General features: G+C 71.6%; 40 protein-coding genes and 1 pseudogene (2 of these 41 cut by a window edge). 29 read left to right on the top strand and 12 right to left on the bottom strand.

Features of this window, described 5'->3' with window-relative positions:
* The 3 genes in view from AB0B83_RS06755 to AB0B83_RS06745 are tightly spaced (each overlapping or abutting the next) and all read left to right on the top strand, a layout consistent with a single transcriptional unit that may run on beyond the window.
* A protein-coding gene (locus AB0B83_RS06755; protein WP_357577332.1) for an amino acid adenylation domain-containing protein crosses the window boundary here: on the top strand, positions 1 to 1,929 show its 3' portion. Its footprint begins 786 nt before the window's first position; 1,929 of the gene's 2,715 nt are visible here — the last part of the coding sequence; its start codon lies off the left edge, out of view; the stop codon is at positions 1,927 to 1,929.
* Entirely contained in the window at positions 1,926 to 3,200 is a 1,275-nt protein-coding gene (locus AB0B83_RS06750; RefSeq protein ID WP_357577331.1) for an MFS transporter, read from the top strand. Before AB0B83_RS06755 ends, AB0B83_RS06750 begins: the two co-directional genes overlap by 4 nt.
* Positions 3,197 to 5,515 carry a penicillin acylase family protein gene (locus tag AB0B83_RS06745; RefSeq protein WP_357577330.1) on the top strand — a complete coding sequence of 773 codons (2,319 nt, stop codon included), beginning with the start codon at positions 3,197 to 3,199 and terminating at the stop codon, positions 5,513 to 5,515. Before AB0B83_RS06750 ends, AB0B83_RS06745 begins: the two co-directional genes overlap by 4 nt.
* Before the next feature lie 227 nt (positions 5,516 to 5,742).
* Here the strand turns inward: AB0B83_RS06745 and AB0B83_RS06740 are convergent, their stop codons facing one another.
* Complete coding sequence (locus tag AB0B83_RS06740) at positions 5,743 to 8,490, bottom strand: BTAD domain-containing putative transcriptional regulator (protein ID WP_357577329.1); 2,748 nt, start codon at positions 8,488 to 8,490, stop codon at positions 5,743 to 5,745.
* A gap of 245 nt (positions 8,491 to 8,735) precedes the next feature.
* Here AB0B83_RS06740 and AB0B83_RS06735 point away from each other — a divergent pair, with 245 nt between their 5' ends.
* From AB0B83_RS06735 to AB0B83_RS06720, 4 genes are all read left to right on the top strand, one after another.
* The gene (locus tag AB0B83_RS06735; RefSeq protein WP_357577328.1) at positions 8,736 to 10,487 is read left to right on the top strand and encodes an AMP-binding protein; all 1,752 of its coding nucleotides are present in this window, start codon (positions 8,736 to 8,738) and stop codon (positions 10,485 to 10,487) included.
* Positions 10,484 to 11,380, top strand: a complete 897-nt coding sequence (locus AB0B83_RS06730) for a GNAT family protein (protein WP_357577327.1) — start codon at positions 10,484 to 10,486, stop codon at positions 11,378 to 11,380. Before AB0B83_RS06735 ends, AB0B83_RS06730 begins: the two co-directional genes overlap by 4 nt.
* Positions 11,370 to 11,978: a hypothetical protein gene (locus AB0B83_RS06725; RefSeq protein ID WP_357577326.1), complete on the top strand. Its 609-nt coding sequence runs from the start codon at positions 11,370 to 11,372 to the stop codon at positions 11,976 to 11,978. The genes AB0B83_RS06730 and AB0B83_RS06725 overlap by 11 nt, the downstream gene beginning before the upstream one ends.
* A gap of 70 nt (positions 11,979 to 12,048) precedes the next feature.
* Positions 12,049 to 12,570: a hypothetical protein gene (locus AB0B83_RS06720; protein ID WP_357577325.1), complete on the top strand. Its 522-nt coding sequence runs from the start codon at positions 12,049 to 12,051 to the stop codon at positions 12,568 to 12,570.
* Positions 12,571 to 12,652: 82 nt separating this feature from the next.
* Here the strand turns inward: AB0B83_RS06720 and AB0B83_RS06715 are convergent, their stop codons facing one another.
* Positions 12,653 to 13,384 carry an alpha/beta hydrolase gene (locus AB0B83_RS06715; RefSeq protein WP_357577324.1) on the bottom strand — a complete coding sequence of 244 codons (732 nt, stop codon included), beginning with the start codon at positions 13,382 to 13,384 and terminating at the stop codon, positions 12,653 to 12,655.
* Between the two features lie 533 nt (positions 13,385 to 13,917).
* On the bottom strand, positions 13,918 to 16,965 hold the full coding sequence (locus AB0B83_RS06710; protein ID WP_357577323.1) for a patatin-like protein: 3,048 nt from the start codon (positions 16,963 to 16,965) through the stop codon (positions 13,918 to 13,920).
* Between the two features lie 300 nt (positions 16,966 to 17,265).
* On the opposite strand from AB0B83_RS06710, the gene AB0B83_RS06705 reads away from it, so the two are divergent.
* Entirely contained in the window at positions 17,266 to 19,569 is a 2,304-nt protein-coding gene (locus AB0B83_RS06705; RefSeq protein WP_357577322.1) for an HAD-IC family P-type ATPase, read from the top strand.
* A gap of 75 nt (positions 19,570 to 19,644) precedes the next feature.
* Here AB0B83_RS06705 and AB0B83_RS06700 read toward each other — a convergent pair whose 3' ends face one another.
* On the bottom strand, positions 19,645 to 20,808 hold the full coding sequence (locus AB0B83_RS06700; RefSeq protein WP_357577321.1) for an MFS transporter: 1,164 nt from the start codon (positions 20,806 to 20,808) through the stop codon (positions 19,645 to 19,647).
* A 220-nt stretch (positions 20,809 to 21,028) separates the two neighbouring features.
* Here AB0B83_RS06700 and AB0B83_RS06695 point away from each other — a divergent pair, with 220 nt between their 5' ends.
* The 3 genes from AB0B83_RS06695 (at position 21,029) to AB0B83_RS06685 (ending at position 25,997) form a co-directional block, all read left to right on the top strand.
* Positions 21,029 to 24,298 carry a BTAD domain-containing putative transcriptional regulator gene (locus AB0B83_RS06695; protein ID WP_357577338.1) on the top strand — a complete coding sequence of 1,090 codons (3,270 nt, stop codon included), beginning with the start codon at positions 21,029 to 21,031 and terminating at the stop codon, positions 24,296 to 24,298.
* A 49-nt stretch (positions 24,299 to 24,347) separates the two neighbouring features.
* Positions 24,348 to 24,989 carry an NAD(P)H:quinone oxidoreductase gene (gene wrbA / locus AB0B83_RS06690; RefSeq protein WP_357577320.1) on the top strand — a complete coding sequence of 214 codons (642 nt, stop codon included), beginning with the start codon at positions 24,348 to 24,350 and terminating at the stop codon, positions 24,987 to 24,989.
* A 111-nt stretch (positions 24,990 to 25,100) separates the two neighbouring features.
* Positions 25,101 to 25,997 (top strand): NAD(P)-binding domain-containing protein, encoded by an 897-nt coding sequence (locus tag AB0B83_RS06685; RefSeq protein WP_357577319.1) that lies wholly within the window; start codon positions 25,101 to 25,103, stop codon positions 25,995 to 25,997.
* Between the two features lie 165 nt (positions 25,998 to 26,162).
* Here the strand turns inward: AB0B83_RS06685 and AB0B83_RS06680 are convergent, their stop codons facing one another.
* On the bottom strand, positions 26,163 to 26,996 hold the full coding sequence (locus tag AB0B83_RS06680) for an SGNH/GDSL hydrolase family protein (protein WP_357577318.1): 834 nt from the start codon (positions 26,994 to 26,996) through the stop codon (positions 26,163 to 26,165).
* Positions 26,997 to 27,533: 537 nt separating this feature from the next.
* Between AB0B83_RS06680 and AB0B83_RS06675 the strand changes: the two genes are divergently transcribed.
* Positions 27,534 to 28,586, top strand: coding sequence for a S1 family peptidase (locus AB0B83_RS06675; protein WP_357577317.1), 1,053 nt, complete (start codon positions 27,534 to 27,536; stop codon positions 28,584 to 28,586).
* An 81-nt stretch (positions 28,587 to 28,667) separates the two neighbouring features.
* On the opposite strand, the gene AB0B83_RS06670 is transcribed toward AB0B83_RS06675, so the two are convergent.
* Positions 28,668 to 29,618, bottom strand: coding sequence for an acyltransferase domain-containing protein (locus AB0B83_RS06670; RefSeq protein WP_357577316.1), 951 nt, complete (start codon positions 29,616 to 29,618; stop codon positions 28,668 to 28,670).
* Positions 29,619 to 29,863: 245 nt separating this feature from the next.
* Here AB0B83_RS06670 and AB0B83_RS06665 point away from each other — a divergent pair, with 245 nt between their 5' ends.
* The 6 genes from AB0B83_RS06665 to AB0B83_RS06640 all read left to right on the top strand — a co-directional run bounded on the left by AB0B83_RS06665 (position 29,864) and on the right by AB0B83_RS06640 (position 33,343).
* Positions 29,864 to 30,517: a hypothetical protein gene (locus AB0B83_RS06665; protein ID WP_357577315.1), complete on the top strand. Its 654-nt coding sequence runs from the start codon at positions 29,864 to 29,866 to the stop codon at positions 30,515 to 30,517.
* 6 nt (positions 30,518 to 30,523) lie between these two features.
* Positions 30,524 to 31,114 carry a MauE/DoxX family redox-associated membrane protein gene (locus AB0B83_RS06660; protein WP_357577314.1) on the top strand — a complete coding sequence of 197 codons (591 nt, stop codon included), beginning with the start codon at positions 30,524 to 30,526 and terminating at the stop codon, positions 31,112 to 31,114.
* Positions 31,111 to 31,656 carry a hypothetical protein gene (locus AB0B83_RS06655; protein ID WP_357577313.1) on the top strand — a complete coding sequence of 182 codons (546 nt, stop codon included), beginning with the start codon at positions 31,111 to 31,113 and terminating at the stop codon, positions 31,654 to 31,656. Before AB0B83_RS06660 ends, AB0B83_RS06655 begins: the two co-directional genes overlap by 4 nt.
* Entirely contained in the window at positions 31,653 to 32,588 is a 936-nt protein-coding gene (locus AB0B83_RS06650) for a peptidoglycan-binding protein (protein WP_357577312.1), read from the top strand. Before AB0B83_RS06655 ends, AB0B83_RS06650 begins: the two co-directional genes overlap by 4 nt.
* Positions 32,585 to 32,758, top strand: a complete 174-nt coding sequence (locus AB0B83_RS06645; protein ID WP_311412517.1) for a hypothetical protein — start codon at positions 32,585 to 32,587, stop codon at positions 32,756 to 32,758. Before AB0B83_RS06650 ends, AB0B83_RS06645 begins: the two co-directional genes overlap by 4 nt.
* Before the next feature lie 81 nt (positions 32,759 to 32,839).
* A complete protein-coding gene (locus AB0B83_RS06640; protein ID WP_357577311.1) occupies positions 32,840 to 33,343 on the top strand; it encodes a hypothetical protein in 504 nt (167 codons plus the stop codon).
* 114 nt (positions 33,344 to 33,457) lie between these two features.
* Here the strand turns inward: AB0B83_RS06640 and AB0B83_RS06635 are convergent, their stop codons facing one another.
* Entirely contained in the window at positions 33,458 to 34,285 is an 828-nt protein-coding gene (locus tag AB0B83_RS06635; RefSeq protein WP_357577310.1) for an SDR family oxidoreductase, read from the bottom strand.
* A 277-nt stretch (positions 34,286 to 34,562) separates the two neighbouring features.
* On the opposite strand from AB0B83_RS06635, the gene AB0B83_RS06630 reads away from it, so the two are divergent.
* A complete protein-coding gene (locus AB0B83_RS06630) occupies positions 34,563 to 36,542 on the top strand; it encodes an acyl-CoA dehydrogenase (protein WP_357577309.1) in 1,980 nt (659 codons plus the stop codon).
* A gap of 105 nt (positions 36,543 to 36,647) precedes the next feature.
* Here the strand turns inward: AB0B83_RS06630 and AB0B83_RS06625 are convergent, their stop codons facing one another.
* Positions 36,648 to 37,502: a DUF4328 domain-containing protein gene (locus AB0B83_RS06625; protein WP_357577308.1), complete on the bottom strand. Its 855-nt coding sequence runs from the start codon at positions 37,500 to 37,502 to the stop codon at positions 36,648 to 36,650.
* A 347-nt stretch (positions 37,503 to 37,849) separates the two neighbouring features.
* Between AB0B83_RS06625 and AB0B83_RS06620 the strand changes: the two genes are divergently transcribed.
* On the top strand, positions 37,850 to 39,373 hold the full coding sequence (locus AB0B83_RS06620) for a non-reducing end alpha-L-arabinofuranosidase family hydrolase (protein ID WP_357577307.1): 1,524 nt from the start codon (positions 37,850 to 37,852) through the stop codon (positions 39,371 to 39,373).
* A 178-nt stretch (positions 39,374 to 39,551) separates the two neighbouring features.
* On the opposite strand, the gene AB0B83_RS06615 is transcribed toward AB0B83_RS06620, so the two are convergent.
* The 4 genes and pseudogenes from AB0B83_RS06615 to AB0B83_RS06600 form a co-directional block, all read right to left on the bottom strand.
* Positions 39,552 to 41,237: a cellulose binding domain-containing protein gene (locus AB0B83_RS06615; RefSeq protein ID WP_357577306.1), complete on the bottom strand. Its 1,686-nt coding sequence runs from the start codon at positions 41,235 to 41,237 to the stop codon at positions 39,552 to 39,554.
* A 312-nt stretch (positions 41,238 to 41,549) separates the two neighbouring features.
* The gene (locus AB0B83_RS06610; protein WP_357577337.1) at positions 41,550 to 41,999 is read right to left on the bottom strand and encodes an RICIN domain-containing protein; all 450 of its coding nucleotides are present in this window, start codon (positions 41,997 to 41,999) and stop codon (positions 41,550 to 41,552) included.
* Positions 41,976 to 43,269, bottom strand: a pseudogene (locus AB0B83_RS06605) (glycoside hydrolase family 43 protein); the annotation flags it as partial. The gene AB0B83_RS06610 and the pseudogene AB0B83_RS06605, both read right to left, overlap by 24 nt.
* A 92-nt stretch (positions 43,270 to 43,361) precedes the next feature.
* The gene (locus AB0B83_RS06600; RefSeq protein WP_357577336.1) at positions 43,362 to 44,879 is read right to left on the bottom strand and encodes a ricin-type beta-trefoil lectin domain protein; all 1,518 of its coding nucleotides are present in this window, start codon (positions 44,877 to 44,879) and stop codon (positions 43,362 to 43,364) included.
* 838 nt (positions 44,880 to 45,717) lie between these two features.
* Between AB0B83_RS06600 and araB the strand changes: the two genes are divergently transcribed.
* The 9 genes from araB to AB0B83_RS06555 form a co-directional block, all read left to right on the top strand.
* On the top strand, positions 45,718 to 47,403 hold the full coding sequence (araB, locus tag AB0B83_RS06595) for a ribulokinase (protein WP_357577305.1): 1,686 nt from the start codon (positions 45,718 to 45,720) through the stop codon (positions 47,401 to 47,403).
* Positions 47,400 to 48,083, top strand: a complete 684-nt coding sequence (locus tag AB0B83_RS06590; protein ID WP_357577304.1) for an L-ribulose-5-phosphate 4-epimerase — start codon at positions 47,400 to 47,402, stop codon at positions 48,081 to 48,083. Before araB ends, AB0B83_RS06590 begins: the two co-directional genes overlap by 4 nt.
* Before the next feature lie 89 nt (positions 48,084 to 48,172).
* Positions 48,173 to 49,165: an ABC transporter substrate-binding protein gene (locus AB0B83_RS06585; protein WP_132236625.1), complete on the top strand. Its 993-nt coding sequence runs from the start codon at positions 48,173 to 48,175 to the stop codon at positions 49,163 to 49,165.
* 89 nt (positions 49,166 to 49,254) lie between these two features.
* Positions 49,255 to 50,796 (top strand): sugar ABC transporter ATP-binding protein, encoded by a 1,542-nt coding sequence (locus AB0B83_RS06580; RefSeq protein ID WP_357577303.1) that lies wholly within the window; start codon positions 49,255 to 49,257, stop codon positions 50,794 to 50,796.
* Positions 50,793 to 51,863, top strand: coding sequence for an ABC transporter permease (locus AB0B83_RS06575; protein WP_357577302.1), 1,071 nt, complete (start codon positions 50,793 to 50,795; stop codon positions 51,861 to 51,863). Before AB0B83_RS06580 ends, AB0B83_RS06575 begins: the two co-directional genes overlap by 4 nt.
* Entirely contained in the window at positions 51,860 to 52,852 is a 993-nt protein-coding gene (gene yjfF / locus AB0B83_RS06570) for a galactofuranose ABC transporter, permease protein YjfF (protein ID WP_357577301.1), read from the top strand. The genes AB0B83_RS06575 and yjfF overlap by 4 nt, the downstream gene beginning before the upstream one ends.
* Before the next feature lie 26 nt (positions 52,853 to 52,878).
* Entirely contained in the window at positions 52,879 to 54,381 is a 1,503-nt protein-coding gene (araA, locus tag AB0B83_RS06565) for an L-arabinose isomerase (protein ID WP_357577300.1), read from the top strand.
* A gap of 366 nt (positions 54,382 to 54,747) precedes the next feature.
* On the top strand, positions 54,748 to 56,832 hold the full coding sequence (locus tag AB0B83_RS06560; RefSeq protein ID WP_357577299.1) for an RICIN domain-containing protein: 2,085 nt from the start codon (positions 54,748 to 54,750) through the stop codon (positions 56,830 to 56,832).
* 311 nt (positions 56,833 to 57,143) lie between these two features.
* Positions 57,144 to 57,671, top strand: the 5' portion of a protein-coding gene (locus AB0B83_RS06555; RefSeq protein ID WP_357577298.1) for a LacI family DNA-binding transcriptional regulator. The gene runs 465 nt beyond the window's last position; only the first 528 of its 993 coding nucleotides appear in the window; the start codon lies at positions 57,144 to 57,146; its stop codon lies off the right edge, out of view.

The following is a 57,671-nucleotide window of genomic DNA, read 5'->3' as shown; positions in this document are numbered from 1 at the left end:
CGCCTGCTACGGGCGGAGCGGGTCACGATGCTCAGCCAGACGCCCACCGCCTTCAGTGCGCTGGCGGCCCAGGAGGACGAGTACGACGACCGGCTGCCGCTGCGGTGGGTGGTCTTCGGCGGTGAGGCGCTCCGGTTCGCGGACCTGCGGCCGTGGGTCGCCAAGTACGGCGACGCCGCGCCCGAACTGGTCAACATGTACGGGATCACCGAGACCACCGTCCACGCGTCGTACCGCCGGATCCTCGCCTCCGACGTCGCCGGCACGACCAGCCTGATCGGCGCGCCACTTCCCGACCTCGACTTCCTGCTGTGGGACACCGACGACCAGCCGGTCGCCGACGGTGGGATCGGGCAGATCATCGTCACGGGCGCGGGCGTGGCCCTCGGCTACCTGGGACAGCCGGAACTCACCGCGCAGCGGTTCGTCACCGTCACCGACGCGCAGGGCCGGGCCGTACGCGGATACCGCTCCGGGGACCTCGCCCGGCGGACGCCCTCCGGCGAGTACGAGTACCACGGGCGCAACGACGACCAGGTCAAGATCCGCGGCTACCGCCTGGAGTTGGGGGAGGTGCACGCCGCCCTGCTCGCCCTGCCCGGGGTACGGCAGGCCGCGGTGGTGCCGCACACCGCACCCGGCACGGGAACGCGGCTGGTGGCGTACGTCGTCGGTGACGCCGGCCCGGCACAGCTGCGCTCCCGGCTGGAGGATCGGCTTCCGGCGTACGCCGTCCCGTCCGCGTTCATCCCCGTCGACGCGCTGCCGCGAACCGCCAACGGCAAACTCGACCGGGCAGCCCTGCCCGATCCCGGCCCCGTCCTGACGCCACACGTGCCCGCAGGCGTCGACGACGTCACGCGGTCCCTGCTGGCGGTCCTGGCCGAACTGCTGCCCGGCACCGAGGTCGATCCGGACACCGACTTCTTCCGGCAGGGCGGGAACTCCCTGCTGGCGACCCGCCTGCTGGCCGCCGTACGCCGGCAGTTCGGTGTCGTCGTCCCGCTGCGCGACTTCCTGCGGGCACCGACGGTGCGGGCGGTGGCGGGCGCGGTCCGTCGGGCCCGGCAGGCCGGACCGGGTGCGGTGTCCCGCCGTCCGGTCGACCTGTTGCCGCTGGGGGACTCCGTGGCGGGCCGGGCGCCCGTGGTGGCGCTGCCCGGCGTCTTCGGGATCGCGGCCTCGATGGCGCGGCTGTCGACGCACGTCCGGGGCCGCCCGTTCCACGCCCTGCACACCCGCGACCTCCTCCGGGCGCAGGACGGCACGCCGTCCGCCGCCGTCGCCGCGCAGGCGTGCCTGGCCGAGCTGCTGCCCGTCGTCGATCCCGGGGTCCACCTCGTCGGACACTCCCTGGGCGGGGCGATGGCGCTGCACCTCGCCCACGCGGTACGGGCGGCCGGCCGCCGGGTGCGGAGCATCACCCTGCTCGACGCACCGAGCCCGCGCTGCCTCCACCAGCGCCTCTCCGAGGATGACCGGACCCAGCTGGTCGCCTTCCTCTCCGACGTGGCCCTCGCGTTTCCCGAGCACACCCGCCGGTGGCGCGAGCTCTCCCCGCAGTCCGGCGCCGGGATGGCCGACACGGAACTGCTGCGGTGGGCCGCCTCCACCGCGGCACCCGCGCTGGCTGCCACGATCGGCGGGCTCGCCCACGCCTTCGAGGACTACCGGACGATGGGACGGATCATGGCAGAGCCCGCGCCCGCACTGGCCGTGCCCGCACTGCTGCTGGTGGCGGGCCTGGAGAGGTCCAGCGACGACGACGGGCACACCGAGGGCTGGCACCTGGTGCTGCCGGACCTGACCCGGACGGTGGTGGCCACCACTCACGAGGGCATGCTGCGGGACCCCGACGCGGCGACCGTCGCCGAGACAATGATCGAATTCCAGCGCCAGCAGGACAAGACGGAAGGAAATCCGAGTTGACCCGGGAACCGGCTGCGAGCGCAGCGTTCCGCCCACCGCGACTGGCCAGGATCCTCGTCGGCGGTTCCGGCGTGATGAGCCTGGCCAACGGCGTGACGATTCCCTTCCTCGCCATCTACCTCCGCAACGAACTCGGCCTGTCCGTCTCGACGGTCGGCCTGGTCATCGGCTCCTCCGTGCTCTTCGGCATCTCCGGTGGGTTCCTCGGCGGCGCGCTCTCCGACATCGTGGGCCGCCGCCGGGTCCTGCTCTCCTGCCTGCTGGTGGTGATCGGCAGCTTCGTCGGGTTCTACTTCGCCCGCGACGCCGTGACGGCGTTCGCCTTCAACGCGTCCATGGCGTTCGCCACCAGTGCCTTCAGCCCGGTCGCGAAGGTACTCATCAGCGATCTGCTCCCCGTCGCGCTGCGGGTGAAGTGGTTCTCCTACCAGTACCTCGCGATCAACGCCGGCTACGCCGTCGGTCCGCTGATCGGCGTGGCCCTCGGGTTCACCGGCGCCCGGATATCCTTCCCTGCCGCCGCCGTCGTGTACCTGGTCTACCTCGCCGTCCTCTGGGCGGCCACGCGGCAACTGCCACGACCGTCCACGGGGGACGGCGGGCTGACGACGCTCGGCCGCAGCACGGGCGCCATCGTCCAGGGACTGGGCGAGTCGGCCCGGGCGGTGATGTCGGACCGCCGCCTGCTTCTCCTGCTCATCGGCGCGATCCTGTTGGAGACGGTGCACAGCAGGATCTCGGTGCTGCTCGCCCAGAACTTCGTCATCGACTTCGCCGACAGCGCCCGGGTGCTCGCCGCGGTCATGACCACCAACGCGGTGGCGGTGATCGTTCTCCAGCTCTTCGCCGCCGGCTACGTGCAGCGCTACAACCCGCTGAACGCCATCACCCTCGGTGGGATCCTCACCTTCGTCGGGATGGCCGGCTTCGCGATCTCCGAGCAGATGTGGCACTACATCGTGGCGATGGTGGTGTTCACCGTCGCCGAGACCCTGATCGTGCCGTCGGAGTTCGCGCTCGTCGACCGCATCGCGCCCGAGGAACGGCGCGGAGCCTACTTCGGCGCACAGACCTTCGCGCAGGTCGGCGGGTTCACCGGACCGTTCCTCGGCAGTCTCGTCCTCGCGTCCTTCGGCGGGCCGGTCATGTTCCTCGCCATCGGCTCCCTGGCCCTGGTGAGCGTCGTGCTCTACCTGCTGGTCGGCCGGCGCATCCCCGACCTGAGCCGCCACGACACCCTCCCGGAGGCGGAGACCGAAAAGGCGTCATGAGAGCCGCGGCGGGCATCCTGCGCCTGGCCGCCTGGCCGAGCAGTCGTGCGCTCCGGCGCACCCGCGTACTCTCCGTGGCGGCCCTGCACGGCACCGTCGACATCGACCGCGACGAGCGCGGCATCCCGTGGATCCGTGCGGGCGACGAGCGTGATCTCTACGTGGGCGTCGGGGTCGCGATGGCGTACGACCGGCTGTGGCAGATGGACGTCCTGCGCCGGCGGGCGACCGGACGACTGGCGGAGGTGTTCGGCGCTCGTGCCGCCGGTTCCGACGTCCTCGCCCGTACGCTCGCCTTCGAGCGGGCCGCCGGCCAGAGCGAGGCCCTGCTCTCACCGCCTGCCCGCGCCAACCTCGCGGCCTTCGCCCACGGGGTCGACACCGCGGTACGCCGGATGCGGCGCCGCGGGCAGCTCCCGCCCGAATTCCACCTCCTGAGGTACCGGCCGGGCCCGTGGTCGGTAAGCGACTCGCTGGCCGTCGTCAAGCAGCTCGGCTTCCACCTGGGCCGTAACCTGCAGCAGGAGGTCTTCCGTAGCCGCCTGCTGGCGGAGCGACCGGACCTCGTCCACAGCTTCCTCGCGCCGAAGTACCCGCCCGGCGGCAGCGTCACCATCAGGGCCGACGCCCCGGCGGGGCCGGCGGCACGGCGCGGCGACACCGCGCTGCTCTCCGCGGCCGGCGCCGCCCACCTCGGCGACCTCTTCGCGGGCCGGCAGGGGAGCGGCTCGAACGCGTGGGCGGTGTCCCCGGCCAGGTCCGCCACCGGCTTCGCCGCGCTGGCCAACGACCCGCACATCCTGTTCACCCAGCCGAGCCTCTGGTACCAGCTGGGGCTGGATCTCGACGGCGAACGCGCGTACGGGGTGACGGTGCCGGGCGTGCCCGGACTGGTGATCGGCGCCAACCCGGATCTCGCGTGGGGGGTGACCAACTCCACCATCGACACCCAGGACCTGGCCGTGGGGGAGCGGCCGGACCCGACGGGAGAGCCACGGTGGTCGCAGGCCAGCGTCGTCCGGGTGCGCGGCGGGACCGGGATCTCCGTGCGCGCGTCGGGCGGGACGGGATACGTCGACCTGCCGGGCCCGCGCGGCGCGGAAGTGGAGCCGGCGGCCCTCTACTGGAGTGGTCTGCACCCGTCCACGGAGGCCGAGAGCTGCCAGCGGATGTGGCGGGCGCGCGACTACCCGGCGTTCCGCGAAACCCTGCGGGGCTTCGGTGTGCCCGTGCTCAACCTCGTCGTCGCGACCCGGGACGGTACGGTCGCGCTGCGGACGGCCGGAATCGTGCCCCGCCGGGACCGTCGGGAGGGCCTCGCCCCGGCCGGCGCGGCCGAGGTGGCCGCTCGCTGGAGCACCACGCTCGGGTTCGACGAGCTACCGGAGGTCGTCGATCCGCCGGCGGGCTTCGTGGTCAGCGCCAACCACCAGATCCTGCCCGACGGGGTCGTCCCGCACCTGGGCAGCGACTGGGGCGGACCGTACCGGGCCGACCGGATCGAGGAGCTGCTGACGGCGACGCCGGCGGCCCGCCCGGACGACTTCGGCGCGTGGCAGATGGACCTGCGCAACGGCCGGGCCCAGCGCATCCTGCCCACCCTGCTGAAGGCGCTCGACGAGAATCCACCGGAGTCGCCGCTGGCCGTGTTCGGCCACCAGTCGCTGGCGACCTGGGACGGCAGGGACGACGCCGACCAGGCCGCACCTCTGGTCTTCGGGGCGCTGACCCGGGTGTTGACCGAGCGCTGGATCACCAGCCGGCTCGGTGCGGCCGTCGCCGACGCCATGACCGACGTGACCCTCCAGGTGGATCACCTGGTGATGGACGCGGACGCCCGCCGGCGGCTCGGCGAGACGGAGGAACTGCCGGTCGTCGTGGCCGACGCCCTCACCGAGGCGGCGCGTCGACTCGCCGACAGATTCGGCGACGACCCCGCCGGCTGGCGCTACGGCAGGTCGAACCGGATCGCGGACCAGCATCCCCTGGCCGCGGTGTCGGACACGCTACGTTCGCTGTACGGCTCGCCCCCGACCCCGGTGGGCGGCGGCGGGCAGAGCGTCTGTCTGATGTATCCCGACCGCGACGGCCAGGTGGTCGAGGGTGCGCCGTGGCGCTTCGTCGTCGAGTTCGGCCCCTCCGGCGGCACCCGCATCCGCGACGTGCTCCGCCACGGCAGCTCGGGACATCCTCTCTCCTCGCACTACGCGGACCAGACGCCGGCGCACGCCGAGGGGCGGCTGTACGAGGTACGCCTCGACAGCCCGCCGGAGGTGCGTAGCCGCCTGACCCTGGCCCCCCGGACGGTGGGGTGACCCATGCTCCCTGCACCCGAGGGGATGTCCCCTCCGACGTCAAGACGCAGCGCATCGTCCGAGCCTGGAGTAGCCACTGGAACGGCGGCGCCGTGGTGCTTGATGAGCCGGAGGCCCTGGCGGACATGGCAGCGCTGTGGGACGCCCAGCGAGCGGCGGCCGAAGCGGTGGATGGGAAGCTGGCGCGGCTGTGTTCAATACTGTGCCCGGTTCCCCGGATGGCCGGGTCAGGTGGGAGGCGCCATCCCGAGGCGCTGGTAGATGGCCCGTGCCTCCCGCAGGTGCTGCTCGCCACGCTCGCCGTGACCGAGTTCGCGTTCGGTACGGCCGAGATGGTGCAGATCGCTCGCCTGCATGGCGAGGTCGTTCATCTCGCGGTGCATGGTGAGCGCGTCACTGAGGTGCGTGAGCGCCTCGCGGTACTGCCTGCCGGCGACGAATGCCTGGCCCAGGCAGCTCAGCGTCATCGCCTCGCCCCAGCGGTCGCCGATGTCGCGGCGGATCGTCAGGGCGACGGTGAAGTGGTGGCGGGCCGAATCGAGGTCGCCGTTGACGAGGTCCTCCTCACCGAGGTTGCACACGGTGATCGCCTCGCCCCAGCGGTCGCCGATCTCCCGGCGGATCTGCAGCGACCGCCGCAGGAACTGTTGGGCGAGACGGCTCCGGCGCATGTCCCCGTAGACGGCGCCCAGGCCGTTCAGCGCCTGGGCCTCGGCCCAGCGGTCCGCCGTGCGCCGGCTGATCCGCAGCGCAGAGTGGTGGCACCGCCGGGCCTCGGCGAATCGGCCCAGCTCCCGATAGGCCGTGCCGAGACTGCTGTGCATGGTGAACTCGGCCGGGGTGTCCTCGCAGGCCTGGGCACAGGCCAGGCCGACGCGATAGGTGGCGATCCAGTCGTCCCAGTATTTTCCCAGGTGGAACAGCCCCCAGAGCAGGTTCGCCAGCCGCCAGCCGGTGGCGTGCTCGCCAGAGTCGTGCGCGAGACGTACGGCTGCGGTGAGGTTGTTCCGTTCGGTCTCCAGCCAGCCGAGGGCCTCCAGGTGTCCCGCGAAGCGGGGCAGTTCGTCCAGGGGTGACACCGGTTCGGGCAGGGGGGTGCGTCGTCGGTGCGGGGTGACGAGTACGTCGGCGGCCGCCGCCGTGTACAGGTAGTAGGCGAGCAGTCGACGGATCGCCCGCTGCCGTTCGGCTTCGCTCTCGTGCGTGGCCACCAGCTCGCCCGCGTAGGCGCTGAGCAGGTCGTGCATGGCGTAGCGGCCCATGGTGTGTTCGTTGACCATGTGGGATCGGGCGAGATCGGTGAGGAGTTGCCGGGTGTGGACGGTGGGCCGGCCCGCCAGGTACGCGGCGGCCGTCGCGGTGATGTCGGTGCCGCCGTGCAGGCCCAGCAGCCGGAACATCTGGGCGACGGGGGCCGACAGGCGTTGGTAGGACCAGGAGAGCACCGAGCGTATCTGGGTGAACTGGTCCCCGCCGTCGACGGCGTCGAGCCGGCGTTGCGTGCCGGTCAGCTCGCCGGAGAAGGTGGACAGCGGGAAGGTCGGGTGCGCGGCGGCCCGGGCCGCGATGATGGTCAGCGCCAGGGGCAGTCGGGCGCAGCAGGCGATCAGTTCGCTGACGGCCTGTGGATCGGTCGTCAGCCGTTCCTCGCCGAGCCGGCCGGTGAGCAGTTGCCGTGATTCCTCGACGGACAGCAGGTCGAGGGTGAACGGGCGGGCGCCCTCGACAGCGACCAGGCTGGTGAGTTCGTTGCGGCTGGTGGCGACGACCATGCAGCCGCCGCCGCCGGGCAGCAGCGGCCGGATCTGGTCGGCGTCGCGGGCGTTGTCCAGCACGATGAGCATCCGGCGCTCGGCGAGCAGGCTCCGGTAGAGGCTGGCCCGTTCGTCCACGTCGGCGGGGATCTGTTCGGGGGTGACGCCGAGGGCGCCGAGCAGCGAGCGCAGCGCGGTGGCCGCGGGTAGTGGTTGCCGGTGCGGATCGAAGCCGCGCAGGTTGACGAACAACTGTCCGTCCGGGAAGAGCGTGGCGGCGCGGTGCGCCCAGCGTACGGCGAGCGCGGTCTTGCCGATGCCGCCGGTGCCGTCCAGGACTGCGATGGCGCCGCCCTGGGCGTCGGCCTGCTCGGCGAGGGTGTCGAGTTCGCGGAGGATCGGCTCGCGGCCGACGAAGTGCCGGGCCGGTACGGGAAGCTGCCGCGGGGCGGTCCTGCGGGGTGCGGCGGCCGGGCTGGCGGGGGCCGAGTTGCGCAGGATGCTGGCGTGCAGTTCCTGCAGGGTGGTACCGGGGTCGAGTCCCAGTTCCTCGCCGAGGTGGTGGCGGAGCCGGTCGTAGGCCTGTAGCGCCTCGCTTCGCCGGCCGGAGGTGTGCAGTGCCAGCATGAGCAGCCCGACCATGCGTTCCCGCAGCGGGTTGGCCGTCACGAGATGCAGCAGTTCTCCGATGATCTCGTTCTGCCGGCCCTGGGCGAGTTCGAGTTCGAGGCAGGTCTCGAGCGTGGCCAGTCGCTGTTCGTCGAGGCGGTGGCTGCCGGCCTCGATGGCACGGCCCTTGATGCCTGCCAGGGCGGGGCCGCGCCAGAGCTCCAGGGTGCCACGCAGGCCCGCCGCGGCGGCGGCGACCCGGCCCGCCGCGGCCTGCTCGGTGGCGACCGCGACGCTGGCCTCGAACACCTGGGCGTCGAGTTGCCCGGCCTCCAGCCGGATGCGGTAGCCGGCTGATTCGGGGACGATCGGGTGCTTGCCCCGGTTGCCCGCGAGGCGTTGACGCAGTTGTGAGACGCAGTTCTGGAGCTGCCGGGCGGCGGTGGCGGGTGGCGAGTTGTCCCACACCGCGTCAACGAGGTGGTCGCGGCTGACCATCCGGTTGGGCGACAGCAGCAGGACGGCGAGGATCCGGCTCTGGCGCCGGTCGAGTAGGCAGGGCTGGCCTTCGCTATCGACGACCCTCAGCGCGCCCAGGATGCGGTACCTCATGCTGCCCCCAAGCTGCATGGCAACTCGATCAGCGGAGTTTAAGTTGATCAATTTGATCGCCGCAAGCGGAACCGGCCGGTAACGTCACCGCATCCCTGGTGACGTGCCCGAACCGGGCGGTCGTTCCGGGCCGTGCCCGGCCGGTGATGCTCCCGCCCGGCCGCCGAGGGCGGCCGAGGCGATCGTGAACCGTCGATGAAGAAGTGCGTGCGGTTTCGATGAACCCTCCCGGTGATCCTGGGCACATGAACACCGTGGTCGATGCGCTCGTCGGGAACGCCGCCTCGCGCGCCACTCTCACCGTGACCGGGATCGACGCCCGGTCCGACACCTGTCACACCTGGGCCGAACTGCACGACCAGGCTCGGCGAATGGCCGGTGTCCTCGCCACCCGGGGCGTCGGCCCGGGTAGCCGGGTCAGCCTGCTCGGCGACACCACGGCCGCCCTCGTCGCGGCCCTGCGGGCGGTGTGGCTGCGCGGGGCCGCCTTCACCGTGCTGCCACTGCCCGGCCGTACCGAGCGGCAGCCGCACTTCGCCCAGCTGCGCCGGATCCTCGCCGACGCCCGGCCGGGACTGGTGATCGTCGACCCCACGGCGGTGTCCGACGGAGCCGTCGAAGTCCCGTCGGCGCTGGCCAGCCCGCCCGGCACCGAGGTGCTGACCCTGGCCGAGCTGGTCACCGCGGCCGACGCGACGCCACCGGCGGAGGTGGTGCATCCCGGACCGGACGACCTGGCCGTACTCCAATACACCAGCGGCTCGACCAGCCACCCGCGGGGCGTACCCATCACCCACCGCAATCTGGCCGCCAACCTGGCCGCCATCGAGGCTGCCATGGGCGGGCGGGCCCTCGACCCGACGTGCGCCAGATGGCTGAGCTGGCTTCCGCTCTTCCACGACATGGGTCTCATCGGCTTCCTCGCCCTGCCGATGTCACGCGGGTGCCCGCTGGTCCTGCAGGCGTCGACGGCCTTCGCAGTCCGACCGGCCAGCTGGCTCGACCTGATCAGCCGGCACCGGGCGACCTGCACCGGCGCGCCCAACTTCGCATTCGGGCTGATGACGCAACTGCTTGAGGCGGGCACCGGGGCGGACCTCGGTTCGCTGCGTCACGTCTTCTCGGGCGCCGAACCGATCGACCCGGTGACGACCCGACGCTTCCTCGCCGCCGCCGCGCGCCGAGGTCTCGACCCGGACGCGATGATCGCCGCGTACGGTCTCGCCGAGTCGACGCTGGCGGTCAGCTTCTCCACCGTCGGCACGGGTATCGAGGTCGACGAGGTCGACCGCGAGCTGCTCGAACGGGACGGCCGAGCGGTACCCGCCCCGGGGGTCTACACCCTGACCCGCCTCGGGCGGGCGGTGCCGGGAACCTCCGTACGGGTGGTGGACCGGAACTCCGGCACGCCCGTCGACGAGCGGACCGTCGGGCACATCGAGGTGTGCGGACCGTCCGTGATCAGCGGTTACTGGGGTGAGGCGCCCCGGCCGTCGCCCTGGCTGCGGACCGGGGACCTGGGCTACCTGGCGGACGGGGAAGTGGTCGTCTGCGGGCGGGCCAAGGATGTGCTGTTCGCCGCGGGACGCAACATCCATCCGCAGGACGTCGAGGCGGCTGCCGCGCACGCTGCCGGTGTACGGGCCGGCGGCGCCGCCGCGTTCGGCGTACCGGCGCGCCACGGCGACCGTCTTGTCGTGGCGGTCGAGACCCGGCTCGCCAGCAGTGCCGACGTCCGCCGGGCGGTGGCCGTCGCCGTCAATGCGCACGTGGGCATGACCCCGGCCGAGGTGGTGACGCTGAGCCCCGGCGGCCTGCCGAGGACCTCGTCGGGAAAGTTGCGCCGGGCCGAGACCCGACGCCGCTACCTCGCCGGTGATCTCACCGGAACCCGTGATCTCACCGGGGCCGGTGAAAACCCCGACACCCGTGACCTCACCTTGGCCGGCGACCTCACCGCGGCCACCGCATCCCTCGCAGACAGGAGCGCCCGATGACGATAGGCGACAACGTCGTACCCGCCCGCGCGGAACTCGCGACACTGCTGGACGTGCCGGCGGAGTCACTCACCGACCGGGTCTCGCTCCGCGACGAGTTGGCCCTCGACAGCCTGGCCCAGATGCGCGTGCTCACCTGGCTGCAGACCCGGGGCGTCCGGATCGCCGTCGCGTCGGGACTGCCCAAGACGGTGGGCGAGTTGCTGGCGCTCGTGGACAAGGCGCCCCGGTTTTCCGTCCAGATCGGTGGCGGTGGCGGCGGGATGTCGGGGCTTCCCAGGCGGTTTGCCCGGACGTCCCCGCCCGACCCGTTGGTGCCGGTCCTGGAGACACCGGTGTTCCGCCTGATGCCGGTCACCCCGGATGACGTCGGTTTCCTGTACGCACTCGCCGTGCGACCGGAGACGGGTTTCCGCTGGCGCTACCGGGGATCGGTGCCACCGATAGAGCGCTTCAACGCCGAGTTGTGGAACCAGGTGCTGCTGCAGTTCGTGGTACGCCGGATCGAGAACGACGAACCGGTCGGGCAGGTCGTGGCCTACGGCGACGAGCTGAGTCTGCGGCACACGTACATCGGTGCCGTGTTCCAGCCGGCCGTCACCGGCACCGGCCTGGCGGCTCAGGCGGTGGCGTTGTTCGCCCGGCACCTCTTCCACACGTTTCCCCTCAACAAGATCTACATGGAGATACCAGGAATCAACTGGCCACAGGTGCAGAGCGGGCAGAACCACCTGTTCCACGTGGAGGGGGTGCTGCGTGAGCACGACTACTACGCGGGCCGCCTCTGGGACAAGTACATCTGCGCGCTGTATCCCGAGGACGTCACAGGTGACGGACTCCTCTTTGAAACCGGCAGACAACAGAGAAAGAGGGAGGTAGGAAATGCGGATTGACAGTGTGCGACAGCGGACCCTGGGGGCCATGGTCACCATGGGGATCCTCACCGCACTGGCCCCCGCCGGCGCGGCGCAGGCCGCCCCGGGGGTCAACGGCGAGTCGAGTGGCGCCGACCAGAACGTTCTGAGCATCGGCGTCAACACCGCCACGGGTGACCGGGTCGTACAGGCCGCCTACGACGAACTCAACAGCGACCACAAGTTCGAGACCCCGATGGGCTCCAACTGCAACTTCTACTCGAACCACTGGGGCAAGGGTTGCCAGGCATGGTGCGCGGACTTCGTCAAGTACGTCTGGAAGAACGCCGGTGTCTACGCCTGGGAGCACCTGGACTCCGAGGCCGGCACCACCGCGCGGTACGGGAAGTTCTTCGGCACCTGGCACCCGGGGACCACGTCGGGTATCTACCCCGGTGCCGCGGTGACCTACAACTCCTCCGGTGATCCGGCCGTCGACTCGGACCACGTCGGTGTCTACGTCGGAGTGGTCAACGGCACGCAGAAGGTCGTGTCCGGCAACTTCAGCAACCAGGTTTACAAGCACAACCTGCACTACGGTGGGGCCCCGTTCGCGGGCTGGACCGGTGTGGGCTGACCTGTCACAGGCGGGCGGGCGCACCCAGCGCGGTGCGCCCGCCCAGCCCCGACCACGAGGGACGATCCGCATGAGAAGGACCTGCCTGCGCCTGCTGCTCGCCGTGGCACTCATCCCACTCGGCGGGTGCGCCGACCCGGCCACCCTGCAGGGCGCCCCGGAGGCCACCGTGCTCGCGAAGGAGACGGCCACCCCGCCCGTACCCGTCCTGCGACTCGGCCAGGAGGCCGCCATCGACCTCTTCGGGAACGGCCTGGCCGGCGTGACCGTGACCGGGGCGGAGCTGTCCCCGCAGGCCGCCGGCCGGGAGCACCTGGTCGTCACCGTGGACATCAAGCTGCTGAAGGCCGGGAAACCGGTCACCGGGGGGCCGGAGAACTTCGTCTTCCGGGACAACGCCCAGGCGACGCATCCGGCACAGGTGAGCGATCAGGCCGCCTCGCCCCGACTGAGGGCCGTGAACTTCACCACGGTCGGTCAGGCGTCGCACGGCCGCTTCTTCTTCGACGTGCCGAAGGGGACGGCCAGCGGCGGCTACGTCCAGCTCGTGACCGGCAAGCTCGTGCACGCCGTGTGGCAGTTCAAGACGTGAGGTGCTGATCAAGGCGGCGTCAGGATGAGCGGCAACCTGCCCGACAGCTCCTATCGTCTGCTGCCGGCCTGACGGCCCGACCTCACGTCAGGTGCCGGGCGAAGAACCGGTTCCCGGCGTCCCCTTCGAATTGCGGCACGCCGGTGTGCCCGCCCATGTTGGCGTGCAGCGTCTTCTCCTTGGCGCCGAAGGCGTCGAACAGGTCCAGGGCCACCTGCCGGTCGTTTCCTTCGTCGTCCCACTGCAGCAGGACCTGCAGCGGAATGGTGACCTGTCGGGCCTCCTCGAACATGGTGCGGGGCACGAAACTCCCGGCGAACAGAAGGGCGGCCGAGATGCGCGGCTCGACCACCGCCAGCCGGATGCCGATGGAGATCACCCCTCCCGCGTACCCGACCGGGCCGCCGATGCCGGGCAGCGGAAGGAGGGCGTCCAGGGCGGCCCGCCATTCCGGGACCGCCTTCTCGACCAGCGGGAGGACGAGCCGATCAACGAGATCGTCGTCGACCGGCTCGCCGGCCTTCAGCGCCCGGTGCAGGTCGGCGCGGGTCTCCTCGGCGGCGGCGGAACGGGGCCGGTCACCGCTCCAGGGGAGTTCGAGGGTGGCTGCGGCGAAGCCCTCCGCCGCGCAGTGCCGGGCCCGGGCCACCAGTCGGGGATACATCCTGTGCAGCCCGCCGGGGTGGCCCATCAGAATCAGCGGGGCCGATGCGGAGGCGGATTCCGGCGTCCACAGGATGCCGGGGATCTCACCGAGGGTGAACTGGCGTTCGAGGACGCCGTCGTCGAGGCGCTGCTCGGAAGTGAATCGCATGGTCGTGCCCTTCGGGAGTGCTCGTGAGCGGCGCTCCCGGACGACCTATCGCCCGACCGTGACCCCGGAGGGGAGCACCCATGTCGATACTGCATTCACGGGTACCACCTCCTCGTTCTCTCGCACGGCCGTTGGCAGAGTAGCGGTGCTCGCCGTGGCCCGCCAACGGGTTTCTGCTTGGCCGAACGCCACCGAGCTCGTCTGCGCTGCGTGCGGCGCTGGTGGCCGCCGAGCCGGTCCGCGGGCGGGAGGGTCGGACGACGCTGTCGAGCTGAGTCGTCTGTGACATCAGGCGTCGTCCGGGCCACTGTGCACCAGACCGCGGTGAGTCGTCTGCGACATCAGCTCGACAGCGTCCCACGTGCGGATCCGCCGCCGACGGACACCAGGGCGGAGAATTGGATCTCTGACATGACAAGTCGGGCATCCCGAGCAGTAGGTCCGGGTCCAGCCGATGCGTTGGTGGGCGACTTCCCGGCTGCCGGAGACGGTGCTGATGCGTACCGCATGGGAGCCGGTCGTCGGCCGCTGGCCTACCTGCGGGTGCTGCGGCTGGCGCGCCGGGGCTGGGCGCGGGCGACCCACCAGCCGAGCAGGACGATGAGGAGCGTGACCCCGAGCTTGATCGACAGGCTCCAGATCAACGCCGTGCCGTTGCGGTACCAGTCCCACCAGAGCATCCCGCCCAGTGCGAGCAGCGCGACGAGCGTCGCTGCGACCAGGCGCACGCCGACCGGCCTGGTCCGGGGCGAGAGCAGGGCGGCGGCCGAGAACCCGGCCAGTAGCAGGAGGACCGCGAGCAGGGTCAGCGCGATCGGCACCGCGGGCACCAGCAGGGACACGGCCAGCAGCACGGCGCCGGCCGCGACGGCGATCTCCACCGCCCGCGTGCCCATCGCGCTGCGGCGGGTGAGCAGGGCGACCATCGCCCAGACGGCGAGTGCGTAGCCGCGGAAGGCGGAGAGCACCACGGCCAGCGGCCTGGTGCGCGCCGTGTCGCCGGCGACGTTGGCGAGGACGGTGGCGGTGTGCGACGTGGTTCGGGCGAAGGTGTCGCTGCCGATGTCACCATCGATGCGTTCGCCACCGATCTGGGCCGCCTCGTTCCACAGCCGCCACAGATCCTGGGCCGGCATCTCCCGGCCGGCCTTCCGGTCGGCGGCGTCGAAGGACGCCAGCCAGGCGGTGCTCGTCCTGGCCCGATCGGCGCCCTCGGCGCGTACGGCGGCGGCGAGGCCGGGCAGGTCCTCTCGGAGCACCGAGGTCTGGATCGGTCGGGCGATGGCCCTGGTGCAGGCGCTCAACGATCGGGCGTCGGGGTTGCCGAGGATCTGCTGCGCCTCGCGTTCGCACGCCGCGCGGTCCCGCGCCCACTGGTCGGCCAGCCACCCGCGGTCCGGCGATCCGTCGGGAACCGCGCACCGCTCGAACGCCTCCATCAGCCGGTCCACCGCCTCGGCCTGGGCCGGCCGGGGCCCGGCGCAGGTCGCTGATCCGGGCGCCAGCAGGCACTGCCGTAGCCGCTCCGGTGCCAGCAGGATCCGGATGAGCTGCTCGACGGCGTCCATGCGGCCGTGCAGCCAGTCGTTGAGGCGCCACGAGCCGCGGTAGAAGGCGCCGAAGTGGTGCAGCTGGATGCCGGTCAGCAGGTCCGGGTGCAGCGAGGAGACCTTGGCGAGCTCCACCTCCTGCTCCGGGTCCTGACTGGCGCTGGTGAAGGCGAGCTGTACGACGTCGAGCCGCAACATGTTCCGCAGGACGGTCTCGTCGGCGGGCCGCACCGGGACGAGGAACCGGTGGAGTGCGGTGAGCCGCTCCGTCCACTCGCCATCCGGATCGAGCACGTCGTTGCCTACCGCGCTGACCGCCCGCAGGGCGGGGGCGACCTCGCGAAGGCTCCGGGCCAGGTCGAGGGCTTGTCGGTGAAGGCGGGCTCGGCGCACGCCGTCACCGGGTACGGGCAGGGCGTCCCACGCCGCCAACGCTGTGGTGAGCCAGCGTTCGAGCTCGGGCAGGTTGTCGGCCGTCCGGTTCAGCGAGCCCTGGCGCCTGGGCATCGGATCGATGCCGTACTGCGCCGGTCCCGTCGGTGCGGTGGACCAGTAGCGGTTGAGGTCGTTGCGGTCTGCGTGGATCTCCTCCAGGGTGGCGGCCGCCTGTTCGCGGCAGCGCACGATCCTCGTTCGCTCCGGCGTACCGAGGTGGGCCAGCCACACCGATCGTTTGAGCAGGTCGACGGTCATGTCCGCCAGGCGCTGGACGGTGGTCTGCCCCCAGTCCCAGCCGGCGCCGGTTCTCCCGAGCGCCTCCGCGAGAGGGCCATCGGGGACGAACGACAGCCGTTGCCGCCGAAGCGCGGCGAGCAGTTCGTGCCCGCTCCACTGCTCGGCGGGTCGGCCGCGCTGCCCCATCGCCAGCAGGGGAGCGATCGTGGTGGCCGCGTTCTCGACGCGCACCTCCAGGTACGCCGGCCACGCCCCGTCGGAAAGCTGCTCGGCGACGCCGATCATCGCCGTCGCGAACCGGTCCCGGGCCCGGCGGCGCATTCGCACGGTGGTGTTGCGGCTGCGGATCTCGGTGAGTTCCCGGGATACGGAGTCGGTGGCCCGCAGTCGGGTGAGGACTCCGAGCAGCACCTCGCGGGCCGACGGGAGCGGCATCCCCGGGCCGGCGGCGTCCGCGTGCGGGGCGGGCGGCGGGTCGGCCGCGGGGGAGGGGCAGAGTTGCTCGCCCGGATCCGGGGCGACGTACGCGAGAACCCGGCGCACCTGGAAGCCGGCGGTCTGCCGGTACACCGCCTCCAGGGCCGGGCGGATCGGCTTGTTGAGCAGCACTCCGCCGTCCACCACGTGCTGCGCGTCGCGGAAGTTCGATCGACCCGCCGCGGACTCCCACCGCAGGTCGCTGCCGGGATCTCCGGGGCGCACCCGCACGAAGTGCGGCTCGAACGCACCCGGGAACGACGACGTGCACCGCGCCGCGGCGGCCAACTCGTCGAGTACGGCATCGGCGGCGAGGTCCCCACCGACCGGTCGGCCGTCACGGTAGCCGGCCCGGAGGTCGGCGAACCGGAAGGTGGCGTCGTGATCGGTCTCGGTGATCCCGACACCCAGGTCGTCGGTGAACGTCGTGGACCTGCCCTGCCAGAGCGTCCCGGTCAGCACCAGCTCGATCGGCACCCGTTCATCGTCGGTCCGGCCCGCTGGCGATCCGGTGGTCGAGACGACCTTCTCCAGCGCGTCCCGCACCTTCGGAAGGAAGTAGTCGTCCCCCTTCAGCAGCGATCGTGGACGGCGCGTCAACGGGTCGCGCAACAACCGGTCCAGGCTGCCGTGCTCGTGCCACAGGTCCCGCATGACGGACAGGTCCCCGCCCCTGGCCAGGCCCAGCGCGAGGAAGGCGCCGTTGAGACCGCCCGCCGAGGTGCCCGAGATGACGTCGACGCGAACGTCCGCCCGGAGCAGATCCAGCAGCGACGCGTACGGCGACTCCGGGTCCGTGCGTGCCGCGGCCAGGCGGGCGACCTCGAGGGTGACGCCGCTGATCCACACCGCAAGGCTGACTCCACCAGTCATCACCACGGCAAGGCGGATGTCCTGCCGGTCGGCTCTGTCGCTGGAGGACGCCGGCCGCGGCGGCTCCCGGTCCTCGCCTGTCTGCGCCACTGCTACCCGGCGGTGAGGGCAGGCGGGGGCATGATCATTCGGGCGGATCGTCCGTACATGTCCGACATGGTATGTCGGGTCGGCCGTTCCGTGAAGCACGGCCACGTATCCGGATTCGGGTCGGGCTCGTTGGTCGTGCCATCGGACGTCGTCGAGGGCGCACGCCTCGGCTCATGCGCCGGAACAGGAATGGTGGCCTGACGTGGGGCGTGGCACGTGCACCAGGGGCTGACAGGTGCGCAGGTCGCCGAGCGGGTCGCGAGGGGCTCGGTCAACACGACGGCCCGCCGGAGCAGCCGCACGTTCGGCCAGATCCTGCGCGCCAATCTGCTGACGCGGTTCAACGCGATCATCGCGGTGCTCTGCGGTCTGATCCTGGTCTTCGGCCAGCCGGTCGACGCGCTCTTCGGCTCGGTGGTCGTGGTCAACAGCGCAGTCGGTGTGGTCCAGGAACTGCGGGCGAAGCGGACCCTGGACCGGCTCACCCTGCTCACCGAGGCGCCGGTGCGTGTCCTGCGCGACGGCCGTGAGGTTCCGATCCGGCCGGGTGAGGTGGTCGTCGACGACCTCGTGCTGCTGGGGCCCGGGGAGAAGGTGCCGGTGGACGGGGTGGTCCGGGAGGCCGACGGGGTCGAGATCGACGAGTCGCTGTTGACCGGCGAGTCGGATCCGGTCGAGAAGCGGCGCGGCGACCAGGTGCGGTCGGGCACCTTCGTGGCCGCGGGCAGTTGCCTGCTCGCGGCGACCGGGGTCGGCGAGAAGGCGTACGCGGCTCGGCTCGCCGCCGAGGCCAGCCGCTTCGAGTTGACGGACTCCGAACTCATGACGGCCATCAACCGGTTGCTCCGGCTGGTCACCTGGATCATCGTGCCGATCGGCGGGCTGCTGGTCGTGCGGCTGTTCACCAGCGGGGCCAGCGTCTCCGACGCCGTGGTGGGCAGCGTCGCGGGAGTCGTGCCGATGATCCCCGAAGGGCTCGTGCTGATGACGAGCGTCGCCTTCGCGGTGGGTGTGATCCGGCTCGGCCGGCGCCGGTGCCTCGTGCAGGAACTGCCGGCGGTGGAGGTGCTGGCCCGCGTCGACACGCTCTGCATCGACAAGACCGGCACGCTCACCGAGCCCGGCATGGCGTTGCGCGAGGTGCTGCCGTACGACGGCGTTTCCCCAGGTGTCGCACGGGCGGCGCTCGCGGCGCTCGCCCGCGCGGAGGCGAAGCCGAACCAGACCATGCGGGCCATCGGAGACAGCCTCTCCGCCGACGGCTGGCACGCGGGCGAGACCGTGCCGTTCTCCTCGGCACGCAAGTTCTCGGGCGCGTCCTTCCCGGAGCACGGCACCTGGCTCGTCGGTGCGCCCGACGTCCTGCTGCCCGACGACGACCCGGCCCGACGCGAGGCCCAGGGTCTTGCCGCGACGGGTCGACGGGTGCTGGCCCTCGTGCGGTCGGCCACGCTGACCAGCCGCGACCGCAGGACCGCCGCCCTCGTCGTTCTCGAACAGCGGGTACGGGCCGACGCCCCGGACATGGTCCGGTACTTCGCCGCGCAGGGCGTCGACGTGAAGGTGATCTCCGGCGACGATCCGGCCGCGGTGGGCGCGATCGCGCGGCAGGTCGGCATCCCGTCGGCTGATGCGCCAGTCGACGCGCGCTCGCTGCCGCAGGAGCCGGACGCGCTCGCCGACGCCGTCGCCGGCCACACCGTCTTCGGCCGGGCGACACCGCAACGGAAGCGGGAGTTCGTGGCCGCCCTGCACGCGCGGGGTCGCACCGTGGCGATGACGGGCGACGGGGTCAACGACGCGCTGGCGCTCAAGGACTCCGACCTGGGCGTCGCCATGGGCTCCGGTAGCCCGGCCACCCGGGCGGTCGCGCAGGTGGTCCTCCTCGGCGACAACTTCACCGCGCTGCCGCACGTGCTCGCCGAGGGACGCCGGGTGCTGGCCAACATCGAACATGTCGCGAACCTGTTCCTCACCAAGACCGTGTACGCGGCGCTGCTCGCGCTGCTCGTAGGCATCGCCCAGGTGCCGTTTCCGTTCCTGCCCCGGCACATCACCATCGTCGGGACCCTGACGATCGGCGTGCCCGGCTTCTTCCTCGCGCTCGCTCCGAACAGCGGACGGGCGCGGCCGGGTTTCGTTCCCCGCGTCCTGCGGTTCGCCGTTCCCGCCGGTGTCGTGGCCGCTTCCACGACGTTCGCCGCGTACGCCGTCGCCCGGTTCAACACGGCGTCGAGCCTGCGGGCGGACCGTTCCACCGCCACGCTCACCCTGTTCCTCGTCGCGTTCGCGGCACTCGTCGTCATCGCCCGGCCGTACACCCGGTGGCGGCTTGGCCTGTTGGCGGTGATGGCCGGCTGCTTCGCGGCCGTGGCCGTGCTGCCCGGACTGCGGCAGATCGCCGACCTCACCTTCCCCGAACCGCGCGACACCCTCGCCGGGCTGGGGCTCGCCGTGCTCGGCGCCGCCGTCCTCGTCGTGCTGCTGCGACTCGACCGCTGGCTGACGAGGGTCGGCTGAGCGAACTGCCTCCTGACGTCGGAGGACGAGGCCAGCCAGGGCGGTCCGGGCAGGCCCGCAGCGGAACGCGGGTGCTCAGGCGGCGGGGTGCGCGAGCGTCACGGCGATCGCCGGTCCGAACGCGACGCTGAGCAGGTAGGCGAGATTGAACAGACCCAGGGCCTCGGCCCGACGCGAGGCGGCTACGACGTCGGTCGCTCGCAGGGCGAGTACTCCCTGGCCGGTCGCGGCGGCCAGCGAGCCGAGCGCCATCGCCGCGAGCAGCAGCGGTACGGCGGTGGTGACCGCCGCCAGCAGCGGCGCGGCGGCGCCGGTGACGAGCAACGCGGCGGCCGCGACGCGGCGGGGCACCCGCACGGACGCCGCGACGAGGAACCCGGAGCAGAAGCCGCCGAGCAGGTACGGCGCCAGCAGCACGATTCCGCTGCGGGTGCCGTCCCATCCCGCGTGCTCCCGCAGCAGGTCCGGCGCGGCGTAGAGCAGGGCGAAGTTCACCACCCCCAGCGCGAAGGCCGACGCGCACGCCGCGAGGAACCGGCCGTTGCGTGCCACCGCGGCGGGCAGGAAGCCGTCCGGACGGATCCTGATCCAGGCCACCAGCGCGAGCAGCAGCGCGACGGTGGCCGGGCCGGCCACCAGCGGTCGGTGCGGAATGAGGACGGCCGCGGTGACCAGCATGGACAACAGAACCATGCCGAGGGGGTCGAACGACACCGGCGCCGCGTCCGGCGAGGTGGTGCCGCGGCGAGCCGCGGGCACGGCGAGCACCGCCAGCAGCGGCAACGCCAGCGCCGCCTGCCACGAGGAGATGTCGGCGACCAGCGCGCCGGTCAGCGGGCCGGTGGCCCCGACGACCGCCAGCGACGCGGTGACAACCCCCATCTGCCGGGCCGAGTCGGCCAGCTTCATCGCCGTCACGGTGAGACCGGCGGACCCCAGTGCCTGCACCGCCGCGCCGGCGACCAACGCCGGCACGCTCGGCACCAGCACGAGCAGGAGCGTCCCCGCGCCCAGCAGCACGGCCGAGACGGTCAGGACCGCCCGTACGCCGCGCCGGGCCAGCAGCGCCGCCAACAGCGGCGTCCCCAACGCGATCCCCCAGCCGAAGGCCGTCACGCCGGCGGCCGCGGCCTGTTCGTCGGTACGCGTCGCGCGCGCCACGTCGTCGAGGAGCAGGGCCGGTGCGGCGATCCCGTACGACAGCGGGCCGGCCAGCAGGGCGAGCCAGGGTGTGGCCACCCGCCCTGGTGCGAACGGCCGGTGACCGTGAGCGGCCCGGGGCTCTTGCAGACGATCCATCTCATTCCTCCGGTGTCGGCTCGGATCAGCCTCCCCGGGGTCGCTCACCACCGGCTGACGGCCGGCTGACGTACGCGTCGGCGCCGCGACCCGGTGGGCGGGCCGACGGCCGGCGGACGTTCGCGGGGCGGGACCGTCGACTGGCTAGTGTGAAGTCGTGATGTTCGGGGTGCTGGGCGGGATCGCGGTCTGGACGTCGGACGGCAGAGACGTCACCGTGCCCGGCCTGAAGGTTCGTGCTCTCCTGGCTGACCTGCTGGTGCACGAGGGACGCCCGGTCTCCGCCGACCGGCTGATCGAGGATCTCTGGGGTGACGAGGCGCCGGGCAAGGCGCTCGGGGCACTCCAGACCAAGGTGTCGCAGTTGCGCCGCGCGCTGGAGACGGGTGAGGCGGGTGGCCGTGCGCTGGTCGAGTCCGGCGATGCCGGCTACCGGCTGCGGGCGTCGCCGGAGTCGGTCGACGCCTGTCGCTTCGCCGCGCTGGTGGGGCGTTCGCGCGCGCAGCGGGAGCCGGCGGGGCGGGCGGCGACGCTGACGGAAGCCCTGTCGCTGTGGCGTGGTTCCCCGTACGCCGACTTCAGGGACGAGCGGTTCGTGCGCCAGGCGGCCGAGCGGCTCGACGAACAGCGCCTGGCCGCGCTGGAGGACCTGGCCGAGGCCCGGCTCGATCTCGGCGAGCACCACCTGCTCGCCGGTGAGCTGGCCGACCTGGTCGCACGCCATCCGTGGCGTGAGCGGCTACGGGCCGCGCACCTGCGCGCCCTGTACGGCTCGGGACGGCAGCGTGAAGCCCTGTCCACGTACGAGCAGTTCCGTCGGCAGGTGCGCGACGAACTCGGCATCGATCCCGGCCGGGAGTTGGCCGAGCTGCATCGGGCGATCCTGCGCCAGGACCCCGCCCTGCGGCCGCCGGCACCGCCGTCGACTCCGGCCCGGACCAACCTGCCGGCCCCTGTGTCACCCGGCCCGTACGGCGGACTGATCGGGCGTGAGACGGCCGTCGAGGCGGTACGGGAGCGGCTCACGAGCGAGCGGCTGGTGACCCTGACCGGGATGGGCGGGGTGGGGAAGAGCCGGTTGGCGCTCGAGGCCGCCCGGGTGCTGGCCGACACGTTCCCCGCCGGGGCCTGGCTCGTCGAGCTGGCGGGCCAGCCGCACTGCGGCGGCCAGGCGACCTGCACCGAGCTCGTCGAGCTGTTGGCGGCGACTCTGGAGATCCGGGACGACAGCCCGCCCGGCCTGCCCGGTGAGCGACCACGCGAGCCGATGGACCGGCTGGTCGCCGCGCTGCGGGACCGGCGGATGCTGCTGCTGCTCGACAACTGCGAACACGTGGTGGCGCCGATCGCCGAACTGACCGAGAGCCTGCTCGGCGCCGCGGCCGACCTGCGCATCCTGGCGACGAGCCGCGAACCGCTCGGGATCCCCGGCGAGGTGGTCCTTCCGGTGCCGCCGCTGGCCCTGCCGGAGCCCGGAGCCACGGCGGAGCAGATCGCCGACGCCCCGGCGGTCCGGCTCTTCGCCGCCCGCGCCCGCGCCACCGAGCCGGGGTTCACGGTCGACGCGCGGAACACGGACACGATCGCCACCGTCTGCCGGCGCCTCGACGGCGTACCGCTGGCGCTGGAACTGGCCGCGTCCCGGCTGCCCGTTCTCGACCCGGGCGAGCTGGCGGCGCGGCTCGACGACCGTTTCCGGCTGCTGTCGTCCGGCCGGCGCACCGCGCCCGCCCGTCAGCAGGGGCTGCGCGCCATGATCGACTGGAGTTGGGAGTTGCTGTCGGCTCCCGAACGCGCGGTGCTGCGCCGGCTGGCGGTCTTCGCCGACGGCGCCACCCTGGCTGCCGCCGAGCAGGTGTGCCCGGGCGGGCAGGTGGCGTCGGAGGAGGTCCTCGACGTGCTGGCACGCCTGATCGACCGCTCGCTGGTCATGGTGCGGCACGGCGAGAGCCCGCGACGCTACCGGCTGCCGGAGACGGTGGCCGCGTACGGTCTCGAACAGCTCGACCGCGCCGGCGAACTGCCCGCGACCCGCCGTCGTCACGCCGCGTGTTTCGCGCGTCTCGCCGAGCAGGCCGCCCGGCGGCTACGTGGTCGCGAGCAGAGTCGCGCGCTGCGCGAGCTCGACGCCGAGAACGCGAACCTCCGGGCGGCACTCGACGTCGCCGCCACCGACGGTCAGGCCCGCGTGGGCTTGGCGCTCGCCACCTCGTTGTGCTGGTACCGGCTGCTGCGGGGCCGGTTCGGGGAGATGAGCCGGTCCCTGCGGACGGCGTTGGACATCGTTCCGGGCAGCGCGGACGACGCCGCACCGGACACCCTGCGGCGCCATGCGGACATGTGGCTGACCGCCCTCGCCACCCGTGACGGTGACCCGACCGCCCCCCGGCAGCGGATCCTGGAGCGCTACCGGGACGCCGACGGGCCGGAGAAGGCGTTCGCGCAGTGGTTGTTCGCCTCCATGATGCTCGGCTCCGGAGATCCGGGGGAGGCCGCCGACCTCGTCGACGCGGCGCTGGCGGCGTTCCGCGCCGACGGGGACCAGTGGGGCATCGCTGCCGCCTGCGCCACCCGGGCGGACCTCGCGCTCGTACACCGCAGCGACCTGCCCGCCGCGCAGCGTGACTGCGAGACCAGCCGGTCGCTGTTCGGGCAGCTCGGCGACAGCTGGGGACAGGTGCATCCGACGAGCCTGTTGGGGACCCTGGCCGAGATCCACGGCGACTACGACCTGGCCGCCGCGCACTACCGGGAGGCGCTGCGCACCGCCGAGCACCTGCGGCTGTGGACGTCGGTGTCGCGGCAGCTGGCCTGCATCGGCCGGCTCGCCCTGTTGCGCGGTGATCTCGACGAGGCCGCCGCCAGTCACGACCGCGCGCTACAGGTCGCGCGGGAACAGTCGAGCCGCTCCGCCGCCGCCTTCGCCGGCACGGGCCTGGCGATGATCGCGCGACGGCGGGGCGACCTCGACGCCGCCGAGGCCCAGCAGCACGACCTGCTCGACTGGAACCGGCACGCCGGCTATCTGCCGGGCTGCGCGCTCGCGCTGGCCGAGTTGGGGTTCATCGCGGAGCACCGGGGCGACGCCGTCCGCGCCGAGCGCCGCCACCGTGAGTCGCTCGACGCGGCGCGCGCCGCCGGAGACCACCGGGCGGTCGCCCTGGCCCTCGAAGGGCTGGCCGGGGCCGCCGGCCTCGGCGGTGACCCGCGCCGTGCCGCGCGGCTGCTCGGCGCGGCCCGCACGCTGCGCGAGGCCGCCGGAGCGCCGCTGCCCCCCGGCGAACGGCACGACGTCCAGCGCGTGACCGGCCGCCTCCGGGAGGCGCTCGGCGGCGGGGAACTCGCTGCCGAGATGAGCCATGGCGCGCAGCTCGACCTCGACGACGCGGCGCTCAGCGGCCTCGGTCAGGCGACGGTCAGCGGACGGTAAGCCTGCCCGGCACGGTTGACCGAGAACCGAGCCGAGCCAGGAGGCAACCGTGCAGACCGATGCCAGGATCGCCGTCATCTACTACTCCGCCACCGGCACCGTGCACCGGCTCGCGCAGGCGTTCGTCGACGGCGCGGCCGACGCCGGCGCGGAGGTCCGCCTGCGCCGGGTGGCCGAGTTGGCGCCGGAGCAGGTCGTCGATGCCAGACCGCAGTGGCGGGCCCACCTCGACGCCACCGCCGATGTCCCGCTCGCCACCCTGGACGACCTCCGGTGGGCCGACGGGTACGCCTTCGGCACGCCGACCCGGTTCGGGAACGTCTGCTCCCAGCTGCGCCAGTTCCTCGACACCACGACCGCCCCCTGGCAGGCGGAGGAACTGGCCGACAAGCCGGCGACCGGCTTCACCGCCACCTACGAGGAGCACGGTGGGCAGGAGGCGACCCTGCTCAGCCTCTACCAGACCTTCCACCACTGGGGAGCGGTCGTCCTGCCCACCGGCTACCTGAACTACGACACCGCGCACGCCGCCGGCGGAAACCCGTACGGCGTCAGCCTCGTGGAGAGCCGCGCCGGCCGGGATCCCGGGTACGCCCGGGCCGTCCTCGACACGGCCCGCTTCCAGGGTGCGCGCCTCACCCGCATGGCAGCCGCCGTCGCCGCCGCCCGCGCGGAGCGCCAGCCCGGCTAGCAGCCCGGCGACGGCAGCAGTACGGCGTGCGGGACGAGACCGTACGTGGCGACGAAGGGCTCGCGCCTCCTGACGCACCACTACCACCTGGGTGAGAGACGAGGGGAAATCATGCTGACAACGACCACAGCCGATCCGACCAACCGGGCCAGCCAGGTCACCGTGCTCGGCCTCGGCGACATGGGATCGGCGATCGCCAGGACGTTCCTCGACCGCGGACACCGTACGACGGTCTGGAACCGGACCGCGAGCAAGGCCCTGCCGCTGGTCGACGCCGGCGCCACGGCCGCCGCGACCGCCGCGGAGGCGGCGGCCGCGAGCCCGCTCGTCGTGGTGTGTCTGCTCGACGGCGCAGCGGTCGACGAGGTGCTCAGCTCCGTGGACGCCGCAGTCGCGGGCAAGGTCCTGGTGAACCTGACGAGCGGCTCGCCTCAGCAGGCACGGGCCAACGATCGCTGGGCGAGAGCGCGCGGCGCCGAGTACCTCGACGGCAAGATCATGGGAGATCCGCCCTACGTCGGTACGCCGCACGTCATGTTCCCGTTCAGCGGTTCCCGTACCGCCTTCGAGGCGCACGGGCCGATGCTGCGGGAGTTGGGCACCGTCGTCTACCACGGGGAGGAGGCGGGCTCGGCCGCCGTCGAGTTCATGGCGCAGGTCGCGGTGGGCTACGAGATCCTCATCGGGTTCCTGCACACGCTCAGGCTGGTGCAGGCGGAAGGGGTCGACGTGGCGGAGTTCGCGGAGCGTGCCGCCAAGAACGTGGCCGCGCTGCCACCGCTGTTGACGTCGATCGGCAACGCGGTCGGGGCCGGCGAGTACCCACCGGATCTCGGCCCGCTCAACGTCCAGGCCGCGCTGATGGACGACCTGATCAGCCATCGGGAATCCATCGGCGTGGAGGCCGTGCGGATGCGGGAGGTCAAGGGCCTGATGGACCGCCGGATCGCTGACGGCTTCGGCGCTCAGGGATTCTCGAGCCTGTTCGAGCTGTTGGCGAAGTCCTGACGGCGGCTTCCCAGGGGCCGGGGGAGACGCCACAGCCCGCGCGGCGTCGTTCCACGTAGGGCGTGCGTCCACGGCCTGGGCGGGGGCGTCCGGACGCCGGGATGGGGTGAGGTCTCCGGTAGGGGGCTGTTCGGCGGGAACAGGCCCGAACCGGAGACCTCGCGGCTACGCCTTGGCGCCGGCCTTCTTGGCGGTGGCGGACTGGCCGACCGCCTGGGTGAACACGGGGAGGTAACCGAGGGACTGCCCGGTCGCCATCGGGTGGTACGAGTTCGACAGGTTCAGGATGTCGACGGCGTGGATCCACTTGTTGCCGCTGCAGATCTGGTGCCCGACGAAGATGCTGCGTACGTCGGCGAAGGTGAACCCGGCGCGGGCCGCGGCGGCGGCGATCAGGCTGTCGGCCAGGTTGATGCCCTCGTTGACCTTCGCGCGGGCCGCCTCGCCGATGCCGAGGCAGACCGTGCCGAGCTGGTAGAAGACCGGGTAGCTCAGCACCACGACCTTCGCGTTCGGGGCCTTGCTGCGGATCGCGGCGTAGGCCCGGTCGAGCAGGCCGGGGAGGTTCGCCCGGGCCTGGACCTGGGCCGCGTCCACCGCGGCGATGCAGGCGCTGGAGCCCTGGAGGGCGCAGGTGCTCATGATGGTGCCGAACCCGGCGTCGTTGCCGCCGATGGTGATGCTGACCAGGGTGGTCTGTGCGCTGAGCGCGGCGACCTGGGAGTTGATCACATCGGTCGTCTTCGCGCCGCCGCAGGCCACCGACTTGTAGGAGGCCGGCGCGTTGGCCGCCGCCCAGAGGGCGGAGAACGCCTTGGTGCTGCGCTTGCAGGCGCCGCTCTCCGTGGTGTAGCTGCCGGCGCCGACACCTGAGGCGTACGAGTCGCCGAGCGCCACGTAGTGGTGGCCGGCGGCCTGCGCCGGGCTGGCCAGCCCCAGTACCGCGAGTGTCGCGGAGAGGACGCCTGCGAGCAGGCTCAGCGTTCGGGATCTGGTCATGTACCCCTCCAAGGTCCACCGGTTGGTGAACGATTAATAGCACTACATCGATGTTTAGGGATAGATGCAGATCGACTCGATGTGGCGATCGGGTGGAACTGAGGGGTGGGCTCGGCGCGGGGGCCGGGCCCGCCCGGCCCAGGACGCCGGATCCGGTGACCTGGCCGTCGATGTCGCGGGGGCGTCGACGCGTGCGGTGCCGGCAGACCCGTCGGCCATCGCCGGTTTTTTCGATGTTGCGGCCGTGTCCCGCCATCCGGTCGTGGCGGATGAAGGGAGCCGGCCGGTGGGTCGCGGGCCGGGCTTGCTGACCTGCCAAGTCGCGGCGAATAGCGACCAATCGCCGCAGGCGCCACTCGTCGGGCTCTCCGGACCCAAGGTGTGAGAAGCGGCCGAGTCAGGCCAACCGTCACTCTTGCAATCAATGTGAATTCCATGAATAGATCGAACGCATCCGGTCGGGTGAGCCTCACCAACCGATCGGGTGCCCGGGGCTACCTGACAGGCAGCCCGTGCTCAGCTCCATGGAGGTACCACATGCGACACTCCGGGTCTTCGCTGCGCCGCGTCACCGCACTCTCGGTGGCCGGCGCGCTGGTCGTCGGCACGTTGACCAGCAGTCCCGCTCAGGCAGCACCCGCGACGCCCGCTTCCCCCGACCAGGCCACCGCGCTCGCCGCCGCACTCGGCGACCGCTCCGGCGGGGCGTACGCCGGGGCCGACGGCGCCATGGTCGTCACCGTGACCGACGACGCCGCTGCCCGTAAGGTCCGCGCGGCCGGCGCGACCCCGAAGCTCGTCGCCCGAGGTGCGAAGGACCTCGCCCGGGCCACCGCCGCGCTGGACAGCGCCGCGCGGGTGCCCGGCACCGCCTGGTGGACCGACCCGGCGACCAACCAGGTCGTGGTCTCCGTCGACAGCACGGTGACCGGCGCGAAGCTGGACCGCGTCGAGGCCGTCGCGGAGCGGCTCGGCGGTACCGTCCGCATCCAGCGGGAGGCCGGCACGCTCAGCACCCGGGCCGCCGGTGGCGAGGCCATCTACGCCGAGGGCGGCGGCCGCTGCTCGCTCGGCTTCAACGTCCGCAGCGGCGACACCCACTACTTCCTCACCGCCGGGCACTGCACCGACATCACCGCCAACTGGTACGCCGACTCCGGGCAGGGCAACCTGCTCGGCACCGGCGGCACCGGCAGCTTCCCCGGCAACGACTACGGCATCGTGCAGCACACCAACCCGGCCGCCGCCGACGGCAGCGTCTACCTCTACGACGGCACCACCCGCGACATCACCGGCGCGGCCGAAGCCTTCGTCGGGCAGTCGGTGCAGCGCTCCGGCAGCACCACCGGCCTGCACGGCGGCGCGGTCGAGGCGACCAACGCCACGGTGAACTACGCCGAGGGCAGCGTCAGCGGGCTGATCCGCACCACGGTCTGCGCCGAGCCGGGCGACAGCGGCGGCGCGCTCTTCAGCGGAAGTACCGCCCTGGGCCTGACCTCGGGTGGCAGCGGCAACTGCTCCTCCGGCGGAACCACCTACTTCCAGCCGGTCACCGAGGCGCTGAGCGTCTACGGAGTGGAGATCGTCTGACAGTCGCCACAGCAGCGGGGCCGCCGGTGACCGGCGGCCCCGCTGCTTTTCCCAGGCCGCTGATCCGGCCGACGGGTGCGGCTAGAACGGGAAGCGGCCGCGGCGCCACTGCCAGTGGCGGCCGGCCTTCAGGTGGTCGACGACCGCGCGCTGGAGCACGGTGCGGCGCGGCAGCTCGTCGAGCGGCGTGGTCAGGGTGCGGAACACGAACCGCAGCACCTCGACGTCGGCGTCCAGCCCCTCCGGATCCGGATCCTCGTGGGGCTCCAGCGCGAACCTCCGCTGGAACCGGGCGATGTGGGAGTCCTCGGGCAGGTACTCCAGCAGTTGCGGATCCAGCAGCCACGAGCCGCAGGAGAACGCCGTGTGGCGCTCGTCGGGGAAGTGGCGCGGGAAGAACGCCCGGGCCTCGTCGAGCGACGCCGCGACCGACTCCGGGGTCAGCGGCCCCGCCTCGGGGACGTGCAGGGCGATGCTGGTGTCGCCGCGCTGGTGTTGCAGCCGGCCCAGCTCGTAGAGGCCGCCGCGGGCGTGCAGCGTCAGCCAGCTCTGCATGACCGGCCAGCCCTCGCGGCGCATCCGCCGGTCGATCGCGAGGTTGCGGCCCAGGTCCGCGAGGGTCGCCCATGACACGGCGTCGGCGATGCCGTGGTCGCGGTGGTACCCCCTGACGACGTCGACCAGGGCCAGGTACGCGTACACGTAGAGATGCCGCCAGGCGGGGCCCCGCTCGCGCGGCAGCGCCGGACCGGGCGGCAGCCAGGCGTGGCCCCCGAGATCGGCGCGGACCAGGGCGGTCGACCGGTCGAGCAGCCAGCGCAGCTCCGGAGTCCACAGCGGAGAGTCGGGGTCGGGCCAGCCCGCCATGATCTCGGCGGCGTCGTCCGGCCGCACCGCGAGCCGGTCGAGGAGCGCGGGCGCGTCGGCCCTGGCGGGCAGCGGCGCCGACGGCCGGTCGCCGGCGAGCCGGTGCAGGCGGTCGATGTCCTCGACGGGTACGCCGAGCCGGGCGGCGGTGTCGTCCAGATCCACGCGGACGACCCTACCGGCCGGTCGGCGTCCTCCCCGGCCCGTGCCGCACGGCCGGGCGGCACGCGTCCGCAGCGTCCACGCGCCGGGCCGGGACTGTCACCACCCGGTGACAGCAATCGACCTTGTCAAATATTTACAGATCCGTATACCGTGCCGTTGGTAAGTTCCGGACCCGGACGAAGGGCGGGCGCATGGCAGCCAGTGGGGCGGCGGTGACGCATCGGGCGATCGACCAGGGTCGGTTCATGCTCGATGGCTCACTCGACCTCAGCGCACCGTTCACCTCCGTGGCCGACGTGACGATCGGCGGCCGACTGCACGAGTTCACGGCCGGCGCGGTCGGGCTCGCGGACGACGTGGCCCGGACGCTCGGCGTCGAGACGTTCGACGAGGAACTCACCTACCAGGGCGGCACGCTGGCGACCGCGCGCATCCGGTCCTACGACCCGCAGATCCAGTTGGCCGAGGAGCGGCTCGTGGCGGTCTGGCGGGGACGACGACACTGCTTCTTCACCGAGATGTACGGCGCGTCGACCACCGATCTGCTCGGGGCGTTGCGGACCCTGCGCGTCGAGGAGCACGACGACGGGTTGGCCCTGCGCCCGGCCTCGAAGACCGGGGCCGAGTTCGCCGAACCCGCCACCGTCCTCAAGGAGATCCCCGGGCTCGGCCTGCTGGAGATCGCCCCGCTCACCAAGCAGCGTGCCGGACAGTTGCCCTCCTGGCGCGGCCTCCAGACGCGGGCGGGCGAGCTCTTCCGGGACGTCCTGCCCGACGGGCAGCCCTACTTCGTACTGGCGGCGGCGGACGCCTGGCTCAGCCTGGTGCCGTTCGGCGACACGGCCGTGGAGCAGGTGCCCACCCTGGTCGACCGGCTCCGCGTCCAGACGGTCCGGTAGGTCGGGATGTCCGGGCTGCTGGCCGGCGTGGCCACGTACACCGTCCTGTTCACTTTGCTCGTCAGCACCGCCGAGCACCTGTCGCGGCCGGCGCCGCTCGCCCGGGCCCTGGCCGCGCACCGGGTGCTTCCGGCTCCGGTCGCGGTCGCCGTCGTCGCCATCGCCGGCGAGGGACTGCTCGCCGGCGCCGGGATCGTGGCGCTGCTCCACCCCGCCGGCGAGCGCCTGCTCGTCGCCGTCCTCGTCGGCAGCGGCGCGCTACTCGCCCTCTACGCCGGCTACGGCCTGTACGTGCGCTCGACCGGGCGCGCCGGGTCGTGCGGATGCTCCCGGGTGGAACTGCCGATGACCGGTTGGGTGGTGGCACGGGCGGCGATCCTCGCCGGGCTGGCACTGCTCGCGCTGTCGCTGTCCGGCTCGATCGTCGCGCCGGACCGGGCCGACGCCGCCCTCGCCGTCGTGCTGCTGGCCTCCGCCACGTTCACCACGCTGCTGTGGCACCTGCCCGCCGCGATGTACGAGCCGGCGCCGGCGACAGCCGGGCGGCCCACGACCCGCCGGTCCATCGGCACGACAGAGGGAGGCCTTGCCGGATGAGCTTCCAGACCAGCGCACTGATCCTGAGCTGGATCGCGATCCTCCTGCTGGCCTTCACGGTCTCGGGCCTGGTACGCCAGGTGCACGCGCTGTCGAGCGGGGCGGTCCAGCGCCGTCCCGAGTCGGTCGGTCTGCGGCCCGGCGCACCGGCCCCCGGATTCGCCCGGCTGGCGCCGGCGGCCCCGACGGTTCCCTTGGTGCTGCTATTCCTGGAGCCCGACTGCGGGACGTGCACCGAGGTGCTGGCCGAGGCGGGCGAGCACGTCCGCCCCGGCCTGGAGTTCCGGGTCCTCTACCGGGAGGACCCCCCGGCGCGGGCGGCGGAGCTGCCGATCACCGTGCTCGGCGGGCAGGCGGAACTGTTCGAGCGGTACGACGCCCTCGCCACGCCGTTCGCCACCGTCGTCGACGCGGCCGGGCGGGTGCTCCGCGCCGAGCCGGTCGGCTCCCGGGCGGCACTGCACCGCCTGCTCGACGAAGTCGACGGCCCACCCGGCGGCCCCGCACCGGCGGTCGCCACGAATCAGGGAGATCGGGCATGACCGGTATCGACACGGTGCCCTGGTTGCGCGGGGACGACCCGGGGACCGGCGCCGCCGTCCGGCGGGTGCCGGTGCAGCCGGGCGGCCGCAGGCGCGCGGGCTGGGCGCTGTCGCGACGCACCCTGCTCCGGGCGGGCACCGCGGTGGGGATGGCCGCGCTCAGCGTGTTCCCGGCGGCCCGCCGCGCGTACGCCGACGGCTACACGATCTATGCCGGGTGCCCGACGTACGCCAGCGACCACAACTGCTCACCGGGGTGCGGCCCGAGCACGATCTTCGCCGACTCCTGCAACACCAGCGGGACGTACGCCGGCTTCCACAAGAACGACGGCGTCACCTGGATCCTGCGGCCGAACCAGTGCTACGGCGGCACCTACGACGGCTGGCTGTGGGCGTACAACGGCGCGTGCGGCGCCTGCGCGTGCTCGGTCGAACGCCGGTGCCACGACGGGTACAAGAAGACCAGCTCGGGCTGGGTGAAGTCGATCTGCCGCTGGAACACCAAGTGCGGATGCCTGGGCACGGCCAGCTGGCCCACCACCCGGCGGAGCAACACCGGGGTGAACGTCTACACCGTGCAGCACCTGCTGACCGCCCGCGGGCACGCGACCGAGATCGACGGGATCTTCGGTGGCGACACGGAGGCGAAGGTGAAGAGCTTCCAGGCGGCGGCCGGCCTCGGTGCCACCGGTGTCGTCGACGCGACCACCTGGCCGAAGCTCGTGAGCACGGTCCGCTCCGGGAACAGCGGCCACGCCGTCAGCGCCGCGCAGCGCCAGCTGAACAGGCGCGGCTACGCGCTGGTGGTCGACGGGTCCTTCGGCCCGGCGACGGACAGCGCGGCGCGCGACTTCCAGCGGCAGAACGGGCTCACGGTCGACGGGGTCGTCGGGGTGAACTCCTGGCGGACGCTGACCGGCGCCGCCGTATGACCCGGACACTGCCGGGGCACGCCCGGGCGGCACTACGCCGGGCCGGCGACCCTCTCGTACCCCTGCTGCTGCTCGCCGTCGGTGCGCTCGCCGCCGCCGCGTACGGGCACGTGCTCACCTGGGCGATGATCGGAGGGCTCGCGGGTTACACGCTCTCCGGCTCCGTTTGAACGCACAACAGCGCGCACGCGCTGGCCTCGCCCGGGTGGCGGGATCGAGATCGGCAGGGCGTCGTCCTCACCCTATTCGTCGTGGGGTTGATCGTCGGCGGCCTGCTCAGCGGATCGGTGCTGGGGTTGCTCTCCGGCCTGTCCGCTCCCTTGCCCGTCGCGTGGCGGTACGCGGGCATCGTGGGGGTGGCGGTGCTGGGGCTGCTCCGCGAGGTGGGTCTGGTGTCGATCCGGCTGCCGCAGAACGCCCGGCAGGTGCCGCAGGACGTGCTCCAGCGCAGCCTGCGCCGTGGGGCGTTGCAGTTCGGCTTCGAGATGGGCACCGGGGTGCGCACCTACGTCTCGGCGAGTGCTCCGTACGTGCTGGCGGTCGCTCTGCTCCTCGGCGGCCAGCGCCTGCACGTCGCGATGCTCGCCGGGGTCGGATTCGGCGTCGGACGCGCGATGACCCCGCTGGCCCGCCGCGCCGCCGGCACCGGCGACAGGTGGGACGCCGACCTGCGGGTACGGATCCGGACGATCACCGTCACGGCGGGCGTCGTGCTCGTCGTCGCCCTCGGCCTGCTGGCCGTGCGGCAGTTCTGAACGCGGCGCGACGCCCCGACGCCGTCCACCGCGACGGTCAGCCGCGACCGGCCGCGCACGTGTCGTGCCGGCCGGGACCCGCGCGGACGTCGCCCCGACCCTGCCGCGCGAGGGTCACGCGCGGGTGTGGTGACCCGCCTTGACGACCTGGTCGTACTCACTGCGCCGGGCGTCGTAGGCGGCCTCCAGGAACGTCTCCGAGTCCGGGCCCACCGGCAGCCGGAGCGGCGGCGACTCCAGCTGGCTGAGCCGCCAGACCACGTCGGCGAAGAGCTCGGGGGAGTTCACCTCGATCTTGGCGTTCATGCTGCGCAGGGCGCCGAGCAGGCCGTCGCTGACCGGCGTGTACTCCGGGATCCGTTGCTCCGGCATCACCAGGTTGGCGCTGTACCCGGTGGCGAAGCCGCCCGGCTGGAGGATGGTGACCTTCACCCCGAGGTGCCCGGCCTCGGCGGCCAGCGACTCGGCCGCTCCCTCCACCGCGAACTTGCTCGCCGTGTAGGCGGCCAGCCCGGGGAAGGGAACCATGCCGGCGACCGAGCTGACGAAGACCGCGTGCCCGTGGCGCTGCGCCCGCCACAGCGGCAGCACGGCCCGGGTGAGCCGCCACGGCCCGAACACGTTGGTGTCGAACTGCGCGGCGAGTTCCGCGTCGGAGACCTCCTCGAAGGTGCCGAACTGGCCGTAGGCGGCGTTGTTGACCAGGACGTCGACCCCGCCGAAGGCGTCCACCGCCCGCGCGACCGCCGCCACGCACTGCGCCGGATCCCGTACGTCCAGCGCGGCGGCCACCACGTTGCCCGGATACCGGGCCACCAACGCGTCGAGGGTCTCCGGTCGCCGGGCCGTCGCCAGCACCTGCTCCCCCTCGGCGGCGAGCCGGGCCGCGAGGGCCTGACCGAGTCCGCTCGAACACCCCGTGATCAACCAACGCTTCGCCATCGCTCCCGACCCGCCCAATCCGAAGGGTCACCCGTCGGGTGCAGATTGTCAGAGCCCTCGGCGAGGGTGAAGGGACCTCGGCTGTCGCCAACCGGATTCGTCGGGTACCCGGCGCACCGCCGGCCGCTGACCGAGGATGCGACGGCCGGTTGGCCCCAGCTCCCCGGGGTGGCCCGCGGCGACCTGTCCCCGCCGCCGGATCTTGATGATGGGAACGGCCGGTATCCTGGATCGGGTACGGAGTGTGACCATATATCCGCTATTTCGAGGGGTGACCATGTCCGATCACGCGTCCGGCCGCATCGAGGTCACCCGCCTGCGGGAACTGCTCGACGGGCCGTGGGCCGACGTCCGCAACGCGCACCGGGACCAGCTCGACGCGCGCTTCCTCCCGGTGTACGGCGAGACCGGTGACCAGGCGCGCGAGCGGATCACCCGGTTGATCGCCGAACTCCCCGTCAAGCTGGGCATCGCGTCGGCCTTCCCCACCGAGTACGGCGGCAGATCCGATGTCGGCGGCTCGATCGTGGCCTGCGAGATGCTGGCGCAGATCGACCTGTCGCTGATGGTCAAGGCGGGCGTGCAGTGGGGCCTGTTCGGCGGCGCGGTCGACGCCCTCGGCACCCGGCGGCACCACGACGCCTACCTGCGGGACATCGTCTCGGGCAAGATCCTCGGCTGTTTCGCGATGACCGAGACGGGCCACGGCTCGGACGTCCAGCAGCTGCGTACCACCTGCACCTACGACCCGCGGACGCAGACCTTCGATCTGCACACCCCGCACGAGGCGGCCCGCAAGGACTACATCGGCAACGCGGCCCGGGACGGGCGGATGGCCGTGGTCTTCGCGCAGCTGATCACCGAGGGGCGGCGGCACGGTGTGCACGCGTGGCTGGTGCCGATCCGCGACGCGCAGGGCGACCCGCTGCCGGGCGTGACCATCGGCGACGCCGGGCCCAAGGCCGGCCTGCTCGGTGTCGACAACGGGCGGCTCAGCTTCGAGCACGTGCGGGTGCCGCGGGACATGCTGCTGGACCGGTACGGTCAGGTCGCGGAGGACGGGACGTACTCCAGCCCGATCGAGGACGACTCCCGGCGCTTCTTCACGATGCTCGGCACCCTGGTCCGCGGCCGGGTGAGCGTGGGCGGCGCCGCGTCGGCGGCGACCAAGTCGGCGCTGGCCATCGCGGTGCGCTACGGCGACATCCGCCGCCAGTTCGACACGCCCGACGCGGACCGGGAGGTGCTGCTCAACGACTACCTGGCCCACCAGCGCAAGCTGCTGCCAGCCCTCGCCACCACGTACGCGCTGCACTTCGCCCAGGCCGAGCTGGTCGCCGCGCTGCACGAGGTGCAGGGCGGCGACGGGCCGGTCGACGCGCACCGGCAGCGGGAGCTGGAGTCCCGGGCGGCCGGTCTCAAGGCCGCACAGACCTGGCACGCCACCCGCACCATCCAGATGTGCCGCGAGGCGTGCGGCGGCGCCGGCTACCTGGCCGAGAACCGGCTGCCCAGCCTCAAGGCGGACACCGACGTCTTCACCACGTTCGAGGGCGACAACACGGTGCTGCTTCAGCTGGTGGCCAAGGGGCTGCTCACCGGCTACCGGGACGAGTTCGGCTCGTTGGACGGCTGGGGGCGCGCCTCCTTCGTCGCCGAACAGGTCCGCGAGATGGTGCTCGAGCGCACCGCCGCGCGGTCGGTCATCGAGCGGCTGATCAGCGCCGTGCCCGGTCGCGACGAGGAGGTCGCCGTCACCGATCGCGGCTGGCAGCTCAAGGTCTTCGAGGACCGCGAGAGGCACCTCCTCGACGGCGTGGTCCGCCGCCTGCGCAACGGCGCGGCGACGAAGAAGGACCGCCCCTTCGACATCTTCAACGACGTCCAGGACCATGTCCTCGCCGTCGCCGCCGCGCACGTCGACCGGGTCACCCTGGAGGCGTTCGTCGCCGGCATCGAGGACGCGACGGACCCAGAGGTCCAGGCGCTGCTCTCCCGGGTCTGCGACCTGTACGCGCTCAGCGTCATCGAGGCCCACAAGGGATGGCTCCTGGAACACGGCCGCCTCACGCCGGCCCGCTCCAAGGCGATCACCGGCGTGGTGAACGGTCTGCTCAAGGAGCTGCGCCCGCACATGCGGACGCTCGTGGACGGGTTCGCCATCCCGGACGCCTGGCTGCACTGCGCAGTCCTGCGCGAGGAACCCCGCAGGCAGGAGGACATGGCCGCCCACGACGCCGCCGGGCGAGGCCGGTGACGAGAACCGCCCACGATGACCGCGCGGACGAGAGGGCTGCCGCGCCTGGCCCAGGGCGACGGTGACCGGGCTGCCCGGCGCGTCGCCGTGCGGCTGCGGTCGTCGCTACGTCGGCATCGAGCCCGCCGGGGACGCCGGGTGCCCGGGCGCGCTTCGAGGTGCCGCGTAGGGTGCGTCGGGCGCGAGCCCACCGTGCCCGGTACCGATCGGCGTCGTCTTCGCGAGGCGGTCCTCCTGGGCGGCGGTGATCCGGCGGATCAGCACGATGAGCGAGGCGCCGGCGACCAGGCAGGCGACGGTGGGGATCAGCCGGGGGCCGAGCGAGTCCTGGTAGTAGCGGATGTACGTGGCGAACTCCGTGTCGCTGCGGGGCCACGGGGTCAGCCGGTCGTACCGCTGGTTCTCGAGGCGGAGCAGGATCCGGTCTCCGACGCTGAACGTCAGCCACGCGGCCCACCAGAGCCCGACCAGCGCTGGCGTGGCACGTCGCCAGAGGCTGTCGCGGGCGACGTTGGCGATCACCCGGGCCGGCACCACGAAGTTGGCGAAGGGGACCAGCCAGCCGGCGATGGCCCAGCCGGAGTTCAGCGTCGGCAGGGCCCCCGGGAACGCCTCCAGGTTCCTGCGCGCGCGCCAGGTCCAGATGATCAGTAGCACCGCGGCGGTCAGGATCGCCGAGAGGTGGAGCAGGGTGAGCAGCACCTCGGCGGCCACCGCGCCGAGCAGCAGATCGCGGTCGCCGCGTTCGGCGGCGGCACGGGCCAGCTGGACGCCGAACACGGGGAACAGCCCGCTGGGCAGGTAGAGCAGGCTGGCCGCGCCGACGGCGACGGCGGCAGCCGTGCCCAGGCGGCGCAGGGGATGTGTGGGCACGCCCGGGGTGACCGCCGGTTGGCCGAGCGGAGTGTTGCAGCGCCGGCACTCGTTGAAGGCCGGGGACGTGGCGTCCCCGCAGGTCATGCAGATCAAGGTGACCGTCCAGGATGGCGGCGAGAGGTGACGCGCGCAGACTAGACGATCATGGCTGGAGGCGGTGACCGGCGCGACCAGGCCAGTCAGGCACGTCGATGTAAGCCGAGTGGGGAACGTTACGTCTTGACGAACGGCATGTTATCGCTCACAGTCGATGGCTGAGGCCGATGTCGCGTGGCTTTCCGGGCGAGCTGGCTTGTCGACCTTGAATCAGGCGTGCGCTTGGGCGCAAGCAGGTCTTGTTAGCGCTAACTGCTTGCCGCTCGTGCCCGGCCACGCGTCGCGGTGCGCCCATCCTCGGGCATCCCGTTGGCATCTCTCATCCGAGGAGGATCATGTCTGTCTTCGATAGGTCGCCATCTCCCGCGCCGCCGCCGTCACGGCGGCGCCGGTGGTTGCCGCGGGTCGTCGCCGCCGGGGTGGCCCTGCTGGTCGGTGGCGTCGCCGCAGCGGTGGTGTCGTCGGCACCCGCCGCCGCGGCGACGGTCGACACGAGCGCGTGGTACGTGTTGGTCAACCGCAACAGCGGCAAGGCCCTGGACGTGTACAACCTGGCCACGAACGACGGCGCGCGGATCGTGCAGTGGGCGCGCAACGACGGCAACCAGCAGCAGTGGCAGTTCGTGGACTCCGGCGGTGGCTACTACCGGTTGAAGTCGCGGCTGTCCGGCAAGGTGCTCGACGTCTACAACTTCTCGACCGCCAACGGTGCCAGCATCGTGCAGTGGGCCGACGGCAACGGGTCCAACCAGCAGTTCCGATTGGCCGACTCCGCCGGTGGCTACGTCCGCCTGATCAACCGGAACAGCAACAAGGCGGTGGAGGTGCAGGGCGCCTCGACCGCCGACGGCGGGAACGTCGTGCAGTACGACGACTGGAACGGCAACAACCAGCAGTGGCAGCTCGTCCGCGTCGACGGCGGGGGCAACCCCACCACACCGCCGCCCGGCACGTGTGCGCTGCCGTCGACGTACCGCTGGTCGTCGACGGGCGCGCTGGCGCAACCGAGGGCGGGGTGGGTGTCGCTGAAGGACTTCACCCACGCCCCCTACAACGGCCGGCAACTCGTCTACGCGACCACGCACGACACGGGAACGACGTGGGGCTCGATGAACTTCGGCCTCTTCACGAACTGGTCCGACATGGCCTCGGCCAGCCAGAACCAGATGCCCTTCGCCGCCGTCGCGCCCTCACTGTTCTACTTCGCCCCCAGGAACATCTGGGTACTCGCCTACCAGTGGGGCGGACCCGCCTTCTCCTACCGGACGTCGAGCGACCCCACCAACGTGAACAGTTGGTCGTCGCCGCAGACGCTCTTCACCGGCAGCATCTCCGGCTCCGGCACCGGACCGATCGATCAGGCGCTCATCGGTGACGACACCAACATGTACCTGTTCTTCGCCGGGGACAACGGGAAGATCTACCGGGCCAGCATGCCCATCGGGAACTTCCCGGGCAGCTTCGGCTCGACCTACACGACCATCATGAGCGACACGACAAACAACCTGTTCGAGGCGGTCCAGGTCTACAAGCTCCAGGGCCAGAACCGGTACCTCATGCTCGTCGAGGCGATCGGCGCGCAGGGTCGCTACTTCCGCTCGTTCACGGCCACCAGCCTGGGCGGTACGTGGACGCCGCAGGCCGCGACCGAGAGCAACCCGTTCGCCGGCAAGGCCAACAGCGGCGCCACCTGGACCAACGACATCAGCCACGGCGAGTTGATCCGCAGCAACGCCGATCAGACCATGACCGTCGATCCCTGCAACCTCCAGTTGCTCTACCAGGGCCGTTCCCCCAACTCCGGCGGCGACTACGGCCGCCTGCCGTACCGCCCGGGTCTGCTGACCCTGCAACGCTGACGACGGGCACCGGACCCCCGGATGTCGTAGACGTCCGGGGGACACCGGCGGGGGAGTGCCCGATTTTCGGGTGTAACGCCCCGGCCCGGCCCCTGAGAAGGGTGCGGCCCCTCCGTTGCCGGAGGGGCCGCACCCGGTTCTGGTCAATCTCCAGGGCGGGGGCCCTGCGTCGTAACGGTCAGACCACCGTGCAGGCGACGCCGTTGAGGGTGAAGGCAGTCGGCTCGGCGGTGTTGCCGCTGGTGTTGGCCTGAAAGCCGATGTTGATGGTGGCCCCGGGGCCGATCGCGGCGTTGTAGTCGACGTTACGGGCGCTCACCTGGCCGCTGGACGGCGAGTAGGTGGCACCCCAGCCCGAGGTGATCGACTGGCCCGAGGGCAGGTTGAAGGCCAACGTCCAGCCGTTGATCGCCGAGGTGCCGGTATTGGTGATGTCGATGCTGGCCGTGAAGCCGGAGCCCCAGGAGTTCATCGTGTAGGCGACCCGGGGTCCCGTGCCCCCACCCGGGGGCGGGGTGACGGTGGGCGTGGGGGTCGGGCTGGGCGGCGGGGTGCCGTTCACGCTGGTCACGAAGGTCATGATGCTTCGGGCGGGCAGCGTGACGGTGAGGGAGCCGTTCGACATGGTGAGCGCGCTCTGGGGCGCGACGGTCCGGCTCGCGTCGGTCAGCCAGTTCGAGACGCTGCCGGAAGCGGTGGTGCCCGACAGGCTGAACTGCTGGCTCACCGACGAGGTGTTCTTGTTGACGGCGACGATGACGACGGTGTTGCCGCCCCGGTACGCCGAGACGTAGACGTTCGATGCCGGGTTCGCCGTCGCGTCGATCCGGGTGTAGCCGGGCCGGACGAACCGGGCGAAGTGCGCCATCATGGCACCGCGCTTGCTGACCTGGCCGTCCTCCCGCATGGGGCCGTAGCTGCGCCGCAGATACCACCAGACGTACGCCTGGAACTCGGCGTCCACCATGGCGCGGTGGATGTGCTCGCCCACGTCGAGCGCCTCGGGCCAGGCGTCGCCCGAGTTGGTGTTGCTGTTGGGGTAGTAGACCTCGGTCATCCAGAGCTCTTTGCCCGCGCCCTTCTGCTTGAAGAGCGGGTACGGAAAGTTCGAGTACGACGTCCCGTAGAGGTGGGCCCCGATGATGTCCACGTTGGCCAGCGCCGTGGGATCGTTGAGAATCGGGTCCGACACGGACTTGATGTACTGGAACGACTCGGGTGCCATGACCCGGGTGCTGATCGAGCCGGCGTTCTCCCGCAGGAACCTGACCATCTCGGCGGAGGTCCACCACGTCCAGTCGTGCGCGTAGTCGGGCTCGTTCTGCACCGAGATGCTGTACAGGGGCACCCCGTTGTTATGCATGTACGTGGTGAAGTCGTTGAGGTGCTGCGCATAGGCGGCGTACGAGCTGTAGCGGAGCCGCTTCGCGTTGGTCTGGCTGCCGCGAGTGAAGGTCTCGATCATGCTGGCGGGCGGGTTCCACGGCGAGGCGAAGACGGTCACCCCGAGCTCGGCCGCGCGCTTCGCCGTCGCGAGGTCACGGCCGAAGTCCGCCGAGCTCTCGCCGACGGGAATGCGCAGGATGGAGAAGCCCAGCCGACCCTCGCCGGTGCCGAACGCCGTCTCCCGCTGGGCGGCCGTCAGGTCGCCGATCCAGGCCGCGTGGGCCATGGCGCCATAGCCCTTGATCGTCTGCCGCTGCGCCGACAGGTTGACGGTCGCCGGTGCGGCCGAGGCTCCCGTGGCTCCCAGCAGTGTGGTCGCCGCTGCCGCGACCGGCACGGCCCCCATCGTCGTCAGGACGGCTCTCCGGCTCAGCAATCGCCGCTCGCCGCTGACCGGCCCGTTCTGATCGTGCGTCATTCTGCGTCCTCCTGGCTGGTGGTGGTGATACGCGCGTGCCCCGGCCCGGTCCGGACCGGTCAGCGCCGCCCTGGGGACTGCCCTTGACCCCGGCGTCAATGACCCGTCGGCTCTCATCGACTGACGCCGCTGTTAGCGTTAACAGATCGTGAGTTTAGGTTCCGGCGCAGGGCGGGTCAAGCACGGGGCGGGCCGGGCATGACCACCCGGGCGCGACCGACGCTCCTGCCGGAGGCAGCGAGTGTCGCCGGGATCATCGAGGGCTGTGCGGCGACGGCCGAGCGTCGCCGCACAGCCCTCTGCGAGGTGGAATCAGGCGCGGGACCACTGCATGCTGGGGGCGGAGCCGCACGTCCGCTGTTCCAACGCGGCACCGGGAGCGGTGGAGCCGCCGACCACGTTCAGACACTTGTTGCTGTTGACGTTGACCAGCTGGTGGTAGCCATCGCCGGTGGATCGCCAGCTGAACACCTGGTTGAGGCCGTCGTGGCAGGTGTACTGGACGATCCGGGCCCCGTCGGCCGTGGAGAAGTCCACCACGTCGACGCACTTGCCGCTGTGGACGCTCTGCAGGCGCACGTTGCCCCCGCCGGCGTCGAGGAACCTCCACTGCTGCCAGCTCTGTCCGTTGCCCGTCCACTGGCCGATCACGGCGAGGTTGTCGAGGTTCGGCTGTTGGACGTCGACGACCTGGCCACTGTTGCGGTTGATGACCCGGTACGCCGGGGTGGCCGTCCCGCCGCCGAACTGCCACCAGTTCACGTTGAACAGGTTTCCGGTGCCCCCGGCGAACCGCAGATACAGGTCACGGGTCCCGGTGGCACCGCTGATCGCGCAGGTGGAGGTGGTCCACGCCTGCCAGCCGCCGGTGCCGCCGACGGCGCAGGTGCCGGCGAGCGGGCCGGTGGCGCTGTCCAGTCGTACCTCGATCCGGCCGCCGGCCGCCCCGGAGGCCACCCGGGCGCTGAAGGAGGTCGCGCCGGCGCCGAAGGCGACGCCCTTGACCTTGATGTAGTCACCGTTGGCGAGGTAGCCGACGTTCATGCCGCCCTCGCTGGACGGCTCGGTCTCGATGCCGGAACCCCAGGCGATCGTCTCGGCCTCCTGCCGGGTGTACGGGTTCAGCGTGCCGACCTGCGGGACGCCGGCGGTGGTCATGTTCATCGTGGGAATGGTGCCGTCGGAGTTGTAGGCGAACTTCTCCACCGCCACGGAGCGGGTGTATCCGCCGCCGCCGGGCAGTGCCCCGTTGTGGTAGAAGAAGTACGACCCGCCGTTGAAGTCGACGATGCCGGGATGGTTGGTGAAACTGGCACCCTGCCGGGGCATGACTGCCCCGGTACGTCCAGGGTCCGGTCGGGCCGGGCGCCGTCGAGTAGCCGATGAACTCGGAGCAGCACTCCGCCGCGAACACGTTGTAGTAGACCCCGTTGCGCTTGAAGACCCAGGGGCCTTCCTCGTAGAGGGTCGGGCGGCTCGGGTTGCCGGTTCGGGTGCCGAACCCGGCGGTGGTGAGCGGGATCCGGGTCGGGCTGCCGGAGAACGAGATCATGTCGGGATTGAGCCGCACGTACCACAGGTTCGGGTTGCCCCAGTACAGATACGCCTGCCCGTCGTCGTCGACGAAGGCGTGCGGGTCGATCTCACCGTTGCCGACCAGCGGGCGGCCGAGCGCGTCCCGGAACGGCCCGGTCGGGCTGTCGGCGACACCGACCCCGATCACCATTCCGCCGCCGCGCTGCCGCACCGGGACGTACCAGTAGAACTTTCCGTTGCGCGGGACGACGTGGCCGGCCCAGGCGTCCGCGTCCGCCCAGGCGAAGGTGCCGAGGTTCATCGGTACGCCGTGGTCGGTCCAGTTGACCATGTCGGCGGAGGAGAACACCCGCCACTCGCGCATGGTGAAGTACGTGGAGCCGTCCTCGTCGTGCCCGGTGTAGACGTAGACGCGCCCGTTGTGCACCATCGGCGCCGGGTCGGCGGTGTAGATGTGCTGGACGATCGGGTTGTCGGCCTGCGCGGTGCCGGGCAGGAGGGCGACGGTGCAGATCAGTCCGGCGAGTACGGCGATGGCGTGCCGAGCTCTCGTCCCGATCCGGCGTGCACGTGTCAGCTGGCTGTCGGTCACACCCGGCTCCACCGCTGGTTGGTGCCGCCGTGGCAGGACCAGAGGATGACCGTGGTCCCGTTGGCGGTGCCGCCGTTGTTGACGTCCAGGCACAGGGACGGGAAGCGGACGTTGCTCACCGTGCCGTTGCCGTTGAACGTCCACTGCTGGTTCGTGCCGCCGTTGCAGTCCCAGAGCTGTACCCGGGTGCCGTTGGCGGCGGTGCTCGGGACGTCCAGGCACTTGCCGAGGACGCGCAGCGCCTGCCCGCTCTGGCTGATCTGCTGGTTGGCGTTGCCGTGACAGTCCCAGATGAGCGTCCCGGTGCCGTTGGCGGTATTGGAGTTGTCGACGTCGAGGCATCGTCCGGCCGATTCGCTGCGTAGCCGGAACGTGGTGGGGGGCGGCGGGTTCGTGGTGCCGCCGCCGCTGACCCGGTACACCACCGTGCCGTGCGCCGGGACGCTCGCGGAGATCGTTCCGGTGCTGGTGGAGGTGCCGTTGGTCCACGCGTCGCGCAGGGTGAACGAGGTGCCGCTCTTGCCGATCGCCGCCGCCGTCGTGGAGATCGTCGTGGTGGAGCTGCCCTGGTTGAACAGCGCGACCGCGACGTCACCGTTGGCCAGCCGCTTCGCCAGCGCCCGCCGGGTGCCGTCGTTCGACACCTGGACCGCCTGGAGCCCGAGCGGGTCCTGGTTGATCGCGACCAGGTTCTGGTTCCGCAGGATGGTCAGCGTCGCCGCGCTGGCCGAGCGCAGGTCGTTGCCCATCATGAGCGGCGCCGCCATGATCGACCAGAGCGCGAAGTGGCTGCGCATCTCGGTGTCGTTCATCCCGCCGTTGCCGACCTCCAGCATGTCCGGGTCGGTGAACCCGCCCGGCGCGGCGTACCCGGCCAGCGGCACGTTGACGTCGACGATGTTCCGGATGCCCATCGGGTAGCCGTTGGTCTGGCCGGTGTCCCACGCGTTGGTGATGTCCTCGGTGGTCCGCCAGAGGTTCGCCACGTCGCTCCAGTTGCGCTGCGGCCCGGTCTTCTCGTGGATGCTGTTCGGGTTGATGCTGTAGACGATCGGCCGGCCGGCGGCGGCCAGCGCGTCCCGCATGATGCCGAACCTGGCGATCTGGTCGTTGATGGTCCCGGTGGGGGAGCACCAGTCGTACTTGAGGTAGTCCACGCCCCAGGCGGCGAACTGCCGGGCGTCCTGGTACTCGTGCCCGAGACTGCCGGTCGAGCCGGGGAAGGCGTCGAAGTACTGCGCACAGGTCTGGTCCAGCGGCGCCTGGTAGAGGCCGAACAGCAGGCCGCGCGAGTGCAGGTAGTCGCCAAGCGCCTTCATCCCGCTCGGGAAGCGCTGCGGATGCGCCTGGAGGTTGCCCTGCGCGTCCCGGTCCGGGTTGAACCAGCAGTCGTCGACGACGACGTACCGGTACCCGAGGTCGCGCAGCCCGTTGGCGACGATCGCGTCGGCCGTCTGGCGGATGAGCGTCTCGTTGATGTTGCAGCCGAACGTGTTCCAGGTGTTCCAACCCATCGGCGGCGTACGGGCGACGCCGTTCTCCAGCGCCTGTGCCGGACGGGGCGCGACGGCCCCGTCCGCGACGGTCGCCGCGAGGGCCACCGCCAGGATGCCCAGGGCGGCCAACCATTGTCTCGGTGTGCGCACGTGTTCCTCCTCGGTCGGAGCGGTGAGCGGCGTCGGGTCGGGCGCCGGCGCCGGGATACGACGAACGAGGGCGTCACGGGGCGTGGCCGGTGCGATGGTCGCCCGGCCTGCCCGCGGGCATCGATGGCCTACCTCGGGACGGGCTCGTCCGGGCCCTCGGCCGACCTCGTGCCGGATCACGTCGCTCGCCGTCCGTCGTCGCGTTCCCGGTCGGCTCCGGCCCGGTGGTCGCCCGGGGACCCGACCCGATGAGACGGATGTTATCGCTGACATCCACTGATGTAAATCAGTCGTGGCGATGTCGAGTCGCCCTCGCGACGGTTGGTGGCGGTCCGGGTCGACTTCGGCCGGAGAGTATCGCAGCTCAGTGCGCGCACCGAAGTCGGCGTCCCCAGAGGATCGGTCCGCGCTCGGCTGGTGTCGTGCGATCGTGTGAGCGTAAATGAGAGCTCGATGTTCTCGCTAACAATCGTCGATCCGTCGCCGGGGCCGCAGCGCTGGGCGCTCCCGCCCCCGAGCCCCGCCGAGCAAGCGCCGGCAGCCCGTCCGGGCAGCCGGGAGCGCGGGGATGGTGACCGCGAGTGATGCCTCTGGATCGGGCCACACGCTCCGCCTATCCTTCCGTTACTGAGCTGTTGTCGGCCGACGTCTTGACGGCGCTGTATGTGAGCGTTAACACTATGCCGGTCATTGATCGGAGGTGGGCATGAGCAGTGTGGACGGTGCGGGCGAGCGGTACGTGGTCGGAGTCGACTACGGCACCCTCTCCGGACGGGCGCTGGTGGTCCGGGTTCGCGATGGTGCCGAGGTCGGGACCGCGGTGCACGAGTACCGCCGCGGCGTGATCGAGACCGTGCTCCCCGACGGCGGCCCGGTCCTGCCCCCCGACTGGGCCCTGCAGGATCCGGAGGACTACCGCGACGTTTTGCGGCACGCCGTGCCCGCCGCCCTGGCCGACGCCGGTGTGGATCCGTCGCAGGTCATCGGCATCGGCACCGACTTCACCGCCTGCACCGTCCTGCCGACGCTCGCCGACGGCACCCCCCTGTGCGAGGTTCCGGAGCTGCGCCACCGGCCGCACGCCTGGGTGAAGCTGTGGAAGCACCACGCCGCCCAGTCGCACGCCGACCGCATCAACGCGTTGGCCCACGAGCGGCACGAGCCGTGGATCGGCCGCTACGGCGGCAAGATCTCCGCCGAGTGGCAGTTCGCCAAGGGCCTCCAGATCCTCGAGGAGGATCCGGAGGTCTACCGCCGTGCCGAGCGCTTCGTCGAAGCCGCCGACTGGATCGTCTGGCAGTTGTGCGACGAGGAGACCCGCAACGTCTGCACCGCCGGATACAAGGGCATCCGGCAGGACGGCCGGTACCCGTCGACCGACTACCTGAGCGCCCTCAACCCGGGCTTCGCCGACTTCGTGACCAAGTTGGACGGCCGGCTCCTGCCCCTGGGCGAGCGGGCCGGCGCCCTCAGCGCCCGCGCCGCCGCCTGGACCGGGCTGCCGGCGGGCATCGCGGTCGCGGTCGGCAACGTCGACGCCCACGTCACCGCCGCCGCCGCCCAGGCGCTGAGCCCCGGTCGACTGGTGGCGATCATGGGCACCTCCACCTGCCACGTCCTCAACGGCACCCACCCCGCCGAGGTGCCCGGCATGTGCGGTGTCGTCGACGGCGGCATCAGCGCGGGCGCCTGGGGCTACGAGGCCGGGCAGAGCGGGGTCGGCGACATCTTCGGCTGGTTCGTCACGAACGCCGCGCCGGCCGGGATCGCGTCGCACGAGCGGTTGACCGAACTGGCCGCCGGCCAACCGGTCGGGGCCCACGGCCTCATCGCGCTGGACTGGTGGAACGGCAACCGGTCGCCGCTGGTCAACCACGACCTCAGCGGCCTGATCGTCGGGCTGACCCTGGCCACCCGGCCGCAGGACGTCTACCGGGCGCTGCTGGAGTCCACGGCGTTCGGCACCCGGATGATCATCGAGGCCTTCGTCGAGGCCGGGATACCAGTCACCGACCTGGTCGTCGCCGGTGGCCTCGCCGCCAACCGGCTGCTCATGCAGATCTACGCCGACGTCACCAACCGCCCGCTGGGCATCATCGGCTCCGCCCAGGGACCGGCGCTCGGCTCGGCGATCCACGCGGCCGTCGCCGCTGGGGCGTACCCGGACGTTTACCGTGCCTCGGCGGCGATGGGCCGGGTGGACGAGGGCGTGTACCAGCCGGACCCGGACAACGCGCGGGCGTACGACGCCCTCTACGCCGAGTACCGCGCGCTGCACGACCACTTCGGCCGCGGCGGCAACGACGTCATGCTCCGCCTGCGGGCGATCAGGAACACGGCCCTGGAAGTGGCCGCGGCGCGGACCGACACGGTTCTGGAGGCGATCGGATGAACACCGACGTGGCGCGGCAGGTGAGCGTCCTGCGGGAGACGGTGGCCCGCCTGCACGGCGAGTTGACCCGGTACGCGCTGGTAGCCTGGACCGCCGGCAACGTCTCGGCGCGGGTACCGGGCCAGGACCTCATGGTGATCAAGCCCAGCGGTGTCGACTACGACGCCCTGACGGCGGACACCATGGTCGTGTGCGACCTGAACGGGACGGTGGTCGACGGGGGCGGCACACCGTCCAGCGACACCGCCGCGCACGCCTACGTCTACCGGGCCATGCCGGAGGTCGGTGGCGTCGTGCACACGCACAGCAGCTACGCCACCGCCTGGGCGGCCCGGGGCGAGTCCATCCCGTGCTGGCTGACCGCGCAGGCCGACGAGTTCGGCGGGGAGATCCCGGTGGGGCCGTTCGCCCTGATCGGTGGTGACGACATCGGCAAGGGGATCGTCAGCACCCTGTCCGGGCACCGCTCGCCAGCGGTGCTCATGCGCAACCACGGGGTCTTCACGATCGGCAGGGACGCCCGCGCGGCGGTCAAGGCCGCGGTGATGTGCGAGGACGTCGCGCGTACCGCGCACCTGGCACGGGCGCTCGGGCAGCCGCTGCCGATGGCGCAGGCCGACATCAGCTCGCTGCACGACCGGTACCAGAACGTCTACGGCCAACGCCCGGCACCCGGCTGACCGGGAACGGCCCCTTCCCGTACCAACCACACCACCACACCGGGACACGCGCGCGCCACGTGTCCGGACCACCCCACCGAGGAGAACCGATGAGAACCAGGAGAACGGCACGCACCCTGCTCGCAGTCGTCGCCACCGTGCTGCTCACGGGCAGCGTGGCGGCCTGCGGCAACAGCGACACCGGCGGCGGCTCCGCCGACGACGGCAAGATCACGCTGGGCTTCTCGCAGGTCGGCGCGGAGAGCGGCTGGCGGACGGCGAACACCACCTCCATCAAGGAGGCTGCCGCCGCGGCGGGGATCGAGCTGAAGTTCGACGACGCCCAGCAGAAGCAGGAGAACCAGATCAAGGCGATCCGGAACTTCATCCAGCAGAAGGTCGACGTCATCGCCTTCTCGCCGGTGGTGGAGTCCGGCTGGGACACCGTGCTCAAGGAGGCCAAGGACGCCGGCATCCCGGTGATCCTGACCGACCGCTCCGTCGACTCGGCCGACAAGTCGCTCTACAAGACCTTCCTCGGCTCGGACTTCGTCAAGGAGGGCCGGCTGGCCGGCGAGTGGCTGGTGGAGCAGACCAAGAGCGCCAGCGGGCCGGTGAACGTCGTCGAGTTGCAGGGCACCACCGGCTCGGCGCCGGCCAACGACCGCAAGGAGGGCTTCGCCAAGGCGATCGCCGCCAACCCGAACCTGAAGGTCGTCGCCTCCCAGTCGGGCGACTTCAAGCGGGCCGACGGCAAGCAGGTCATGGAGCAGTTCCTCAAGGCCAACCCGAAGATCGACGTGCTCTTCGCGCACAACGACGACATGGGTCTGGGCGCGCTGGAGGCGATCACCGCCGCCGGCAAGGTGCCCGGCAAGGACATCACCATCATCACCATCGACGCGGTGAAGGACGGCATGCAGGCCCTCGCCGACGGCAAGTTCAACTTCATCGCCGAGTGCAGCCCGCTGCTCGGTCCGCAGCTGATGGACCTGGCGAAGAAGGTCCACGCCGGCGAGGAGGTCCCGGCCCGGATCGAGACCGAGGAGACCACCTTCACCCAGGAGCAGGCCAAGGAGGCACTGCCCAACCGCAAGTACTGACCGACGCCGGGGTCGCCGTCCGCTGACGGCGACCCCGGCCCGTCGTTCGTTCCTGTCCTACCGACACCATCCAGAAGAGGTCCGATGGGATGACGGATAGCCGTCCGGTCCTGACCATGACCGGGATCAGCAAGACCTTCCCCGGGGTACGCGCGCTCCACGACGTCGACTTCCGGCTGTTCCCGGGCGAGGTCCACGCCCTGATGGGCGAGAACGGTGCCGGCAAGTCGACCCTGATCAAGGTGTTGACCGGCGTCCACGCCCTCGACGAGGGCACCGTCGTCCTCGACGGCGAGCAGGTCGCCTTCAGCGGCCCGATGCAGGCGTCGGCCTCCGGGGTGAGCACCGTCTACCAGGAGGTCAACCTCTGCACCAACCTGTCCGTGGCGGAGAACATCTTCATCGGCCGGGAGCCCCGTCGTCTCGGCGCGATCCGCTGGGGCGAGATGCGCCGGCGGGCGCGGGCACTCCTGGCCCGGCTGGACCTCGACATCGACGTCTCCGCGCAGCTCGGCACGTACTCCCTGGCGGTGCAGCAGATGGTCGCCATCGCCCGGGCGATCGACGTGCGGGCCCGGGTGCTGATCCTCGACGAGCCGACCTCCAGCCTGGACGCCGGTGAGGTCGCGCAGCTCTTCCGGATCATGCGGCAGCTGCGCGACGAGGGCATCGGCATCCTCTTCGTGACGCACTTCCTCGACCAGGTCTACGGCATCGCCGACCGCATCACGGTGCTGCGCAACGGCACCCTGGTGGGGGAGTACCGGACGGAGGAGCTGCCCCAGCTCAGCCTCGTCGAGAAGATGATCGGCAAGGAGCTCGACGTCCTGGAGCGCCTCGACGAGCAGCAGAAGCGGACCGCCGCCGTCCGGTCCGACGAGGCCCCGCTGGTGGACGCGTCGGAGCTGGGCCGCAAGGGCGCGGTCGCCCCGTTCAGCCTGCGGATCCACGCCGGCGAGGTGGTCGGGCTCGCCGGCCTGCTCGGCTCCGGCCGCACCGAGGTGGCGCGGCTGCTGTTCGGCGCCGACCGCGCCGATCACGGCACGGTCGTCGTCGACGGCGGCGGGACGCAGGTGCGCAACCCGGTCCAGGCCATCGACCGCGGCGTCGGGTTCTGCTCCGAGAACCGCCGCGCGGAGGGCGTCGTCCCCGAGCTGTCGGTGCGGGAGAACATGATCCTCGCGATGCAGGCGGCACGCGGTTGGCTGCGTCCGATCCCCCGCCGCCGGCAGGACGAGCTGGTTGAGAAGTACATCAAGGCGCTCAGCATCCGGCCGGCGAACCCGGATCTGCCGGTGCGCAACCTCTCCGGCGGAAACCAGCAGAAGGTGCTCCTGGCCCGCTGGCTCATCACCGAGCCGCGCCTGCTGATCCTCGACGAGCCCACCCGGGGGATCGACGTCGGCGCGAAGGCCGAGATCCAGAAACTGGTGGTCCAGCTCTCCGACGACGGCATGGCGGTGTTGTTCATCTCCGCCGAGCTGGAGGAGGTGCTGCGGCTGAGCCACCGCGTCGCCGTGATGCGTGACCGGACGATGGTCGCCCAGCTCGACAACGACGACACCCTCGACGCCGACCGCGTCATGCGGACCATCGCCAGCGGAACCACCGGTGCGGAGGTGATCCGGTGAACGCCGTCGCCGACCGCCTCCGCCCGCTGACCGGCCACCGCCTGTTCTGGCCGGCGCTCGTGCTGGTGGTCATGATCCTGGCCAACACGATCTACCGGCCCGGCTTCCTCTCCATCGAGGTCAAGAACGGGCACCTCTACGGCACCCCGGTCGACATCCTCCGGCTGAGCGCACCGCTGATGCTGGTGGCGCTGGGCATGACCCTCGTCATCGCCACCGGCGGCATCGACCTCTCCGTCGGATCGCTCTGTGCCATCAGCGGCGCCGTCGCCTGCCTCTACATCAGCGAGGCGCCCGACCAGAACAGCCCGGCGACCGTGCTCACGGCGCTCGCGCTGGCCTTCGGCGCCGCGCTCGCGCTCGGCGCCTGGAACGGGGTGCTGGTCGCCGTCATCGGCATCCAGCCCATCATCGCCACGCTGATCCTCATGGTGGCCGGCCGGGGGCTCGCGCAACTGGTCACCGAGGGCCAGATCATCACGATCAACTCCGGGCCGTACCGGGCGATCGGGCTCGGGCACTTCCTGACCCTGCCGCTGGCCGTCTTCATCGCCCTCGCGGCGGCCCTGCTCATCGCCGCGTTCACCCGGCGTACCGCGCTCGGTCTGATCGTCGAGTCGGTCGGCGGCAACGCCGAGGCGAGCCGGCTGGCCGGCATCCGGTCCAGCCGCGTCGTCTTCCTCGTATACGTGGTCAGCGCCGCCTGCGCCGCGATCGCCGGGTTCATGATGACGGCGAACGTGTCCAGCGCCGACGGCAACGCCGCAGGCCTCTGGGTGGAACTCGACGCGATCCTCGCGGTGGTCATCGGCGGCACCGCGCTCGCCGGTGGCCGGTTCTCCCTCGCCGGCACCATCCTCGGCGCGCTGATCATCCAGACCCTCACCACCTCGGTGTACGCCATGAACATCTCGCCGCAGACGGCCCTGCTGTTCAAGGCGGTCGTCGTCATCGCCGTCTGCCTCATCCAGGCGCCGGCGTTCCGCGCCAGGTTCAGCCGCCGCCGTCGCGGAAGCACCCCCGGGCCCACGGCACGGCGGCGGGAGAAGGAGCAGGTGCCGGCATGAGCAGCACGTCACTGACCACCGGTCGCGCCTGGCGACCCGGGGTGCCCCGGCGGCACGTCCCGGTCCTGGCCACCCTCGCCCTGCTGCTGGTCATGTACGGCGTCGGCGTGTCCCAGTACCGGGCGTTCTCCAATGTCCAGGTCGTCTTCAACGTCTTCATCGACAACGGCTTCCTGCTGGTCGTCGCGGTCGGCATGACCTTCGTGATCCTCACCGGCGGCATCGACCTGTCGGTCGGCTCCGTCGTCGCGATGACCGCCATGGTGTCGGCGTCGCTGCTCCAGGACGGGTTGCCCCCGGCCCTGGTGCTGGTCGTCGCGCTGCTGATCGGCCCGACGCTCGGGTTCCTGATGGGCTGCGCGATCCACTTCTTCGAGATCCAGCCGTTCATCGTCACCCTCGCCGGCATGTTCTTCGCCCGGGGCATGTGCACGTTCATCAGCGACGCGTCCATCCCCATCACCGACGGCTTCTGGACGGCCGTGTCGCAGGAGCGCATCGGCGACCCGCGCGGCAACTTCGTGTCGATCATCGTGCTGATCGCGTTCGTGGTGGTGCTCGTCGCCGCGTACGTGCTGGCGTACACCCGTTTCGGCCGCACCGTGTACGCGATCGGCGGCAACCCCCAGTCGGCGCTGCTGATGGGCCTGCCGGTGGGGCGTACCCGGATCGCCGTCTACACGGTCAGCGGGCTCTGCTCGGCCATCGGCGGCATCCTGCTGTCGTTCTACACGCTCTCCGGCGCACCGCTGATCGCCATCGGCATGGAGCTGGACGTGATCGCGGCCGTCGTCATCGGCGGCACCGTGCTCACCGGCGGGTCCGGCTACGTCTTCGGCACCGTGCTGGGCGTGCTGGTGCTGGGCGTGATCCAGACCCTGATCACATTCGACGGGAGCCTCAACTCCTGGTGGACGAGGATCGTGATCGGTGGCCTGCTCTTCGCCTTCATCCTCCTCCAGCGCCTCATCGGCATCCGCTTCAAGTGACCGCCCATCTCGCGGAAGGCAACTGCATGGCAACGCACCCCCAACCCGAGGTCTGGTTCCTCACCGGAAGCCAGGGCCTGTACGGCGAGGACACCCTCCGGCAGGTCGCCGAGCAGTCCCGGCAGATCGCCGCGCAGCTCGACGACGCGCCGGGGATCCCCGTCCGGGTGGTCTGGAAGCCGGTCCTGACCTCCAGCGCCGACATCCTCAAGGCCTGTCGGGACGCCGCCGCGCAGGGTGTGGTCGGGGTGATCGCCTGGATGCACACCTTCTCGCCGGCCAAGATGTGGATCGCCGGCCTGGACGCGCTACGGACGCCGCTGCTGCACCTGCACACCCAGGCCAACGTCCTGCTGCCCTGGGACGAGATCGACATGGACTTCATGAACCTGAACCAGGCCGCGCACGGCGACCGCGAGTTCGGCTTCATCCAGACCCGGCTCGGTGTCGCCCGCAAGACCGTCGCCGGGCACGTCAGCGACCCCCGGGTGACCGCCCGGGTCGGCGCCTGGGCCCGGGCCGCGCTCGGCTACTCGGCGATGCGGTCGCTGCGGCTGGCCCGCTTCGGCGACAACATGCGCGACGTCGCCGTGACCGAGGGCGACAAGGTCGAGGCGGAGCTGCGCTTCGGCGTCTCGGTCAACACCTACGGCGTCAACGACCTCGTCGCGGTCGTCGACCAGGTGGCCGACGCGCAGATCGACGACCTGGTCAAGGAGTACGACGACACCTTCCGGGTCGACCCGCAGCTGCGGCCCGGCGGGGCGCGCCACGACTCGCTGCGCTACGCCGCGCGCCTCGAACTGGGCCTGCGCGCGTTCCTCGACGAGGGCGGCTTCCGGGCCTTCACCACCAACTTCGAGGACCTCGGCGGTCTGCGCCAACTGCCCGGCATCGCCGTGCAGCGACTCATGGCCGACGGCTACGGCTTCGGCGGCGAGGGCGACTGGAAGACCTCGGTGCTGGTGCACACGCTCAAGTCGATGGCGGTCGGCGTCGAGGGTGGCACGTCCTTCATGGAGGACTACACCTACGACCTCACGCCGGGCGACGAGCTGGTGCTCGGCGCCCACATGCTCGAGGTCTGCCCGACGATCGCCGGTGACACCCCGAAGGTCGAGGTCCACCCGTTGAGCATCGGCGGTCGCGATGACCCGGTCCGGCTGGTGTTCGACGCCGCGCCCGGCCCGGCGGTGGTGCTCGGCCTCGCGGACATGGGGGAGCGCTTCCGCCTGGTGGCCAACGAGGTCGACGTGGTGGTGCCGCCGCACCCGCTGCGCCGGCTGCCGGTCGCCCGGGCCGTGTGGCGGCCCCGCCCGCACCTGGCCGGCTCGGCGGAGGCCTGGATCACCGCCGGAGCCCCGCACCACACCGTGCTGTCCCAGGCGGTGGGCGTGGAGGAGCTGCACGACCTGGCCGAGATGGTACGCACCGAGCTGGTCGTCATCGACGAGCACACCGAGCCACGCCGCTTCGCCAACGAGATCCGGTGGAACCAGGCCTACTACCGCCTCGCCCGGGGGTTCTGACCCGCGCAGGAGGGCAGCCACCAGCGCGCCCTAGACCTGGCCCCGCTTGTCGATTCCGTCGGTGATACCGGGGGGTCCTCCCGTGCCGGGAGGGCCCCGTCGGCGTTCCGGTCGCTGTCCCGCCCCATGCGTACCGTCTTGACGAACGTCATGTTATCGCTCACAGTCGATGGATGGGGCGATCGGCCTCCAAGGGCAGGTCGGCCGAAGACCTCCTTGCCGGGGTCGTGCGACTCTGCGCGTCATGACGGTGGCCGAAGCTGTGAGCGATCACATCCGGGATGAATGATCGCCGCGGTGGCCGCAGGCGCCCGGGTGACGCTCCCGACGGAATCCGGATCGTGTCAGCGCTCTCGAAGGAGGATCATGGTTGCCATTGGTGGGCCCTCGCGGGCAGTGCCCCGACGGCGTGGTTGGTTGTCGCGTGTCTCGGCCGCGGTGGTCGCGGTGCTCGCGGCGAGCGGGCTCGTCGCGGTGTCTCCGGGGCCGGCTTCGGCGGCGACGGTGGACACCAGCGCGTGGTACGTGTTGGTGAACCGCAACAGCGGCAAGGTGCTGGACCTGTACAACGGGGCCACGAACGACGGGGCGCGGATCACGCAGTGGTCGCGCAACAACGGCAACGGGCAGCAGTGGCAGTTCGTCGACTCCGGCGGCGGGTACTACCGGTTGAAGTCCCGCCACTCGGGCAAGGTGCTCGACGTCTACAACTTCTCCACGGCCAACGGCGCCAGCATCGTGCAGTGGAGCGACGGCAACGGGACGAACCAGCAGTTCCGGCTGGCGGACTCAGCCGACGGGTACGTGCGGTTGATCAACCGGAACTCCAACAAGGTGGTCGAGGTGCAGAACGCCTCCACCGCTGACGGCGGCAACATCGTGCAGTACGACGACTTCAACGGTGGCCATCAGCAGTGGCAGCTGGTCCGCGTCGGCGACAGCGGCAACCCCGGCGGCACCTTCACCAACCCGGTCGTCTGGCAGGACTTCGCCGACGTCGACATCATCCGGGTCGGCGACGTCTACTACATGTCGGCCTCCACCATGCACTACTCGCCCGGCGCCCCCGTGCTGCGGTCGTGGGACCTGGTGAGCTGGGAGTTCGCCGGGCACTCCGTGCCCCGGCTGGACTTCGGCACGAAGTACGACCTGGCCAACGGCGGCCACGGGTACGTCGACGGCATCTGGGCCTCCACGCTGAACTACCGGCCGAGCAACCGCACCTTCTACTGGGCCGGCTGCATCGACTTCGCCCAGACGCACATCTACACCGCGGCCGCCGTCGACGGCACGTGGAGCCGCCACACCACGATCCCCAACTGCTACTACGACGCCGGGATGCTCGTCGACGACAACGACACCATGTACGTCGCGTACGGCAACGGCACGATCAGCGTGGCCCAACTGTCGCCGGACGGACGCACCCAGGTGCGGGCCCAGCAGGTGTACCAGACACCGTCGAGCATCGGCACGCTGGAGGGAGCGCGCTTCTACAAGCGCAACGGCGCCTACTACATCTGGCTCACCCGCCCGGCCAACGGCCAGTACGTGCTGAAGTCGACGAACGGCCCGTTCGGCCCGTACGAGCAGCGACAGGTGCTGCTCAACATGCCGGGTCCGATCTCCGGCGGTGGGGTGCCGCACCAGGGCGGACTGGTGCAGACCCAGAACGGCGGCTGGTACTACATGGCGTTCACCGACGCGTACCCCGGTGGCCGGATGCCGACGCTGGCCCCCATCACCTGGACCAGCGACGGTTGGCCCCAGGTGCAGACGGTCAACGGCGCCTGGGGCGTCAACTACCCCAACCCGCTGCCGTCGCGTCCGGTCAAGCCGCTCACCGGGACCGACACCTTCCCCGGCACCACCCTCGGCGTCCAGTACGAGTGGAACCACAACCCGGACAACAGCCGGTGGTCGGTGGAGAACGGGCTGCGTCTGCAGACCGCGACGGTGACCAACGACCTCTACCGGGCGCGCAACACGGTGACCCACCGCATCCAGGGCCCCACCTCGACGGGCACCATCGAACTGGACTACTCCACGATGCGCGACGGCGACCGGACCGGGCTGGCGATGCTGCGCGACACCTCGGCGTGGATCGGCGTCAAGCGCGACAACGGGGCCACGCGGGTGGTCATGACCAACGGCCTGACCATGGGTACCAACAACTGGAACACCACCGGCACCGGAACCGAGATCGCCAGCGCACCGGTGTCCGGCGGGCGGATCTGGTTGCGCGCCAACGCCGACATCCGGCCCGGTTCGGGGCGCCAGGCGAGGTTCTCGTACAGCACCGACGGGGTCACGTTCGTCCCGCTGGGCAACGCCCTGACCCTCAACAACGCCTGGCAGTTCTTCATGGGGTACCGGTTCGGCATCTTCAACTACGCCACCCAGTCGTTGGGCGGCCAGGTGACGGTGCGCCGGTTCACCCTGACGACGCCATGACACCGGCCACCGGTCCCGGGCGTACGAGAGCCTGAGGATCGTACGGCGAATGCTCCGGGGCGGGGTGCGGGGAACCATCGGAAACCGCTCCCACCCCGGGCGCGCGCCGCCGGCAGTCCCGTCTGGTGCGCCGGCTCAGCCGCACCCTGGCCGACGGGACGACTGGCGTAGACTGTCGGCGTTTCCACCGGTCACCCGGCACACGTCGCCGTGGCGGAGGCAGCAACACGATGGCCGCTCCCGTCGACGCCGACGTGTGCGATCGTCGACGGGCAGGCGGGGGAAGTGAGGCGGCCGTGCGCAGTCCCGCGATGACGGACGTGGCTCGCCTCGCCGGCGTCTCCCACCAGACGGTGTCCCGGGTCCTCAACGGGCACCCCAACGTACGCGAGCAGACCCGGCTGCGGGTCCAGGCGGCCATCGCCGAACTCGGCTACCGGCCCAACCGCGCGGCGCGGGCGCTGGTCACCGGCCGGTCCCAGGTGATCGGGGTGGTCGCGCAGAACACCACCCTCTTCGGCCCGGCGTCGCTGCTGACCGCGCTGGAGCAGGCGGCGGCCGAGGCGGGTTTCGCGGTCAGCGTCGGCAGCGTCAGCGATCTCGACCACCAGTCGATCTCGGCGGCGGTGGAGCGGCACCTCGCGCACCGGGTCGCCGGCATCGTGGTGATCGCGCCCGTCGAGTCGGCCGGGGAGGCGCTCGGACGGCTGCCGAAGGACGTACCCCTGGTGACCGTCGACGGCGACCCGCGGCGGCCGATCCCGCTGGTGACGGTCGACCAGGTCGCCGGTGCCCGGGCCGCCACGCAGCATCTCCTCGACGCCGGGCACCGGACGGTC

This window comes from Micromonospora sp. NPDC049060 (assembly GCF_040649055.1).
Lineage (GTDB): Bacteria > Actinomycetota > Actinomycetes > Mycobacteriales > Micromonosporaceae > Micromonospora > Micromonospora reichwaldensis.
The sequence above is the reverse complement of the archived record's forward strand: the minus strand, read 5'-3'. Positions and strand labels throughout refer to the sequence as shown.

Coding starts and splice junctions, on each gene's coding strand:
- AB0B83_RS06730 (WP_357577327.1), top strand. CDS start 10,484: ATGACGATAGGCGACAACGTCGTACCCGCCCGCGCGGAACTCGCGACA.
- AB0B83_RS06580 (WP_357577303.1), top strand. CDS start 49,255: ATGACGGATAGCCGTCCGGTCCTGACCATGACCGGGATCAGCAAGACC.
- yjfF (WP_357577301.1), top strand. CDS start 51,860: ATGAGCAGCACGTCACTGACCACCGGTCGCGCCTGGCGACCCGGGGTG.
- AB0B83_RS06650 (WP_357577312.1), top strand. CDS start 31,653: ATGACCGGTATCGACACGGTGCCCTGGTTGCGCGGGGACGACCCGGGG.
- AB0B83_RS06660 (WP_357577314.1), top strand. CDS start 30,524: ATGTCCGGGCTGCTGGCCGGCGTGGCCACGTACACCGTCCTGTTCACT.
- AB0B83_RS06685 (WP_357577319.1), top strand. CDS start 25,101: ATGCTGACAACGACCACAGCCGATCCGACCAACCGGGCCAGCCAGGTC.
- araA (WP_357577300.1), top strand. CDS start 52,879: ATGGCAACGCACCCCCAACCCGAGGTCTGGTTCCTCACCGGAAGCCAG.
- AB0B83_RS06740 (WP_357577329.1), bottom strand. CDS start 8,490: ATGAGGTACCGCATCCTGGGCGCGCTGAGGGTCGTCGATAGCGAAGGC.
- AB0B83_RS06745 (WP_357577330.1), top strand. CDS start 3,197: ATGAGAGCCGCGGCGGGCATCCTGCGCCTGGCCGCCTGGCCGAGCAGT.
- AB0B83_RS06695 (WP_357577338.1), top strand. CDS start 21,029: ATGTTCGGGGTGCTGGGCGGGATCGCGGTCTGGACGTCGGACGGCAGA.
- AB0B83_RS06625 (WP_357577308.1), bottom strand. CDS start 37,502: ATGACCTGCGGGGACGCCACGTCCCCGGCCTTCAACGAGTGCCGGCGC.
- AB0B83_RS06675 (WP_357577317.1), top strand. CDS start 27,534: ATGCGACACTCCGGGTCTTCGCTGCGCCGCGTCACCGCACTCTCGGTG.
- AB0B83_RS06720 (WP_357577325.1), top strand. CDS start 12,049: ATGAGAAGGACCTGCCTGCGCCTGCTGCTCGCCGTGGCACTCATCCCA.
- AB0B83_RS06715 (WP_357577324.1), bottom strand. CDS start 13,384: ATGCGATTCACTTCCGAGCAGCGCCTCGACGACGGCGTCCTCGAACGC.
- AB0B83_RS06585 (WP_132236625.1), top strand. CDS start 48,173: ATGAGAACCAGGAGAACGGCACGCACCCTGCTCGCAGTCGTCGCCACC.
- AB0B83_RS06590 (WP_357577304.1), top strand. CDS start 47,400: ATGAACACCGACGTGGCGCGGCAGGTGAGCGTCCTGCGGGAGACGGTG.
- AB0B83_RS06665 (WP_357577315.1), top strand. CDS start 29,864: ATGCTCGATGGCTCACTCGACCTCAGCGCACCGTTCACCTCCGTGGCC.
- AB0B83_RS06655 (WP_357577313.1), top strand. CDS start 31,111: ATGAGCTTCCAGACCAGCGCACTGATCCTGAGCTGGATCGCGATCCTC.
- AB0B83_RS06735 (WP_357577328.1), top strand. CDS start 8,736: ATGAACACCGTGGTCGATGCGCTCGTCGGGAACGCCGCCTCGCGCGCC.
- AB0B83_RS06620 (WP_357577307.1), top strand. CDS start 37,850: ATGTCTGTCTTCGATAGGTCGCCATCTCCCGCGCCGCCGCCGTCACGG.
- AB0B83_RS06725 (WP_357577326.1), top strand. CDS start 11,370: ATGCGGATTGACAGTGTGCGACAGCGGACCCTGGGGGCCATGGTCACC.
- AB0B83_RS06635 (WP_357577310.1), bottom strand. CDS start 34,285: ATGGCGAAGCGTTGGTTGATCACGGGGTGTTCGAGCGGACTCGGTCAG.
- araB (WP_357577305.1), top strand. CDS start 45,718: ATGAGCAGTGTGGACGGTGCGGGCGAGCGGTACGTGGTCGGAGTCGAC.
- AB0B83_RS06645 (WP_311412517.1), top strand. CDS start 32,585: ATGACCCGGACACTGCCGGGGCACGCCCGGGCGGCACTACGCCGGGCC.
- AB0B83_RS06560 (WP_357577299.1), top strand. CDS start 54,748: ATGGTTGCCATTGGTGGGCCCTCGCGGGCAGTGCCCCGACGGCGTGGT.
- AB0B83_RS06680 (WP_357577318.1), bottom strand. CDS start 26,996: ATGACCAGATCCCGAACGCTGAGCCTGCTCGCAGGCGTCCTCTCCGCG.
- AB0B83_RS06600 (WP_357577336.1), bottom strand. CDS start 44,879: ATGGGTTGGAACACCTGGAACACGTTCGGCTGCAACATCAACGAGACG.
- AB0B83_RS06615 (WP_357577306.1), bottom strand. CDS start 41,237: ATGACGCACGATCAGAACGGGCCGGTCAGCGGCGAGCGGCGATTGCTG.
- AB0B83_RS06630 (WP_357577309.1), top strand. CDS start 34,563: ATGTCCGATCACGCGTCCGGCCGCATCGAGGTCACCCGCCTGCGGGAA.